Annotated in this window: 46 protein-coding genes (2 of these 46 cut by a window edge); 26 read left to right on the plus strand and 20 right to left on the minus strand. The window is 66.8% G+C overall.

Going from position 1 to position 57,671, the window contains the following annotated elements; all coding sequences use genetic code 11:
- From WD430_RS09700 to WD430_RS09715, 4 genes are all read right to left on the minus strand, one after another.
- Nucleotides 1-2,474, minus strand: partial view of a methyl-accepting chemotaxis protein gene (locus tag WD430_RS09700; RefSeq protein ID WP_339102244.1) — the 5' portion only. Its footprint begins 226 nt before the window's first position; only the first 2,474 of its 2,700 coding nucleotides appear in the window; it begins with the start codon at nucleotides 2,472-2,474; its stop codon lies off the left edge, out of view.
- On the minus strand, nucleotides 2,474-3,742 hold the full coding sequence (locus WD430_RS09705) for an ABC transporter substrate-binding protein (RefSeq protein WP_339102245.1): 1,269 nt from the start codon (nucleotides 3,740-3,742) through the stop codon (nucleotides 2,474-2,476). Before WD430_RS09705 ends, WD430_RS09700 begins: the two co-directional genes overlap by 1 nt.
- A 743-nt stretch (nucleotides 3,743-4,485) precedes the next feature.
- On the minus strand, nucleotides 4,486-5,439 hold the full coding sequence (locus tag WD430_RS09710; RefSeq protein ID WP_339102246.1) for an electron transfer flavoprotein subunit alpha/FixB family protein: 954 nt from the start codon (nucleotides 5,437-5,439) through the stop codon (nucleotides 4,486-4,488).
- Entirely contained in the window at nucleotides 5,436-6,224 is a 789-nt protein-coding gene (locus WD430_RS09715; RefSeq protein WP_339102247.1) for an electron transfer flavoprotein subunit beta/FixA family protein, read from the minus strand. The genes WD430_RS09710 and WD430_RS09715 overlap by 4 nt, the downstream gene beginning before the upstream one ends.
- Nucleotides 6,225-6,430: 206 nt before the next feature.
- Here WD430_RS09715 and WD430_RS09720 point away from each other — a divergent pair, with 206 nt between their 5' ends.
- From WD430_RS09720 to WD430_RS09745, 6 genes are all read left to right on the plus strand, one after another.
- Nucleotides 6,431-6,949 (plus strand): TRAM domain-containing protein, encoded by a 519-nt coding sequence (locus WD430_RS09720; protein ID WP_339102248.1) that lies wholly within the window; start codon nucleotides 6,431-6,433, stop codon nucleotides 6,947-6,949.
- 359 nt (nucleotides 6,950-7,308) lie between these two features.
- Entirely contained in the window at nucleotides 7,309-8,301 is a 993-nt protein-coding gene (locus WD430_RS09725; RefSeq protein ID WP_339102249.1) for an MBL fold metallo-hydrolase, read from the plus strand.
- 411 nt (nucleotides 8,302-8,712) lie between these two features.
- The gene (locus WD430_RS09730; protein WP_339102250.1) at nucleotides 8,713-9,180 is read left to right on the plus strand and encodes a Tfx family DNA-binding protein; all 468 of its coding nucleotides are present in this window, start codon (nucleotides 8,713-8,715) and stop codon (nucleotides 9,178-9,180) included.
- Nucleotides 9,181-9,271: 91 nt separating this feature from the next.
- The gene (locus WD430_RS09735; RefSeq protein WP_339102251.1) at nucleotides 9,272-9,964 is read left to right on the plus strand and encodes a hypothetical protein; all 693 of its coding nucleotides are present in this window, start codon (nucleotides 9,272-9,274) and stop codon (nucleotides 9,962-9,964) included.
- A gap of 130 nt (nucleotides 9,965-10,094) precedes the next feature.
- Nucleotides 10,095-11,099, plus strand: a complete 1,005-nt coding sequence (locus WD430_RS09740) for a sulfatase-like hydrolase/transferase (RefSeq protein ID WP_339102252.1) — start codon at nucleotides 10,095-10,097, stop codon at nucleotides 11,097-11,099.
- A 222-nt stretch (nucleotides 11,100-11,321) separates the two neighbouring features.
- Nucleotides 11,322-12,239 carry a DUF6293 family protein gene (locus WD430_RS09745; protein ID WP_339102253.1) on the plus strand — a complete coding sequence of 306 codons (918 nt, stop codon included), beginning with the start codon at nucleotides 11,322-11,324 and terminating at the stop codon, nucleotides 12,237-12,239.
- A 25-nt stretch (nucleotides 12,240-12,264) separates the two neighbouring features.
- Here WD430_RS09745 and WD430_RS09750 read toward each other — a convergent pair whose 3' ends face one another.
- Nucleotides 12,265-14,880, minus strand: coding sequence for an MMPL family transporter (locus WD430_RS09750; RefSeq protein ID WP_339102254.1), 2,616 nt, complete (start codon nucleotides 14,878-14,880; stop codon nucleotides 12,265-12,267).
- Between the two features lie 93 nt (nucleotides 14,881-14,973).
- Here WD430_RS09750 and WD430_RS09755 point away from each other — a divergent pair, with 93 nt between their 5' ends.
- From WD430_RS09755 to WD430_RS09765, 3 genes are all read left to right on the plus strand, one after another.
- Nucleotides 14,974-15,612: a hypothetical protein gene (locus WD430_RS09755; RefSeq protein ID WP_339102255.1), complete on the plus strand. Its 639-nt coding sequence runs from the start codon at nucleotides 14,974-14,976 to the stop codon at nucleotides 15,610-15,612.
- A 372-nt stretch (nucleotides 15,613-15,984) separates the two neighbouring features.
- Entirely contained in the window at nucleotides 15,985-18,669 is a 2,685-nt protein-coding gene (locus tag WD430_RS09760; RefSeq protein ID WP_339102256.1) for a valine--tRNA ligase, read from the plus strand.
- Between the two features lie 341 nt (nucleotides 18,670-19,010).
- Nucleotides 19,011-19,388 carry a hypothetical protein gene (locus WD430_RS09765; protein WP_339102257.1) on the plus strand — a complete coding sequence of 126 codons (378 nt, stop codon included), beginning with the start codon at nucleotides 19,011-19,013 and terminating at the stop codon, nucleotides 19,386-19,388.
- Here WD430_RS09765 and WD430_RS09770 read toward each other — a convergent pair.
- Nucleotides 19,385-20,077 carry a DUF1405 domain-containing protein gene (locus WD430_RS09770; RefSeq protein WP_339102258.1) on the minus strand — a complete coding sequence of 231 codons (693 nt, stop codon included), beginning with the start codon at nucleotides 20,075-20,077 and terminating at the stop codon, nucleotides 19,385-19,387. The two genes, WD430_RS09765 and WD430_RS09770, sit on opposite strands and share 4 nt — an antisense overlap.
- A 107-nt stretch (nucleotides 20,078-20,184) precedes the next feature.
- Between WD430_RS09770 and WD430_RS09775 the strand changes: the two genes are divergently transcribed.
- From WD430_RS09775 to WD430_RS09785, 3 genes are all read left to right on the plus strand, one after another.
- Nucleotides 20,185-20,970: an acetoacetate decarboxylase family protein gene (locus WD430_RS09775; protein ID WP_339102259.1), complete on the plus strand. Its 786-nt coding sequence runs from the start codon at nucleotides 20,185-20,187 to the stop codon at nucleotides 20,968-20,970.
- Between the two features lie 116 nt (nucleotides 20,971-21,086).
- Nucleotides 21,087-22,001, plus strand: a complete 915-nt coding sequence (pdxS, locus tag WD430_RS09780) for a pyridoxal 5'-phosphate synthase lyase subunit PdxS (protein ID WP_339102260.1) — start codon at nucleotides 21,087-21,089, stop codon at nucleotides 21,999-22,001.
- A gap of 95 nt (nucleotides 22,002-22,096) precedes the next feature.
- Nucleotides 22,097-22,876: a hypothetical protein gene (locus WD430_RS09785; RefSeq protein ID WP_339102261.1), complete on the plus strand. Its 780-nt coding sequence runs from the start codon at nucleotides 22,097-22,099 to the stop codon at nucleotides 22,874-22,876.
- Nucleotides 22,877-22,883: 7 nt separating this feature from the next.
- On the opposite strand, the gene WD430_RS09790 is transcribed toward WD430_RS09785, so the two are convergent.
- Together WD430_RS09790 and WD430_RS09795 are read right to left on the minus strand one after the other, a co-directional pair.
- Nucleotides 22,884-23,234, minus strand: a complete 351-nt coding sequence (locus WD430_RS09790) for a hypothetical protein (RefSeq protein ID WP_339102262.1) — start codon at nucleotides 23,232-23,234, stop codon at nucleotides 22,884-22,886.
- 27 nt (nucleotides 23,235-23,261) lie between these two features.
- Entirely contained in the window at nucleotides 23,262-24,143 is an 882-nt protein-coding gene (locus WD430_RS09795; RefSeq protein WP_339102263.1) for a homoserine kinase, read from the minus strand.
- Nucleotides 24,144-24,245: 102 nt separating this feature from the next.
- Between WD430_RS09795 and WD430_RS09800 the strand changes: the two genes are divergently transcribed.
- Complete coding sequence (locus WD430_RS09800; protein WP_339102264.1) at nucleotides 24,246-25,649, plus strand: FAD-dependent oxidoreductase; 1,404 nt, start codon at nucleotides 24,246-24,248, stop codon at nucleotides 25,647-25,649.
- Between the two features lie 115 nt (nucleotides 25,650-25,764).
- Here WD430_RS09800 and WD430_RS09805 read toward each other — a convergent pair whose 3' ends face one another.
- Entirely contained in the window at nucleotides 25,765-28,830 is a 3,066-nt protein-coding gene (locus tag WD430_RS09805) for a methyl-accepting chemotaxis protein (RefSeq protein WP_339102265.1), read from the minus strand.
- A 314-nt stretch (nucleotides 28,831-29,144) separates the two neighbouring features.
- On the opposite strand from WD430_RS09805, the gene WD430_RS09810 reads away from it, so the two are divergent.
- Nucleotides 29,145-30,476: an ABC transporter substrate-binding protein gene (locus WD430_RS09810; protein WP_407067117.1), complete on the plus strand. Its 1,332-nt coding sequence runs from the start codon at nucleotides 29,145-29,147 to the stop codon at nucleotides 30,474-30,476.
- 105 nt (nucleotides 30,477-30,581) lie between these two features.
- Here the strand turns inward: WD430_RS09810 and WD430_RS09815 are convergent, their stop codons facing one another.
- From WD430_RS09815 to WD430_RS09825, 3 genes are all read right to left on the minus strand, one after another.
- A complete protein-coding gene (locus WD430_RS09815; RefSeq protein WP_339102267.1) occupies nucleotides 30,582-31,853 on the minus strand; it encodes an MFS transporter in 1,272 nt (423 codons plus the stop codon).
- A 95-nt stretch (nucleotides 31,854-31,948) separates the two neighbouring features.
- Nucleotides 31,949-33,205 (minus strand): polysaccharide deacetylase family protein, encoded by a 1,257-nt coding sequence (locus tag WD430_RS09820; protein WP_339102268.1) that lies wholly within the window; start codon nucleotides 33,203-33,205, stop codon nucleotides 31,949-31,951.
- Between the two features lie 147 nt (nucleotides 33,206-33,352).
- Nucleotides 33,353-33,943, minus strand: coding sequence for a DUF6149 family protein (locus WD430_RS09825; protein ID WP_339102269.1), 591 nt, complete (start codon nucleotides 33,941-33,943; stop codon nucleotides 33,353-33,355).
- Between the two features lie 268 nt (nucleotides 33,944-34,211).
- Here WD430_RS09825 and WD430_RS09830 point away from each other — a divergent pair, with 268 nt between their 5' ends.
- The 6 genes from WD430_RS09830 to WD430_RS09855 all read left to right on the plus strand — a co-directional run bounded on the left by WD430_RS09830 (nucleotide 34,212) and on the right by WD430_RS09855 (nucleotide 38,905).
- Nucleotides 34,212-35,450, plus strand: a complete 1,239-nt coding sequence (locus tag WD430_RS09830) for an FAD-dependent oxidoreductase (protein WP_339102270.1) — start codon at nucleotides 34,212-34,214, stop codon at nucleotides 35,448-35,450.
- A 240-nt stretch (nucleotides 35,451-35,690) separates the two neighbouring features.
- Nucleotides 35,691-35,912 carry a hypothetical protein gene (locus WD430_RS09835; protein ID WP_339102271.1) on the plus strand — a complete coding sequence of 74 codons (222 nt, stop codon included), beginning with the start codon at nucleotides 35,691-35,693 and terminating at the stop codon, nucleotides 35,910-35,912.
- Nucleotides 35,913-35,993: 81 nt separating this feature from the next.
- A complete protein-coding gene (locus WD430_RS09840; RefSeq protein ID WP_339102272.1) occupies nucleotides 35,994-36,404 on the plus strand; it encodes a hypothetical protein in 411 nt (136 codons plus the stop codon).
- Between the two features lie 118 nt (nucleotides 36,405-36,522).
- Nucleotides 36,523-37,407 (plus strand): aldo/keto reductase, encoded by an 885-nt coding sequence (locus WD430_RS09845; protein WP_339102273.1) that lies wholly within the window; start codon nucleotides 36,523-36,525, stop codon nucleotides 37,405-37,407.
- 41 nt (nucleotides 37,408-37,448) lie between these two features.
- Nucleotides 37,449-38,234 (plus strand): class I SAM-dependent methyltransferase, encoded by a 786-nt coding sequence (locus tag WD430_RS09850; RefSeq protein ID WP_339102274.1) that lies wholly within the window; start codon nucleotides 37,449-37,451, stop codon nucleotides 38,232-38,234.
- 134 nt (nucleotides 38,235-38,368) lie between these two features.
- Nucleotides 38,369-38,905, plus strand: coding sequence for a DUF5815 family protein (locus tag WD430_RS09855; protein ID WP_339102275.1), 537 nt, complete (start codon nucleotides 38,369-38,371; stop codon nucleotides 38,903-38,905).
- A 94-nt stretch (nucleotides 38,906-38,999) separates the two neighbouring features.
- Here the strand turns inward: WD430_RS09855 and WD430_RS09860 are convergent, their stop codons facing one another.
- Entirely contained in the window at nucleotides 39,000-41,111 is a 2,112-nt protein-coding gene (locus WD430_RS09860; RefSeq protein ID WP_339102276.1) for a PAS domain S-box protein, read from the minus strand.
- A 308-nt stretch (nucleotides 41,112-41,419) separates the two neighbouring features.
- On the opposite strand from WD430_RS09860, the gene carB reads away from it, so the two are divergent.
- Complete coding sequence (carB, locus tag WD430_RS09865) at nucleotides 41,420-44,644, plus strand: carbamoyl-phosphate synthase large subunit (protein WP_339102277.1); 3,225 nt, start codon at nucleotides 41,420-41,422, stop codon at nucleotides 44,642-44,644.
- A 164-nt stretch (nucleotides 44,645-44,808) separates the two neighbouring features.
- Here the strand turns inward: carB and WD430_RS22605 are convergent, their stop codons facing one another.
- The 6 genes from WD430_RS22605 to WD430_RS09890 all read right to left on the minus strand — a co-directional run bounded on the left by WD430_RS22605 (nucleotide 44,809) and on the right by WD430_RS09890 (nucleotide 51,109).
- A complete protein-coding gene (locus WD430_RS22605; protein ID WP_407067118.1) occupies nucleotides 44,809-45,327 on the minus strand; it encodes a stage II sporulation protein M in 519 nt (172 codons plus the stop codon).
- Nucleotides 45,328-46,327: 1,000 nt separating this feature from the next.
- Nucleotides 46,328-46,984 carry a metal-dependent hydrolase gene (locus WD430_RS09870; protein WP_339102278.1) on the minus strand — a complete coding sequence of 219 codons (657 nt, stop codon included), beginning with the start codon at nucleotides 46,982-46,984 and terminating at the stop codon, nucleotides 46,328-46,330.
- Nucleotides 46,985-47,156: 172 nt separating this feature from the next.
- Nucleotides 47,157-47,891 carry a PHP domain-containing protein gene (locus WD430_RS09875; RefSeq protein ID WP_339102279.1) on the minus strand — a complete coding sequence of 245 codons (735 nt, stop codon included), beginning with the start codon at nucleotides 47,889-47,891 and terminating at the stop codon, nucleotides 47,157-47,159.
- Nucleotides 47,888-48,586, minus strand: coding sequence for a CDP-alcohol phosphatidyltransferase family protein (locus WD430_RS09880; protein WP_339102280.1), 699 nt, complete (start codon nucleotides 48,584-48,586; stop codon nucleotides 47,888-47,890). The genes WD430_RS09875 and WD430_RS09880 overlap by 4 nt, the downstream gene beginning before the upstream one ends.
- Nucleotides 48,587-48,735: 149 nt before the next feature.
- A complete protein-coding gene (locus WD430_RS09885; RefSeq protein WP_339102281.1) occupies nucleotides 48,736-49,332 on the minus strand; it encodes a GNAT family N-acetyltransferase in 597 nt (198 codons plus the stop codon).
- Between the two features lie 118 nt (nucleotides 49,333-49,450).
- Entirely contained in the window at nucleotides 49,451-51,109 is a 1,659-nt protein-coding gene (locus WD430_RS09890; RefSeq protein WP_339102282.1) for a hypothetical protein, read from the minus strand.
- A 196-nt stretch (nucleotides 51,110-51,305) separates the two neighbouring features.
- Between WD430_RS09890 and WD430_RS09895 the strand changes: the two genes are divergently transcribed.
- The 3 genes from WD430_RS09895 (at nucleotide 51,306) to WD430_RS09905 (ending at nucleotide 54,385) form a co-directional block, all read left to right on the plus strand.
- Nucleotides 51,306-52,460 (plus strand): hypothetical protein, encoded by a 1,155-nt coding sequence (locus WD430_RS09895; protein ID WP_339102283.1) that lies wholly within the window; start codon nucleotides 51,306-51,308, stop codon nucleotides 52,458-52,460.
- 166 nt (nucleotides 52,461-52,626) lie between these two features.
- Nucleotides 52,627-53,412: an ABC transporter ATP-binding protein gene (locus WD430_RS09900; RefSeq protein ID WP_339102284.1), complete on the plus strand. Its 786-nt coding sequence runs from the start codon at nucleotides 52,627-52,629 to the stop codon at nucleotides 53,410-53,412.
- Nucleotides 53,413-53,485: 73 nt separating this feature from the next.
- A complete protein-coding gene (locus WD430_RS09905) occupies nucleotides 53,486-54,385 on the plus strand; it encodes a DUF5518 domain-containing protein (protein ID WP_339102285.1) in 900 nt (299 codons plus the stop codon).
- A 174-nt stretch (nucleotides 54,386-54,559) separates the two neighbouring features.
- Here the strand turns inward: WD430_RS09905 and WD430_RS09910 are convergent, their stop codons facing one another.
- Complete coding sequence (locus tag WD430_RS09910) at nucleotides 54,560-54,931, minus strand: cupin domain-containing protein (protein ID WP_339102286.1); 372 nt, start codon at nucleotides 54,929-54,931, stop codon at nucleotides 54,560-54,562.
- Between the two features lie 272 nt (nucleotides 54,932-55,203).
- Between WD430_RS09910 and WD430_RS09915 the strand changes: the two genes are divergently transcribed.
- Nucleotides 55,204-56,295, plus strand: coding sequence for an endonuclease/exonuclease/phosphatase family protein (locus WD430_RS09915; protein WP_339102287.1), 1,092 nt, complete (start codon nucleotides 55,204-55,206; stop codon nucleotides 56,293-56,295).
- A gap of 80 nt (nucleotides 56,296-56,375) precedes the next feature.
- Nucleotides 56,376-57,671 carry the 5' portion of a dihydropteroate synthase gene (folP, locus tag WD430_RS09920; RefSeq protein WP_339102288.1) on the plus strand. Its footprint extends 1,287 nt past the window's final position, so 1,296 of the gene's 2,583 nt are visible here — the first part of the coding sequence; the start codon lies at nucleotides 56,376-56,378; the stop codon falls past the right edge of the window.

Raw genomic sequence — 57,671 nt, forward strand, 5'->3', positions numbered from 1 at the left:
GGTCCGTTCGGAGCGTCACCGTCGGACGTCGAGTCGGCGTCTCGGTCGACGCCGCTCGTGTCCATGATCCCGCCGTTCGTCTCGGACGGGGCCACACCGGCACCGTCGTCGACGTCCTCGCTCGCGGCGGTATCGACGTCGCCCGCAGCGTCGTCGGTGTCGTCGGTGTCGTCGGTGTCGTCGACGTCGATCTCGTCGAACGTGAGGGTCTCGGTATCGGTGTCGTACTCGTCGACGGAGGCGTCCGCCACCTCGTCGGTCTCGAAGTGATCGAGGGTCTCGCTCAGGTGGGCCGCCTGATCAGTGAGCGAACTCGCGCTCTCGGAGACTTCCGAAAGGGCGGAGGTCTGTTCCTCCGCGGCCGCAGCGACGCGCTGGGCCTCGGCCGCCGTGGAATCGGAAATCTCGGTCGCCGACGAGACCATGGCGACGACCTCCTGCGTGGACGCCGCCTGCTCTTCGGTCGCGGCGGAGATCTCCTGTACGCCGTCGTTGGTCTGTTCGGCGTAGTCGGCGATCTCGTCGAGGGCCTCGGCGGCGTTTTCGACGGAGTCGACGTGTTCCGCGATTCGATCGGCGGTCTGCTGGACCTCCGCCGCGGTCTCCGAGGTCTGTTCGTCGATGCGCCCCAGCCGCTGCTCGATGTCCTCGGCGGTCGATTTCGTGTCCGCGGCCAGTTCCTTGACCTGTTCCGCGACGGCACCGAACCCGGAGCTCTCGCCGTCGCCGCCCCGCGAGGCCTCGATGTTCGCGTTCAGCGCGAGCATGTTCGTCTCGCGGGCGACCTCGCTGATGAACTCGACCAGTTCGTCGATCTGTGCCATCTCCGCCTCGAGTTCCTCGATAGCGTCGACGGCTTCGGTCGACTCCGATTCGATCTCGTGCATCCCGTCGATGGCCTCCTGGGCCGCCTCGCGACCGAGTCGACCGGTCTCGGCCGTTCGCTCGGCGATGTCGGCGACGGTGTTCGAGGAGGCGGCGATCTCTTCGGTCGTCGTCGAGAGCCCGCTCATCTCCTGGTTGACCGACCGCAGGTTCTCGTTCTGTCGGTCGGCGCCGTCGGAAATCTCCTGGACCGACTCGGAGACCTGCTGGGAGGCCGAACGGACCTCCTCGCTGGAGGCGGTCACCTGTTCGCTGGCCGCCGCCACCTCGTTCGCGAAGGCCTTGACGTCGGCGGTCGTCCGTTCGAGGTCCGCGATCATCTCGTTGAACGCCTCGGCGATGTCGGTCATCGCCTCGCTCTCGCTCTCGGGATCGAGCCGTCGAGTCAGATCGCCGTCGGCGCAGTCGTCCATCACGGTGCTGAACTCCGCGGCTTTCGCCTCGAGGTGCCGGTTTATCGACTCGGTCTCGGCGCGGGCCGCTTCGGCCTCCTCGCGGGCGGCTTCGGCGGCTTCGATCTGGTCGCGCAGCGAGTTCCGCATGCTGTCGAACCCGTCGTACAGTCGCCCGATCTCGTCGACGCGATTCGTCTCGAGATCGACGTCGAGGTTGCCGGCTTCCATCTCGGTCGTCCGGTCGCGCAGCCGGGCCAGCGGACCGACCGTCTGCCGGCCGAGAACGACGCCGACGGCGCCGAGCGCGATCAGGCTCGTCAACACCATCGCGATGACGTTCGTCCCGACGTCGGAGGCGACGCCGTAGGCCTGATCGGTCGGAACGGTCGTGATAGCGACCCACTGCGTGTTCCCGACGGGGACGTACGCCCGCACGACGTCGTCGTCCTGAATGCGGGTCAGTCGCCCGCCGAGGGCGGCAGCCATCGCCTCGTCGTCGATCGAGCCGTCGTCGATCGACGCGGATTCGGCCTGGAAGACGGCCGATCCGTCGCTATCGATAATGGCCGTCGAAGCGGACGTGTTCTCCTGGTGGAGCTGCTCGACCTGGTACTCGAGCGTGCCGATGATGACGACGGCCCGATCCTCGCGTTCGGTGACCGGGCTGGCGAAGGCCATCACCTGGTCGTCGAGGGTCGGCGATCGGTACGCTTGCTGGGAGTGCCAGACGGACTCCTCGAGCCCGAGGTTGTCATCGAAGTCGTCGGTCGCCCACGGCTCCTCGAGGTCTTCGAACGACGCGCCGCGGTAGGCGGCGTTCGTGCTCGTGACGATTTCGCCGTTCTCGGTGTCGACGTAGTGGATGGCCCGCACGTCGACGTCCATCCGGGCCTGCTCTTCGACGAGCTGGGCCTGAACCGCCTGTTGATCGCCCTCCTGAAGAATCCGCGAATCGGACGCGGTCCGCGTCTGAACCCGCATCGTCTCGACCCAGTTGCTGATCGCGTCGGCCTGCATCTCGGCGGTCGATTCGAGCTGTTCGTTCGAGTCCGCCCGAACCGTATTGTCGATATCGGCGTAGCTGACCGCTCCGACGGCGCCGATAACGAGCACGACTGCCAGAATCGACACCACGAACTTCACGAGGTATCGCCGCCTGATGAACGACGGGACCAGGGATGCGAGCGACGCCATCAGGAACTCACCCGTTCCAGTTCGGCGATGCCGCCGGCGGCGCTCTCGTCGAACTCCCAGTACTCGAAGACCGCGTCGGTCACGTCACCGTTCTCGTCGAAGCTGACCGAACTCGAGGCCCCCTGATACGTGACGGCGTTACCTTCGGCCGCGAATTCGATCCCCTCGGCGAGCGTCTCGGGGGTGACCGCCTCGCCGTCGCCGGTGGTGACCGCTTGCATGGCGTTTCTGATAGCGGTTCCGTCGTTCTGTCCGGCGTAGGCGTTCGCGAGCAACAGGACGGCGCTCGCGTCGTAGGAGTGTGGCGTGAAGACGCCGGGTTCGGCGTCGTAGGCGTCCTGGAACAGCTCCGTGAACGTCTCGGTGCCCGGCCCGTCGACCAGCGGCGCGGTACCGCGGATGCCGTCGAGCGAGTAGTCGACCTCGTCGTGGAGATCGCCGTCCTGTAGGCCGTCGGTGACGAGGATGTCCTCCTCGGCGTCGGCACCCAGGTCGGCGAATACCTGCCCGCCGGTCTCCGGATAGCCGATCACGACGAGCAACTCGGGATCGTCGGTTCTGGCCCGCTCGATGGCCGCTTCGTAGGAGTCCTGGCCTTCCGTTAGCGGAACCTGCGTCGAAACCGTCCCGCCGTGATCGCTCTGGAACGAGCGCGCGAACGCCTGGCTCAACTGCCAGCCGTAATCGTTGTTCACGTAGAGGGTCGCGGCGCTGTCGTGACCGAGATCGTTCGCCGCCCGGTCGGCCAGCACGACCGCCTGCAACGAGTCGGAGACCGCAGTCCGGAAGACCAGCCCGGCGTCGTTGAGCGACGTGATCGTCGGCGTCGTCGCGCCGGGCGAGCAGCAGACGGTTCGATACGGGATGAGGACCTGCTGAGTCGCCTGCAGCGTCACGTCGGACGACGCCGGCCCGTTGACCATGGGATACCCGTTGTCGACCAGCGCGGCCGCACCCTGAACGCCCGCGGAGGGCGAGGTCTCGGTATCGACGACTTCGTACTCGATGTCGAGCGAAATCTCGTCTTCGACCTGTCGGATGGGAAGCTCTGCGGCGTTTCGCATCGGTTTCCCGACCGTCTCGAGGCTGCCGCTCAGTGGTTGCATGATACCGAGTCTGAGCGTTCGATCGGTGCCACCGACGTCGCTCCCGTCCTCGATATCGCTCGAGTCGAGTCCGGGAACCGAGCCGAGACAGCCGGCGAGACCACCGAGCCCGGCGGTGCAGAGTCCGGACAGTAGTTTTCGACGATTCAGTTGAACGGACATACCAGGATATTTCACTCATACCATATAATCTCACTGTCTCGTTTTCGAGACAACTCATAAATAAATCACAACTCGATTTCGTATAATTCGTAATAATTGATCTACTAACATATTATACTACGTTAAAAGGCACTAACAAGCGATAATCCGTGCAAATAGAGACGAAGATCGAACGGTGAGTTGTTCAATAAACCATAACGTAATGGAACAGCGAACAATAACACACAAAACATATACTTTTATTTGAATCGGTGTTCCGATCGCGCCGATCGCCGGCTGAACGAAACACGGAGTTGCTCGTGCGGTCAACGGCGGCCAGCGAACGCTGTCGCTGTCACGGGACGCGACAAACGGGGCACCGAACCCACAGCGGAAGCGGACCGAGTGCCTCGAGGTCGTTCGAAACCCGAGAATGTTCGTGACCGATCGAATCGAAGCTACGCGGGAGCTTCGCTCCCGCGAGGCCAGCGAGACGTCCGTCTCGCCAGACTTCTCGAGGTCGTCGGCGTGGGCCGAAAATCGAAGAGTTTCGGCGTCACGAACGATTTTCGTCGTTCGAACGACTCCGCGCCGGCGACGAGACGCAAAGCGTCTCGAATCGCTCGATCTCGAGGCGGTTCACGAGGGGCCGCGATCGGTCGTCGTACGCGTGGGCGCGCAAAAGCAAACTCCAGACGGTTCGGCCGGACAGACATCGTCGGCCGAAACCGGCCGCTCATCGCCGCCGATCGCTCGCGATCCGGTTACTGGAACTCCTCGGTGAGCGCCGGGACGACGTCGAAGAGGTCGTCGACGATGGCGTAATCGGCGATGTCCATGATCGGCGCGTTGGGATCCGTGTTGATCGCGACGATCGTATCGGAGCCCTTCATGCCGGCGACGTGCTGAACCGCGCCGGAGATACCGATCGCGATGTAGACGTCGGGCGTGACGACCTTTCCGGACTGGCCGACCTGCCGGTTCTTGGGCAGCCAGCCGTTGTCGACGATGGGCCGCGAGGACGACACCGTCGCGCCGAGCGCGTCCGCGAGCTCCTCGATGAGCGGGAGGTTGTCCTCCTCCTCGATCCCGCGACCGACGCTCACGAGGACGTCCGCTTCGCTGATGTCGACGTCGCCGCCGCCGACCTCCTCGAAGCCGTTGACGGTCGAGCCGATCGCGTCCTCGTCGATCGTCGCGTCGAAGGTCTCGATCGAAGCGTCGCCGGTGCCCTCGGCCTGTGGCCACTCGGCGCTGCGGATCGTCGCGACGGCGGGACCCTCGAGTTCGTTGGTGGTCTCGACCTTGCCGCCGTACATCTCGCGGGTGGCGATCAGCGTGTCGCCGTCGGTCTCGAGGCCGATCGTGTCGGTGACGATCGGCAGGTCGAGTTCGGTGGCGACGGCCGGCGCGTAGTCGAGGCCGTTGACGCTGTTCGGGGCGAGGACGTACTGCGGGGCGAGGTCGTCGTAGAGCTGCGTGATCGCCTGGGTGTAGACGTCGTGGTTGAACTCCTCGCCGTAGTCGACGGTGTGGATGGCGTCGACGCCCTCGCGGTTTACCTTCTCGGCGAAGTCGTCGACGGTGCCGCTGACGACCGCCAGATGCAGGTCGCCGCCGGTCTCGTCGGCCAGCTGGCGGCCCGCCGTGATGATCTCGTAGCTGACGTCGCGCAGCTCGCCGCGGCGGTGGTCCGTGACCGCGAGGACGTCCGTCATGGTGCCACCCCCTTGTCGCGAAGGAGTTCAGCGAGCTCCCCGGCGGTCTCCTCGGCGCTGCCCTCCCAGGTCGTCACGTCGCTCTCGCTTTCTGGCTCGTACATGTCGCTCAGCTCGAGTTCGGACTCGATGGCGCTCTCGTCGACGTCGAGGTCGGCGAGCGCTTTCACGTCGAGTTCCTTGCGCTGGGCCTGGCGAATGCCGCGCAGGCTGGCGTAGCGGGGCTCGTTGATCCCCGTCTGGATCGTCAGCACGGCCGGGAGCTCGATCTCGGTCAGCTCCTCGACCCCGCCCTCGAGTTCGCGCCGCACCGAAGCGGCGTCCTCGAGGTCGTGCTCGAGGTGGTTGACGACGGCACCCCACTGGTAGCCGAGGTTCTCGGCGACGGAGACGCCCGTCGCGCCCCAGCTATCGTCGCCGGACTGGACGCCCGTCAGGACGAGATCGGGGTCCTCCTCCTCGACGACGGCACTGAGAATCTCCGTCTTCGCGCCGACGTCCAGCAGATCGACGTCCTCGAGCGAGTCGTCCCAGACGCGGACGGCGCGGTCGGCGCCCTTCGCCAGCGCCTGTCGGATGGTCTGCTCGCACTCCTCCGGACCGATCGTGACCGTCACGACTTCGTCGGCGACACCCTCCTCCTGGAGCTGGACGGCCTCCTCGATGGCGTAGTCGTCCCACTCGTTGAGGTCGGCACCGAGGTACTGCTCGGCGATCGCAGTGCCCTCGATTTCGAACTCGTCTTCGACGGTCGCGACTTCTTTGACCGTAACGAGGATTTTCATCATTTATCACTGCCACGCCCGTACCGTAAACCTTTTCGAAACGCGCTTTCATATGGGTCCAGTTCATTTAACAATACCTATCGATATCTCCGGTAGGGGTTACGATCTCTCCCAATACGGCGGAAACTGCTACCAGCGTTTCCCGCCGTGCCGCCCTCGATCCGCAAGACGGAAACGGTTTAACGACGCCACTGGTAGTACGTACTATGGCAGACTGTCCACTTGCCGACGACTGCCCGAGCTTTTCCGAACGGATCTCGGGAATGGGGTGTCAGCACTACGGCGACCGCGGGGGCAAGGAATGGTGTAACCACTACAGCCAGCCCATCGAGGACCTGAAGACCCAGCCCGTCAAGGCGGGCGAGGAGATCGTCATCGACGTCGTCGACATGCACGAGAGCGGTGCCGGCGTCGGTCGGACCGAGGACGGCTTCATCGTGATGGTCGACGGGATCCTGCCCGAGGCCCGCGCTCGCGTCCAAGTGACGCAGGTTCACAGTAACCACGCTCGCGCGGAGGAACTCGAACTTCTCCCGATGGATCCCGACGAGGAGGAGTCGGGCGATGACGAGACAGTCTCGGACGACGCGGATGCCGACGCCGAGGGCGACGATTCGGCGGCCGAGACGGACGACGAGAGCGACGAGGGCGACGAGAACGGCGGAAGCGCCAGTAAACCGGCCCGCGAGCGGCTGGGCAGTCGGGAGAACTTCTGGGGCTCGTAGTCGGACCTCCGCCGAGTGGACAGTCGTCGATCGATCCCGTTTTCGCGTATTTCAGCGGTTTCACTGCTGTATGACGTACGTTTCTGTTGCGAAACCTGTTCGGCTACCGATGGCGGCCGGTTCGCGGAACGGACGACGGACACTGACGAGCGGTGCCGTTCCGCGTGCCGTCCCTGGGCTCGTCATCGGGCTCGTGCTCGCTCGGTGTTCTCCTCGATGGCCTTCGCTGCGGATCTCGAGGGGCCGCTCGTGCCCGTGCCGGTCGTGGAGCGCCCCACGGGACGTGGCGGTGTGAACCGTCGGGCGCGTTCCATGCCGCGACGCAAGGGTTTACCCCGCCGCTTGTGCCATACGCTGCCATGGATCGGATTTCGCTGTCGAACTCGGCGTTCGAAGGCGACAACAACGCGTATCTCTTCGCGGACGGGACGGAGACGGTGCTGATCGACACCGGCGACGGGACGGCGACGACCCGGGAGCAACTCGAGGACGCCCTCGCCGAACGGGGCCTCGCCTTCGCCGACGTCGACCGCATCTTCCTCACTCACTGGCACGGCGATCACACCGGGCTGGCGGGCGCGATCCAGGCCGAGAGCGGCGCCGAGGTCTACGTCCACGAGGCCGACGCGCCGCTCGTCGAGGGCGACGAGGACGCGTGGGCGGCGATGTACGACCGCCAGGAGGAGTACTTCGAACGGTGGGGGATGCCCGAGGAGAAGCGCGCCGTCCTCCGCGAGCGGATGGCCGACGCCGAGACGGGCGCCGCGTCGCCGACCGTCGAGACGTTCGCGGGCGGCGAGACGTTCCCCGTTCCCGGCGGTGAACTCGAGGTCGTCCACGCGTCGGGCCACGCCGCGGGGTTGTGCATGTTCGAAACGACCCTCGAGGGCCGGCGGGAGGTCGTCTCCGGCGACGCGCTGTTGCCGGTCTACACGCCCAACGTCGGCGGCGCGGACGTCCGCGTCGATCGCCCGCTCGAGCGGTACCTCCGGGCGCTGCAGGGGATCGTCGACGCCGACTACGATCGCGCGTGGCCGGGCCACCGCGATCCGATCGACGACCCCGCCGGCCGCGCTCAGTACATCATCGATCACCACGCGGAACGCGCCTGGCGGGTCCTCGACGCGCTGGACCGGAAGGGACCCTGCGACACGTGGACCGTGAGCGCGGACCTCTTCGGCGACCTCGAGGGGATCCACGTCCTCCACGGGCCCGGAGAATCGTACGCGCACTTAGAGCACTTAGAGCGGGCCGGGACCGTCGTGCGGGAGGACGCCGAGTATCGGCTGGCCGACGGCGTCGCCGAAGTGCTCGCCGCGAAGGACGAACAGCGCTGGCACCTCGAGTACTGACAGCGGTGTGACCCGCGTCCCGTTCGGTCGCTCTTCTCGCGGGAGACCAGTCGCTCTCGCTCGAGACGGTGTAGTCGAGAACGCGGTAAAAGGCACCCCCCTGGGGTGACTCGCTCCCCTCGCGGGAGCCGCGTGAGACGCGGCGAGGGACGGTGTCAGAGGCACGTATCTCGCCGTGGCGCAGTAACTGCGCAGTGAACAGTGGAACGTACCGACTGATATTTCTACTGGCTAGTCCCCGCCGATGGACGGCTCGATGTCACTCGCTTCTCCGAGGGCGCTTCACCGTTCGGAAGGGGCTCTCCCGCTGGTCCGACCGTTGCCGTCGGACCGGGGAAGCTTTGACCCTGCCACCGACTTAGACGTGGATATGATCGGACTCGAGCGCGTGCGGGAGTGGAGGCGATCGCCGTGATCGACGAGATCGAGGGGCTGCTCGAGGAAATCGGGTTCGACGCCGGGACGAGCGTGTTGACCCACCGACAGGCGCAGGTGCTCGCGCTCCGCGAACGCGGCGTCTCGCAGGCCGATATCGCCGACGCGCTGGGTACCTCGCGGGCGAACGTCTCCTCGATCGAGTCGAGCGCGCGCGAGAACCTCGAGAAGGCCCGCGAGACGGTCGCCTTCGCGGAGGCGCTGCGGGCGCCGGTCCGCGTCCGGGTCCCGGCGGGGACCGATCTCTACGACGTCCCGCAACTGGTCTACGACGCCTGCGACGAGAAGGGCGTCAAGGTCGATCACACCGCGCCGGACCTGATGAAGGTCGTCAGCGACGCCGCGGGATCGGCGGTGTCGGGACGCGAGGTCTCGACGCCGCTGATCGTCGGCGTCACCTCCGAGGGGATGGTGCGGGTCCGCCATCAGGACCGTCAGGAGTGATCGCCGTTCGGCGCCGCGACGCTCGGCTCTCGATTGCGGGCGGAGCCAGCAGCCCGAAGACCGAAAGGCGACGACCGTGTACGCGAAGGCGATGACGTTTGATCTGCCGGACTCGGTAGCCGACTCGTGGCGACCGCTGGGGACGCGAACCGGCGAGACGAGCGCCATGCTCGCCTCGATCACCGCCGAGACGACGGTCTACGAGCGTATCGATCCCGCCGCCGGAGTCGACGCCCTCGAGGCGAGCGACATTCCGGCCCGCTCGCTGTTCGCCGTCGACGTGACCGTCTCCCCCTCGCCGTCCGATCTCGGGATGTCGCCGAAATCCGTCTTCTCGAAGGCCGCACCGAAGGCGAGAGACCAGTTCGTCGACACCCTCGAGGACGAGGGGCTGGTCGTCGAGGGCACCCGAAACAGCCTCGAGTTCGAAGCGTCCAACGGTAACGAGGGCTCGTGGTACGTCCTCGACGTGGGGTATCCCGTCGACGCGGAGACGGAGGACGGGACGGGTCGGATCGACGCCGAGGCCCACATCGCCGTCTGGCCGCTCGAGTCGACGTTCGGGATGGCCGGCGGGGTGCTCCCGCTCGAGGACGGTGTTCGCACTGCGGCCGCCGAGTCGGAGACGACGACGGACGACGAACTGGAGCTCGATCCGGAGCGCGACCGCGAGACGATCGCGGAACTGATTCGGACGATCGATTTCGAGGGAGCCGACTCGTCGGACGCCGAAGACGATGACGCGTCGGACACTGCGGACGGAGATTCGTCGGACGCGTCGTGAACGCTCGGCGCCTCGTCGCGTTCGTCCCGGGCGAACGTTCGAACGGTTTCGAGACGTTCCGCATTTCGTGACTGTACGCCCGAATTACGGATCCTAAAATTGATTGATCGTCCAGTTGGACCTCGAGACGATGGATCTCGCCCCGGAATCTTACACCCTCTCCAATTTTATCGAGGCGTGCAAGAACCCCGAGAAGTTCAAACACGAACTCAAAAAGCGGTACGGGGACGTCAACAAACGCCTCTTCTACCGCAAGTACGGGCGCCCGACGAACGTCATGGACGCGGACTGGGACAATCTCCTGCTCCTGGACGCCTGCCGATTCGACTACCTCTCGAAGTACAATTCGATCGGCGGAGAACTCGACGCCGCCGTCTCCGTCGCGTCGACGAGCAACGAGTTCATGGAGAAGACGTTCGCCGGGGAGACGTTCCACGACACCGTATACGTCTCCGCGAACGGGTTCTCACACCAGCTGGAGGGGGGCACCTTCCACGAATTCGTGTCGACGTATCCCGAGTCCCAGCGGGACGTTCTCGATAGCGAACTCTATCGGAACTACCGGCCGGGGATCGTCCGCGAGAAGGCCGTCGAGGCCTACGAACGCCATCCGGACAAGCGGTTGCTCGTCCACTTCATGCAGCCCCACGGTCCCTACTTCGGTCCGAAAGCCGAGACGTTGCGGGAGCGCCTCCGGACGGACTACGGACTCGAGTTCTCCGCCTGGAAATCGGACGCCGACGTCACCAGTCGCTCGGAGGGCATGGTGTACCTGATGGACGCTGCGGAGGCGGGATACGTCTCCACGGACGAACTGCAGGAGGTGTACGTCGAAAACCTGAAACTGGTCCTCGAGCACGTCGAGCGACTGCTGGAGCGACTCGACGGCAAGACCGTCATCACGTCCGACCACGGCGAACTGCTCGGCGAGACGACGAACCTGTATTCCAGGCTCACCGGCGACCGGTACGAACATCCGGGATACGTCTGGACGCCGGAACTCCGGCTCGTCCCCTGGCTCGTCGTCCCGTCTGAGCACAGGCGCGACATCGTCGCGGAAGCCCCGGTCGACCGCGATGACGTCGACGAGGACGTCGTCGAAGACCATCTCCGGGCGCTGGGCTATCAGTCCTGAACCGGCCGAGACGGTCCGGTAGTGCGCGGCAATAGGCCGCGGAGAGCGACGGCGAACCCGGCGGTCGTTCCCGATCGCGACCGAGAAACGATCCGTGGGGCCGATTCGGACGATCGAACTCGAGGCCGGCCCGACGTCCCGTCGTCGCTGATCGTCGGGACCGTTGCCCACACCGACGACGACGTACCGGGATTGATTACGTCGCCGTGCCACCTACCGCGTATGCAAACCCATATCGTTCCGGTCGGCTTCGACTACGACCGGCTGATCGCGCCGCTGGTACGCGATCAGATCGACGTCGACAGCGTCATTCTGCTCGAGGGCGCCGTCGGGAGCGAGGCCAACGTGGAGTACTCCCGCCACCTCTCGGACAAACTCGAGACGGACTTCAAGAACCTGCTGGGGGCGAGCACCGAGCGGTTCGTTCTGGCGGACGTCTACGACTACGACGCGGCCTTCGAGCAGGCCTACGACCTCATCACCGCGGAGCTCGACGACGGCAACGAGGTCTGGGTCAACGTCGCCGCGATGCCCCGGACGGTCAGTTTCGCCTTCGCCAACGCCGCCCACTCCCTGATGGTCGAACGGCAGGAGGACCGCGAGGGGATTCACACCTACTACACCGCCCCCGAGAAGTACCTCGAGACGGAGCTGGCCGAGGAACTCCGCGAGCAGATCGAACTGCTCGAGGAACTGGACGCCGGGACGGGAGTAGACGGCGATGAGACGCTCGACGGCGATCGGATCGACGAACGCCTCGAGAGCGCCCGCGACCTCCTCTCGGAGTTCGACGAGCGCGGGACGACGATCGGCGCCAAGGAGATCGACGGCCGCCACATCGTCGAACTGCCCGTCGCCTCCTTCTCGAACGTCAAACCCTTCGAGGAGCTCATCCTGTTCAAGCTCGGCGAGGACGGCGAGTTCGATTCGGTCTCCGAACTCGCGGAGTCGCTGGCCCGCGAACTGAACGAGGAGTACACCGACAGCTTCCGGTCGAAGGTCATCTACAACGTCGACCGGCTCGGGCCCGGCGGCAAGGGGTACATCGAACGCGAGGAGCACGGTAAATCTTATCGAACCAGGCTCTCGCGGATCGGTGAGTTGTGGGTTCGGGCTCACTCGGACGACGAGTCGCGGTAGCGGTCAGGTCGGTTTTCGTCCGCGATCACGACGCTCGATCGAGCGACCGCTCCCGGAGCACGAGCAGACACGGGAGCACGGTGAGGCAGGCGACGAACGCGAAGACGATGCTCAGCCCCGTCACCAGTCCGAATCGCTGTAGTGGGGGCGCCAGCGCCAGCGCGAGGACGCCAAAGCCCGCCGCCGTCGTCGCCGCGCTCCCCAGCAGCGCTCCGCCGGTACCGGTGATCGTCGCCTCGAGGGCGTCCTCGAGCGATTCCCGTTCGCGTCGCTCCGCGACGAACCGCTCGCCGACGTGAATGCTGTAGTCGACGCCGAGCCCGATCGCGAGGCTCGTGATGACCGCCGTCTCGCTGTTGAACGGCAGGTCGAGCAGCGCCATCGTTCCGAGCAGCCACGCGAGCGCGGCGACGACGGGTGCGAGGGTCACCGCGCCCAGCGAGAGCGATCGGTGGCGGACCCAGTAGAGCGCCGTCAGGAAGCCCAGGACGACCACCAGCGTGACGACGAAGGCCTCGACGAGCGTCTCGAGCAGCGCGTCCTGAACGACCGCCGTGATCACCGGGCCGCCGGTCGCGACCGCGGAAACGGACTCGGCGTCGTCGACCGCGGCAGCGATATCGCGGCTGTCGTCGGCGACCGACTGCGCCGGAGCGTCGCCCTGCACGCTCACGAGGAGGCGCGCGGACTCGTACTCGCCGCTATCGGTCCGATAGAGGACGTCCGATGCCCGGTCCGCATCGGCGTCGAACAGGACGTCATAGAAGCCGGCGACGTCCTCGTCGGGGAGCCCGTCGCCGTCCGTATCGCGCTCCTCGAGCGCGGCCGCGACGGTATCGTTGTCGCCGGCGATCTCGCGGATCACCGTCGGCGGCCCCTCGATGGCGGCCTCGCCGTCCGGCCGGAGAACGATCGTGTCGCCCTCGGAGACGCCGCTGCCGGCCTCGTCCATCGCCGCGAGCGCGTCGGGATCGGTGACGGGTCCCCGTATCAGGACCTGCGTCTGACTCCCCTCGCCGCGCTCGGCGAAGTTCTCGCCGAGGTACGCGGCATCGTCGCTGATCGTGTACGTACCGGGCGCCAGCGGCTCCGGCAGGGACGTGGCCCACTCGGGCGCGTCCTCGGGGAGGAAATCCGCTTGGTTGAATTCGGTGTCGATCCCCGTCGCGCCGTAGGCGCCGCCGACGGCCAGCAGGAGGGCGACGAGGACGACAGCCAGCGGCGCCCGCCGCGGAACGGCGACCACCCGCGAGAGGACCTGATTGGAGAGGCCCGTCTCCGACCCGAACGGCCGCTTCGCCCGATTTCGTCCGAACCGCGACTCGAGCCGTTCGTCGACCTCGACCTTCAGCGCCGGCACGAAGACGGCGAAGGCGACGAACGTCGCGAGGATGCCGCCCGCGCTGAGTACCGCGAAGTCCCGGACCGCTCCCAGCGGGCTGACGACGTTCGAGAGGAAGCCGACGCCCGTCGAGACCGTGGCGGCCCCGAGCGCGAGGGCGACGCCGGCGAGCCCGAGCGTCATGCCGGCTCGCGGGCCGACCGAGCCGCCGTTGGCGGTCGCACTCGCCGCTCGCTCCGGCGTCGCGACCGCCTCGAGTTCGCCGGCTCTGGCCTCCCGATACCGCATGACCACGTGCAGCGCGTAGTCGATGCTCAGTCCGATCAGCAGGAACGGGACGGCGATCAGTAGCTGGCTGGAGGGGATCTCGAGCCAACCCCGAACGCCGGCGAGCCACGCCATGACGACGCCGATCCCGACGAGAGCGAGCAGGACGTCGACGACGTCCCGATAGGTGAACGCGAGGACGCCCAGTACGAGCACGAGCGCGACGGGCGTGATGATCGCGAAGCTGTCGCCGACGGCGTTCGACGACGCCTCGTCGACGACGCCCTGCCCGAAGAGGAACGCGTCGTCGAAGCGCTCGTCGACCTGGTCGGCGAGCTCGACCTGCGCGTCGTAGGCCGCCCGCGGGTCCTCGTCCGGACCGCCGTCGTCGACCTGGAAGACGAACGCGATCCGCGCGTCGGCCGTCGTCTCGCCCGGTTCGTAGTCGGACGGGAGGAAGTCGTAGGGGTCCGCCGCTTCCGATCCCGCCGACTGACCCTGCCGACCCTCGTCGCTCTCGGGATCGAGCACGTCCGCGAGCAGCGCCTCGACCTCCTCGTCCGAGCGCGACTCGAGGGCCGCGATCTGCTCCTCGAGCGTCGGCTCGCTTGTATCGGGCGAGCCGTTCGCCTCGGCGGCCCGATCCTCGACGACCGCGGCCGTTCCGACGACGTTCTCGAGACCGACGAACCCCCGCTCGTCGAGCGTCGCGTTCAGTTCCTCGTCCTCGCGGACGTCTCGCTGGAGTCGCAGTCCCTCGAGCAGCGAGTCGCGGGTGAGCACGTCACCGCCCTCGTCGCGGACGACGAGTTGGGCGACGACGGCGTCGTCGGTGCCGTAGGTCGCCTCGATCTCTTCGAGCGCCTCGGTCTCCTCGGAGTCGGTCTCGAACTGGCCGATATCGCCGTCTCCGGGGTCGCCGATCGCCGCGCCGGCGGCGACGACGGCGGTCAGGAGGAGCCCGAGCACGACGACGAGTCGGCTGTGCGAGACGATCCACTCCGCGTATCTGGTGGCGGGAGAGCCGCTCATTCGTCACTCACGCTCGATCACTGTCTCCGGCTCCGACCGGATCGCTCATAACCGTTCGGATGGAAACCGATGTCGTATAACCGATCTCCGATTATGAACACGGATACCGACCGCGAACGCGGCGTCTTGAGCCCCGCGGATCGCGCCTACTTGCTCGGCGACCGCGAGATGAGCCACGACCAGTCGAAACGGAACGCGGAGGCGCGGATCCGCCGACGGATCCGCGCCGCGGTGCTCGACTTCGACCTGTTCCTGCACACGCTGGCCGAGAAGGATCGCCGGCAGGTGTTCGAGGGCGCGGCGACCGACGAGGAGTTCCTCGCCGGGCTCCGGGCGATGATCGCGTTCACCTATCTGGGACTCGAGGAGGCGGGCACCGACTTCGAGGGCGTCCTCGAGCCGGCGGTCAGGAGCTGCGAGGAGTACCTCGCGGCCGACGGCGACGAGCGCGTCTCCGTCGACGTGACCTTCGACGTCGAGACGACCGTCGAGTCCTCGCTCTCGGACGTCGTCTCGCGGTTGAACGCCGGCGACCCGGTCACCCCGCGCGAACTGTTCGCCGTCGTCATGCGGGGCGACCACGATCCGGCGGCCCACGACCGGATCGCGCTCGCCAACGCGGACGCAGACGAACTCAGGGACGGGTTCCTCGAGCGGCTGGCGTCGTATCTCGAGGGCGACCTTCGATACGTGACCGATTCGCGGGCGATCATCGACCTCGAGGGCGAGTAATCCACACCGCTTCGACCGATCGGTCTCACCGTGACGAAAAACCTAACACCGTTCCCGGCGGTACGTCCACGTACCCGTATGTCTCGTTCAGTCGCGGCCCCGGTCGACGCCGACGGTCCGCGAGAGACGGTTTTCGTATCTGGGCGGGCGTAACGATTTACAGGGTTTCGACCGAACACGAGGTCGAAACCCTTCAATTGACTTACGCCCGCCCAGATAGGGGCCTCTTAGCCCCGAACCTCCCACCCCGTTTCGACGGATGTATTGTCGGCGACCAGCATTCACCGAGCAACGACCGGTATCAGCAATGAGTACGCACACCTTCGACGCCACGACGACGCACGGCCGACGCCCCCCGCGGGCGGTGAGAGCATGAGTATGGACGCGCCCGAATCCGAGACGGAGAGCGATCCCGCGGATAGCGAGCCGACCCTCGAGGGCGGCTACGATCCCGAAGCGGTCGAGAACCGCTGGCAGCGGCGCTGGATCGACGAGGACGTCTACGCCTACGAGAGCGACGCCGAGCGAGATCCCAACACGGTCTACGCGATCGACACGCCGCCGCCGACGGTCTCCGGAAGCCTGCACATGGGCCACCTCTACGGCTCGACCCTGCAGGACTTCGCCGCGCGGTTCCAGCGGATGCACGACGGCGACGTGCTCTTCCCCTTCGGCTACGACGACAACGGGATCGCCAGCGAGCGGCTGACCGAGAAGGAACTCGACATCCGCCATCAGGACTACGAGCGCCGCGAGTTCCAGGAGCTCTGCCGCGAGGTCTGTACGGAGTACGAGGCCGAATTCACGGAGAAGATGCAGAACCTCGGCACCTCGATCGACTGGAACAACACCTACAAGACGATCGAGCCGCGCGTCCAGCGCGTCTCCCAGCTCTCGTTCCTCGACCTCTACGAGAAGGGCCGCGAGTACCGCAAGAAGGCGCCCGCGATCTGGTGTCCCGACTGCGAGACGGCCATCTCGCAGGTCGAGATGGAGGACGACGAGCGGGGCTCGCACTTCAACGACATCGCGTTCGAACTAGTGGGCGACGACGCGCCGCGCGACGAGTTCGTCATCTCCACGACGCGACCGGAACTCATTCCGGCCTGCGTCTCCGTCTTCGTCCACCCCGACGACGAGGAGAATCGGGATCTGGTCGGCGAGACCGCTCGCATCCCGCTCTTCGGTCACGAGGTGCCGATCATCGAGGACGAGCGCGTCGACATGGAGAAGGGCAGCGGCGTCGTGATGTGCTGTACCTTCGGCGACCAGAACGACATCGAGTGGTACCAGGCCCACGACCTGCCGCTCCGCGTCGCGATCGACGAGTCCGCGACGATGACCGACCTCGCCGGCGACTACGAGGGCATGTCCACCGAGGAGGCCCGCGAGGCCATCGTCGAGGATCTCGACGACGAGGGCTACCTGCGCGACCGCTGGGAGATCACCCACGCGGTTCAGGTCCACGAGCGTTGCGACACGCCCGTCGAATACCGTGTCTCCAAGCAGTGGTACGTCGAAATTCTCGACCACAAGGAGGAGTACCTCGAGGCCGGCCGGGAGATGGACTGGTACCCCGAGAAGATGTTCAGCCGCTACAAGCACTGGATCGAGGGCCTCGAGTGGGACTGGCTGATCTCCCGTCAGCGCGACTCGGGGATCCCGTTCCCGGTCTGGTACTGCGCGGACTGCGACCACGAGATCATGGCCGAGCGGGAGGAGCTCCCGGTCGACCCGCTCTCGGACGAGCCACCGGTCGACGAGTGTCCCCAGTGCGGGGCCGACGACTTCGTTCCGGAAGAGGACGTCTTCGACACGTGGGCCACCTCCTCGCTGACCCCGCTCATCAACGCGGGCTGGGACTGGGACGCGGACGCGGAGACGTTCACGATGGACAGTCCCGAACTGTACCCCTTCGACCTGCGGCCGCAGGGTCACGACATCATCTCGTTCTGGCTGTTCCACACCATCGTCAAGTGCTACGAGCACACCGGCGAGGTGCCCTTCGACGCGACGATGATCAACGGCCACGTGTTAGACGAGAACCGCGAGAAGATGTCCAAGTCCCGCGGTAACGTGGTCGAGCCCGACGAAGTGCTCGCGGACTTCCCCGTCGACGCCGTCCGCTTCTGGGCCGCGAGCGCGGCGGTCGGCGACGACTTCCCGTATCAGGAGAAAGACCTCACCGCGGGCGAGAAGCTCCTGCGCAAGCTCTGGAACGCCTCGAAGCTCGTCGACACGCTCGCGCCGCGAGACCCCGACGAGCCCGAAGACCTCGAGGCGATCGATCGCTGGCTGCTGGCGGAGCTCGACGACGCCGTCGACGACCTGACCGCCCACCTCGAGGAGTACGAGTTCGCGAAGGCCCGCGACCGACTGCGGACCTTCTTCTGGAACACGTTCTGCGACGACTACCTCGAGATCGCCAAGACGCGCGAGGACGAGCCCTCGACGCAGTACGCGCTGCGGACCGCCCACCGCACGTTCCTCGAGCTGTGGGCGCCATTCCTCCCCCACGCGACCGAGGAGGTCTGGCAGGCCGTCTACGCGGACGACGGTAGCGACCTCGAGGACAGCAGCATCCACGTCCGCGACTGGCCCAGCCCGCAGGGCCACGCGGCCGACCTCGAGGCTGGCGAGGCCGCGATGGAGGTCATCTCGGCGCTGCGTCGCTACAAGAGCGAGAACCAGCTGCCGCTGAACGCCGACCTCGAGTCGGTGTCGGTCTACGGTCCCATCGAGGGCTTCGAGGACGCCATCCGGAACGTGATGCACGTGCAGTCGCTGACCGTCCTCGAGGAGGAACCCGAGGTGACGACCGAGATCGCGTCGATCGACCTCGACTACTCGACGCTCGGGCCGAAGTTCGGGTCGAAGGTCGGCGAAATCGACGCCGGTATCGAGAGCGGAGAGTACGAGATCGACGAGAATGCGGGTGTGCTGCGAGTCGCCGGCGAGGAACTCGAGGCCGACCTCTTCGAGGTCGAACGCGAGCGCTCCTACTCGGGCGACGGCGAGATGATCGAGACCGAGTCGGCGGTCGTCATCCTCGAGTAGTCACCTGACGCGGTCCGACGCCCGGGTTCGGTTTCGCGACTCGCGGTTCTCCGTTCGAAGCACTCGTCGCACGGTTCGGTTCCTCTTTTCGCGACTCGAGCGGTGCGTTTACTGGCGGCCACGGATCGACCGAGCGACCAGCGGGTCGGAAGACGGGACAGAATTTGGGATATTCCGTAAAACTGCCGTGATCACGTTCCATTACCCGAACCCTCTGGAAATCAGTACGGTGGTAAGGGAACGTTTATCGCTCAGGTCGTCTATTCGTCATATGTGCTCTGCTGAAGTCGTTCGTCGCTGCCGAGTCGCCAGGAGCCGTGTAAGCCGAGTACAGAGCACTCATGACGACAGAGACCTCGAACGTAGACCGTTCGGACCGCATCGCTTCCCTCTCAGTGGACACCGTCTTCGACCTCCTCCACTCGCGACAGCGTCGCGACGCCCTGACGTATCTCTCCCGGCACGTCGGCGCCGTCCCCCTCGACGAGCTCGTCGCGGGGATCGCGTCTCGGGAGGAGCTGACACCCGAAGCTCTCGAGTCGATCGCGTCCGGGTTCCACCACGTACACCTGCCGAAACTGATCGAGACGGCCGTCGTCCGCTACGAGCCGACCACGCGGACGATCGAGCGCCGTCCCGCAGCGCGGTGTCTCGATCCCTTCCTCGACCTCGCGACCCTCGCCGAGGGCGACTCCGTCCCGCGATCGACGGAGACCTAGGGCCGGCCGATCCGACCCGCCTCGCACTTTTTGACGCGGATCGCCATCGCCAGGAAGAGCGCCAGCAGCGCGAACGTCACCTCGCCCGCGGCGACGACGCCCAGCGCGTCCGCGCCGAGGTACATGGGCGTGTCGCGGGCGACCGGAATAATCGTGTGATGGGGTTCGCCGACGATCGGCACGAAGTAGTCGACGATCAGATTGCTCCCGTACCACAGCAGGGCGACACCGACGCTCCACACCGGGAAGTCCGAGATCCGGTGGAGCACGAGCGCCTGCACGACCATCGCGAGGTGGCTCCAGAAGAGGAACTGGTACATCAGCGGGTTGAGATAGCTGTAGGCGTCGGCGAACGCGAGCAGCGTGTACGGCGTCCACAGCCCCAGAATGACGTTGCCGAAGAAGGCCAGCGACGTCAGCCACGGCTGTTCGTACCCCACCTTCCAGCAGGCGATCGCCAGCGCGATCAGCAGCGTCGCCATCGGGCTGTCGGGCACCCACGGCCACATCACCGCCGCCGTTTCGCCGAGCTGGGGGCCGTAGTACCAGAATCCGAATACCGTCCCCGCGAGGTTGATCGCGACGACGAGCCACGCGAACCGCAGTCCGAGGTCCTCGAGGGTCTTCGGAACGGGCGTGAGATAGGCCGGCAGCGGCTCCCGGTCGGGCAGCGTGGACGACGCGAACATCGTTTCGTCCGGCCCGACGAACGGGGCTCGCAAAACAGTAGCGGTTGCCGCCCGCCGCGTCTCGTTCGACCCCTGCTACTATTCGTGTCCGACCCGATGGGGCCCGTATGCAACCCTCGTCCGAGGAACGGACCCGCGTCACCCTCTCGACCGGTCACGAGATCACCCTCCCACTGGAACTCGAGTTCGCGATGGGCGGCGTGACGGTCCTCGCGCGGCGAGACCGGCTCGAGGCGCTCCTGCCGGACGCGCTGTCCGCGCTCGGCGTCGCACCCGGGATCGGTTGCGTCACGTTCGTCGGGGTTCGGTATCACCGCGTCGGCGGTGAGAGGGGCGACGACACCGCCCTCGAGCCCTACGACGAGTTCGCGGTCATCGTTCCCGCGGTCCGCGAGGGCCGGGGCGATTCGTCGATCGGCAAACTCGTCGGCGGCGAAATCGGCGGCTACGTCCACTGGCTTCCCGTCACGACCGACGCGTCGGTCGCGCTCGGTCGCGAAATTTGGGGCTATCCCAAGGAGCGGGCCGGGATCGGGATCGACGACAGCGCGCTCGCGTTCCAGTGCGTTCTCGACGACGGCGACGTCGATTCCGATTCCGATACCGGGGTGCGCGAACGCGTCCGCCTCGAGGTCCCCCATCCTCGAACGCGGATCGGGAGCCGCGAGCGCGACTGGACGCTGTGGAGCTACACGACGAAAGACGGTGCCCTGCTGCGCTCGGAAGCCGAGATTCGCGGGGAGATCGCGCTCGGGACGCCCCTCGGCGCGAGGATCGAACTCGCGTCCGATCTGCGAGCGGACCTAGGCTGTTGGCCCCGGCCGCTCGCGCGCCTGTACGGGACCCGAGTTCGCGCGCGGTTGCATTCGGGCGAACCGGTCGGCGACGCGTGAGACGGCGCGTCCCCGGCGTCGCTGTTCTCTCCCGGCCGACGCGTCTCGATCCTGTCACGCGTGTGATTCGGACTCGAACGGACACGCGTAAGTGCGGTCGCTCACAACCGCGTACTATGACTGACGAAACCGACACCGATCTCGAGGAACTCAGACGCGGGACCGACCTCGTCAAGCGCGGCTTCGCCCGGATGCAGAAGGGCGGCGTCATCATGGACGTCGTCAATAAGGAGCAGGCCCGGATCGCCGAAGACGCCGGCGCGGTCGCCGTGATGGCCCTCGAGGCCGTCCCCGCGGACATCCGCAAGCGGGGCGGCGTCGCCCGGATGGCCGACCCCGCGGACGTCGAGGCAATCGTCGAGGAGGTTTCGATCCCGGTGATGGGGAAGGCCCGCATCGGCCACACGAAGGAGGCCCAGATCCTCGAGGCCGTCGGCGTCGACATGATCGACGAGTCCGAGGTCCTCACCCCCGCCGACGACGCCTACCACATCGACAAGCGCGACTTCACCGCGCCGTTCGTCTGCGGCGCGCGCGACCTCGGCGAGGCGCTGCGCCGGATCAACGAGGGCGCGGCGATGATCCGCACCAAGGGCGAGGCCGGCACCGGTGACGTCAACCAGGCCGTCCACCACCAGCGGACGATCAAGGGGGCCATCCGCGAACTGGCGGGCATGACCCACGAGGAACGCGAGGCCTACGCCCGCGAGATCGAGGCGCCCGCGGAACTGGTCCACGAGACCGCCGAGATGGGCCGGCTCCCGGTCGTCAACTTCGCCGCCGGCGGCATCGCGACGCCCGCTGACGCCGCGCTGATGATGCACCACGAGTGCGACGGCATCTTCGTCGGCAGCGGGATCTTCGGCGCCGAGAACCCGCCCGCGATGGCCGAGGCGATCGTCGAGGCGACGAACAACTGGGACGACCCCGAGCGACTCGCCGAGATCTCGAAGAACCTCGGCAAGGGGATGAAAGGCGACGCGAACGCCGACCTGCCCGAGGAGGAGAAGCTGCAGGGACGGGGCGTCTAACCGACTGACGGCGATACCCCGTCCGATTCGGACGGCTCGAAGCGCGACCGTTCGGCAAGCGACTCCGTTTTCTCCGTCCAGCGCCTCTGTTCCGTATGAGTCAGACCACGTCCCCGTCCGCCGCCGAGCAACTGTCGGACCGGATCAAAGCGGGAACCGCGCGGTTAGTTCGGGAAACCGCCGACGACGAGTCGTCCGATTCGCTGTCGGCGACGGCGGCCGAACTGTGGGACGTCCTCGAGGAAGTCGACGACCTCCTCGGAACGATCGATCTCGAGAACCTACCCGACGTTATCGAGGCGTCGGCGCTGTCGGACCTCCTCGATAGAGACGAACTCCCGGCCGCGATTCGCGAGGGAGATCCGGATCGCGCCCTCGACCTCAGCACGATCCGCCGGGCCGTCAACTTGCGAGAGCTCTGGAACACCGTCGATCTCGTCGATTTCCGGCGGGAGCTGCGACAGCTCGAGGCCGAACTCGAGGACGTCGTCGGTCCCGATCTGCTCGACTCCTCCGGCGACTCCGAGGCTGCGGCCGAGGTCAGATCGTTCGTCGACGAGGTGAAACCCGACGCGACCGACGCGGCGCTCCAGCAGCAAGCGAAAGCGGCCGCGAAGGCGGCTCGGAGAGGAGTCCTCGAGGGCCACTCGAAATTCGAGACCCTGTACGAGTCGACGGGGCGCGACACCGGGTACGCCGGCCGGCGCCCCGTCTCGAACAATCCGACCGCGGTCTCGTCGGTCCCCTACGGACCGCTCCCGGCCGGCGTGTCCGCGCGAGTATCGACCGTGCCGAGGAACGTTCGCGGCGCGAAGGTCGATGCGCTGCCGCGAATCTACGGCCGCCGCTGGAAAACTGCACGCAGACCGAGGTAGGTGGGGACTACCACCACGTCTCCGGCGTCGGAACGAGCCCCGCTTCGACGAGCGCGAGAAACGCGAGATACGTCACCGCTCCGCCACAGAACAGCGACAGCACTACGTCCGGCGCGGCGGCGGCGCCGACGGCGACGACGAGCAGCGCCGCGGTGAGGGACAGTCCCCGTACGAGCGGTCGCTCCCAGTAGCGACGAACGGTCTCGTACGCTCGAGCGGCGACCAGTTCGAAGCCGATCGTTCCGAGACCACCGACCGCGGCGGCCGGCCACGAAACCGACGCTCCGACGGCGACGAACGCGATTCCGACGGCGGCGAGAACGAGTATCGCGAGCGCGGCGTCGGTTCTGTTTCCCATCGGGTCGACTCGAGAACGGAGCGACGATCAGTCCCGGTACAGCGTCGCACCCTCGCCGATGCAGGTCTGATAGGCGCGACTCTCGATACCGATGGCGTCGAAGGCGTCGATCATCGCACCGGCGATCTCCCGCTGATCGCGGCGGCGACAGGCCGCGAGAATGCCCGGCCCGGCGCCGCTAACGGTGACGCCCGTCGCGCCCGCCTCGAGTGCGGCGTCGCGAACGCGGTCGTAGCCGTCGATCAGGGCGGTCCGTTCGGGGGTGACGATGGCGTCTTCCATCCCGCGGCCGACGAGGTCGGGGTCGTCGCGGGTCATCCCGACGGTCAGCGTCGCGGCGTTGCCGACGGTGTCGACGACGTCCTCGAGGGCGGCCGAGTCGGGGACGACCTCGCGCGCGTCGCGCGTGGAGACGGACATCTCCGGGAGGCAGGCGACGACGGGAATCGAGGCGTCGATCTGCGTGACGCCGTCGTCGGTGACGACGGTGAAGCCGCCCAGCAGCGAGGGGGCGACGTTGTCGGCGTGGGCCTCGCCGGAGACGAGCGCCTCGCCCTCGGCGGCGACGGGGACGAGCTCCTCTCGAGAGAGCCCGCGGTCGTAGAGCGCGTTGAGGGCGACGGCCGCGGCGGCCGCGCTGGCCGCCGAGGAGCCAAGGCCCGAGGAGGGTCGCACGCCCTTGTCGATCTTGATGTGTGCCGGTGCGTCGAGGGCGTCGGCGACCGCCCCGACGGTGTTCTGTTTCGGATCCTCCGGGATGTACTGGCTGCCGGCGCCGGTCACGGTAATCCTCGTTTCCGGTGCGCGTTCGACCCGGACCACGTCTGCGGGCGTCCCGAGGGCGACACCGAAGACGTCGAAGCCACTCCCGAGGTTCGCACTCGTCGCAGGTGCCCGCACGGTGAGCATGCCGATTCCTTCCGAGACGGCAGGCAAAAAGGTAGCGGACCGCGACGGCCCGCCGGACGACCGACCGCAATTGCAAAGGGTCGCTGCTCCCGTTGACCCGATATGATCGGCGTCGTCGGCGGAACGCTGTCGGGACTCGCGGCCGCCTACCGGCTCGTCCGGCGCGGTCACGACGTTCGCCTCTTCGAACCGGGCGACGAACTGGGTGGTCTCGCGGCGACGACCCCGTCCTCGTCTCTGTCCTCGTCCCCGTCTCGGTCTCAGTCCCCATCTTCGCCGTCTGGCCCCGATGACACACCGATCGAGCGCGTCCCCGTCTCCTTCGCCCGTCCCAGGGACGAGGCCGCCCTCGAGTTGCTCGCGGAGCTCGGCCTGTCGGATCGCCTCGAGTGGCGGCCGATCCAGACGGCGATGTACGTCGACGGGACCGTCCATCCCGTCGACGCGCCCTGGGAGTTTCTGGCCTATCCGCCCCTCTCGCTGTCGGACACGGCGCGGCTCGCGACGCTCCGGAGCGGGATCGACGTCCGCGGCCTCCCCCGTCGACGGCCGCGGTTCGACGCCTACGAGCCGTCGGACTACGCCGACGTCCCCGCCGAGGCGTTCGTCCGCGCGCACGCGAGCGACGCCGTCTACGAGCGGTTCTACGGACCCCTGCTCGAGGCCCGTTTCGGGTCGGCGGCGTCGGCGGTCAGCGCCGCGTGGGTGCTCGAGCACTGTCGCGGCCGAGGGGATCGGACGCGATTCGGCCGGGAACGTCGCGGCTACTTCGCCGGCAGTTCGGCCGTCCTCGTCGAAACGCTCGCCGAGGCCATCGGCCGCGAGCAAATCAGTACGAACGCGCGCGTAACGGAACTCGGCGTGACGGACGACGCCGTCGACTCGATCACCGTCGAGCGCGATGGCGCGAGCGAGCGCCACGCCGTCGACGCGGTCGTACTGGCGACGGTTCCGGAGGCCCTCGAGTCGTCGCTCGGCGCCTCGTCGGTCCCGGTCCAAACGCGGACCTGTCTGCGGGTCTCGACGACCGCCGAGACGCCCCTGACCGACGCCGATCGCGTGACGATGGTCGACGACGCGCCCTTCGGCGAACTCGTCGCGCCGACGGTACCGCGCTCGTCCGACGCGTCCGGCGGTCACCGGTACTACCTGCTGGACGGCGGCGAAGCGGTCGCCGCCGGTCGCTCGACCGCCGTCATCGAACGCCGCTGGCTCGAGGCGCTGGCGACCCACTTCCCGGCGTTCGATCGGAACGATCTCGTCGGCGTCGATTCGACGCGGATCCGGCAGCCGGTTCCCGACGGCGTTCACTCGCGCGTCGACGGGACGTCCCCGCAGGCGCGCTCACTCGATGCCCCCGACGGGGTCTTCGATGCGACGGTCGTCCGGCAGCCGCAGTTCCCCCAGCGACGCGCCGGCGGCGCGCTCGAGACCGGACTGCGCTGTGCGGCGTCGATCGCCGAACCGAGTCGGCGACTCCCGGCTCGACGACCGGCAGACCACTGACACCGAGTGCGAGCGGAGCGAAGTACGAGTGCCGAAAAAACGGAGTAGTAACCGGCAGCGATCGCCACCGTCAGTGATCGATCACCGCGAACCGACTCGAGTCGCGTGCGGGTCGCTACTCGTCGGTGTTGCCGAACGTGAACACGTCGTCGGTATCGCCGTCGTCGTCCGCGTCGTCTGACTCCGCGTCGGCGTCGGTATCGATGTCCGACTCGGCCGCGGCGTCGGTATCGGCGTTCGATTCGTCGTCGTTCGACTCGACTGCGGCGTCAGCGTCGGTGTCTGCGTCGCTGGCATCCGCCGACTCGTCGTCTTCGACCGACTCGAGCGGCGTCGCCGCGCCCGCGTCGTCCGCGAGCGGATCCGCTGTCTCCACCGTGGCGTCGTCGGATTCGCTGGACGCCGCTCCATCGACCGCCGATTCGTCGAGCCCATCATCGGTGCTGACGTCGCTCTCGTCGATACCGAGGATCTCCTCGGCATCGAGTTCGTCGTCGGCAGCCGTCTCGTCGGCGGCCGTCGACTCCTGCGCCGACTGCTCGGTATCGGCGTCCGGAGCGGGTGCCGGCGTCGGCTCGGCGTCGCCCGCCGGCTCCGCCGCCGAATCGGTCTGGAACGTCTCGGTCGGCTGCGCCGCGTCGGGTTCGGTCGCCCGTTCGTCGGTCGTCTCGGGCGACTCGGTCATCTCGCTCTCGTCGGTCGACAGGGTGATTCCCTGCTCCTGCTGGTCGCGGTCCGACTCCTCGGCCCGCTCGTCCTGCCGTGACTCGTCGGTTCCCGCGTCGACCGCGGCGTCGAACTCGGGCGTACTCACTGCCGCGGACGGGTCGTCATCGTCGTCCGAATCGCGCTCGTCCTCGAGGGCCTCGCGGTCGATGCCGGTCTCGAATCGATCGAGCGCTTCGGAGAGCTCCGCGGCCTGGCCGGAGAGGTCCGAGGCGGACTGGGTCACTTCGGTCAGGGCCGTGGTCTGCTCTTCGGCGGCGGCGGCGACGTTCTCGGCCTCGGTGGTCGTCTCCTCGGAGATCGTCGCGGCGTCGTCGACCATCGCGACGACTTCCTGCGTCGACGCGGCCTGCTCTTCGGTCGCGGCGGAGATCTCCTGGACGCCCACGTTGGTCTCCTGGGCGAGTTCGGCGATCTCCTCGAGCGCCTCGACGGCCTCGGTGACCTGCTCACCGGCGGCCTCGATCTGAGCGCTGGTGCCCTCGACCTCGTCCGCGGACCGCTCGGTGCGTTCGCGGATGGCCTCGAGGCGGTCCTCGGCCTCGTCGGCCGCCTCGGCGACGTCCTCCGAGAGCGCCTTGACCTCCTTGGCGACGACGGAGAACCCTTCGTCGTCCTGTCCGCCGGCCGAGCGAGAGGCCTCGATGTTGGCGTTCAGGGCCAGCATGTTCGTCTGACGGGCGATCTCGGAGATGGTGTTGATCAGTTCGTCGATCTGCTGGACCTCCTGCTCGAGGCGGCGGATCTCGCTGACGGCGTCCTCCGCTTCGGTCTCGATCTGGTCCATCGCGGTGATCGCTTCCTGGGCGGCCTCCTGCCCGTCCTGGCCGGTGTCGACCGTCCGTTCGGCGATGTCCGCGACCTCGTTCGAGGAGGCGGCGATCTCCTCGGTGGTCGTCGAGAGCCCGCTCATCTCCTGGTTGACCGACTGCAGCGACTGGTTCTGTTGCTCTGCGCCGTCGGAAATCTCCTGAATCGACTCCGTGACCTGCTGCGAGGCGGATCGAACCTCCTCGCTGGAGGCGGTCACCTGCTCGGAGGCGGTCGCGACGTCGGTCGCGAACCGGTTGAGGTCGGCGACGGTCGCCTCGATCTCCTCGAGCATGTCGTTGAAGTCCGCGGCGATCTCCGCCATCGCTTCGTTGTCCGTCTCGGCGTCCATCCGAGCGGTCAGATCGCCGTCGGCGGCCGCCTCCATCACGTCGCTGTACTCGTCGGCCGTCTGCTCGAGTTGCTCGTTGATCTCCGCGATGCGCTTGCGTTCGCGTTCGGCCTCCTCGCGGGCGGATTCGGCCTCTTCGATCTGTTCGCCTAAGGCGACGCGCATCGAGTCGAAGCCCTCGTAGAGCCGGCCGATGTTGTCGATGCGTTTGGTCTCGAGGTCGACGTCGAGGTTGCCCTCTTCCATCTTGCTGGCCTTGTCTGTGAGCCGGTCGATCGAAACGGCGGTGTTCCGACCGAGAACGACGCCGATCACGCCGATCATGAGCACGCCGGCGATCGTCGCGATTCCGCCCCACTGGCCGACCGTGTTGACGAACCCGTAGGCCTGACTCTCCGGTTCGTGAGTGACGACGACCCAGTCGGTGCCGAAGACGCGCGCGGAGCTGACGACGTAGTCCTCGTCCTCGAAGCCGTAGGCGTCGGTGCCGAGGTCTAGCGAGGAACCGGCGAGCTGATGGGTGCCGGCGCTTTCGGTGCGGGCCGACTGGACGATTTCGTTGCGTTCGTCGCCCTCCGTGGCATATGTGGTGCCGAGCGTCTCGTGGTCCTCGCCGTAGCCGGCGTTGTCGAGCATTACCTCGTTGTCACCGTCGAGAACCATCGTCGTGACACCCGATTCGTCGCCCAGACGGTCCGCGTACGCCTCGAGGTCCGCCGTGTAGACGATCGCTTCGTCGTCCGTTCCCGGAACGGACTGCACGTAGGTCATGACGACGACGGAGTCGTTACCCAGATCGCGGTCGACGAGGTGCGCGTCGGAGACCCACGGGACGTTGTCGTTTCGGTGAACCTGCTCGTACGTCCCGGATTCGATGCCGTCGATCTCGCTGGCTGCCGTTTCGCCGCCGTCGTAATCCGTACTGGCGAGGACCGTGTCGTTGGCGGTATCCACGTAACTGATCGAGTGGATATCCGCGTCGAGGTGCTCTTCCCAGTCGAGGAACCGGCTCTCGACCGCGGCCGGCTCGCCGTTTGCGACGACGTCGGAGCGGGCGATCACTCCGATGGTGTGTTCGTTCTGCTCGTTCCACATCTGGAGGTTCTGGGCCTCTTGGCTCGCGAGCGACGTCTGGTCGTTCTGGACGCGGTCTTCGACCTGTCCAGTGATCCCAGCGGTCGCGGCCATCCCGACCACTCCCACACCCAGAGCGAGTATTAATAACATGATTCCGAACTTGACCGCGTATCTGCGGCGAATAGCTGTTGGTACCAATCGTCGAAGGCCGTCCATAGATACAGTACGGATCTGAGTGTCGATATATAAATGATGATCCACTATTATCGAAGCTGATAACGTGTGGCGGGCGAATTCCGGTATTTTCGACCAAAATGCGATAGTGATTCACTCGCAAATACAACTAATCTGATTAGATCCTCTCGCATACCGAACTTTCGGCGCAAGTAGCACAGCCGCTTCGATCGGACTGACCGTCTATATGAGCTCGTTCGCCCGTCTATCGACCGAAATACCGATATTTAGAACCTGAATGATGTGTAGGCAGCGTCAACAATCATTAAGACGTATCAGTAACAACAGCTGTCAAGATGACCGATTCGAATCGATCACGACTGCGGTTAGGAACGACGGGGAGCGGAGGCAGACTCTCGAATAGACGGCGATTTCTCAAAGCGACTGCCGGCGTGGGGGCCGGCGTCTCTCTGACCGGCTGTCTCGGCCAGTATCAGGTGCTCGGTGGTACCGACGGCGAGGAGCCGGTCAAGATCGGACTGCTGGCGCCGAGTCCGAACAGCAACCGAATGGGACGGTCGATGAAACAGGCCGCGGACCTCGCGGTCACGCACCTCAACGAGGAGGGCGGAATCCTCGGTCGAGAGGTCGAACTGGTCGTCGGGAACACGAAGGAGAGTTCGCTCGAGGCAAGACGGGAGTACCAGCGGCTGATCCTCGAGGAGAACGTCGACGCGACGACCGGCGTCTTCTCGAGCGAGGCGCTGTTGAGCATCATCGACGACATCGCCGAACAGCAGACGCTGCATCTCACGAGCGGGGCGGCGACGAGCGAAGTGAGTCGGATGGTCCGCGACGACTACGAGCGGTACAAGTACCACTTCCGGATCGGCCCGAACAACGACATCGACCTCGGGCGGATCCAGATGGACTTCCTGACCGAGATGTACGAAGAGCTCGGCTGGAATTCGATCGCGCTGCTGGCCGAGGACTACGACTGGACCGAAAAACCGTGGGAGGTCTATCAGGACCGGCTCGCAGACACGGACATCGACGTCGTCCTCGAGGAGCGGTATCCGGCGGCGACCAACGACTTCTCGAGCCTCTACGATCGGGTCGAAGCGGCCGACGCTGACGCGACGTTCATCACGACCGCCCACACCGGCAACGCCGCGCTCCTGGACTGGCAGTTGCCGTCGAAACGGTCGTTCGGGTTCGGCGGCGTCCACGTCCCCATGCAGCTGCCGGCGTACTACGACATGGTCGGCGGGCTGTGCCGGTACGCCGTCTCGCAGACCAGTTCGACGGCGAAGACCTCGATCACCGAAAAGACGCAGGACTTCGTCACCGCTTATCAGGACGAGTTCGGCGGGAAGAACCCCATCTACACGGGCTACCACACGTACGACGGGGTCAGAGCCATCGCGCACGCCGCCGAGGAGTCGAACTCGCTCGACTCCGACGACATGGTCGGAGCGCTCGAGAACGCCTCCCACCCCGGTTACGCCGCGACGGTCGAGTTCTACGGCAGGGACTCCGAGACGCCCCACGACCTCGTCTACAACTACGGCGAGACGGTCTACTTCCAGTGGCAGGAAAACGAGAACGGCGAAGGCGTTCAGGAAGCCATCTGGCCGCCGGATAAGAAGACCGCGGACTACGTGACGCCGCCGTGGCTCGAGGCGTAACTCGCGGACCTCGCACCGCGTACTGATCGAGAACCGATTGCGGCCGGCTCCGTTCGGAGTTCGATTCGGTCCGTTCGTTTCGAGTTCGTCGCCGAGGGCGCGCCGTCAGTCGTCGGCCTGCGTGTCGACCGCTCGATCGAGATCGACGAACCGGTCGAGACCGGCGAGCAGGGCCGCCGAGAGGAGGAATCCGACGAGGGCGAAGCCAGCGGTCAGCGCGAAGAAGGCCGCGAGCGAGAGTTCGCCGAGGACGAAGCCGCCGATGGCGATGCTCGCCGCGCCGAGTCCGAACTCGCCGAGGTAGGTGTAGCCGTAGGAGAGCCCGCGACTGTCCGCGGGCGTGTAGACCGCGACGGCGTTCTGGTAGAACGGCTGGATCGCGAACAGGAAGAAGCCGAAGACGCCACAGAGCGTCGCGATGGCGACCAGCCCCATGCCGGTGACGGGAACGAACGCGACGGCCAGGACTGCGAGGACGGCGAAGATGGTGACCATCCCGCGGGCCGGCGCGACGCGGTCGGTCAGTTTCCCGCCGGCGTACTGGCCCGCCATCCCGACGATCAGCAGCCCCACGTAGATGTAATCGGCCGGCTCGATCCCCTCGAGGCTCGCGGGGACGACCAGCCCCGTTATCGCCTCGAGGCCGTGGAGGATCTCGGGCAGGTAGGTCAACATCCCGCGGTAGTACAGCCCCTCGAACATCACGATGGCGAAGACGACGGCGAAGGCGCTCGCGAACAGCGTTCGGGTGTCCGCGAGCAGGTCCGAGGCCGACAACGCCTCGTCCGGGCCGGCGTCGACGTCGTCGTCGACGGCTGCGGTCGGATCGAACGATGCGCTGAGGCCGTACAGTACCGCGAGAACGCCGGGGGCGGCGAGGATCGCCGCGACGAGTTGCCACTCGAAGACGATGAGCAGCGTCGCAGTGACGAACGGTCCCAGGGCGATACCGGCGTTGCCGGCGATCCCGTGCCACGCGAAGACGGTGCCGCGCTCCTCGACGCCGGTGCTGATGAGCGCCAGCCCGGCGGGGTGGTAGATGCTGGCGGCGACGCCCCACAGGACGAGACCGACGGCGATGGCGTAGATCGACGTCGCGAGCGAGAGGACGAGAAACGCCCCGCTCATTCCCGCGAGACAGTACAGGATGAGTCGCTTCGTCTCGAACCGATCCGAGAGGATACCGCTCGGGAGCGCGCCGATCCCGAAGAGCGCGTAGCCGAGCGCGACGACCTGTCCGAACAGGGCGACGCCGGCGTCGAACGAATCGAGCCAGACCACCAGAAAGATCGGGATCGACGTCTCGAACCAGTGCACGAGCGCGTGGCCGGCCATGGTGAAGCCGGCGATCGACCGATCATTGTTGTCAAGTGCCATCGGATCGTCTCGTTGTTGGAAACGGATCCCTCCGGGTACTTAGCGACTTGGATCCCGACAAGGCCCGGACGCCCCTCGAGGCCGAGCGATCGTCCCTAGAACAGGAACCGCTCCTCGAGGTCCCGCGGGAGGATCACCTCGAGGTCGCCCCGCGACTCGTACTCGCGGACCGTCTCGACGACCGTTTCGAACGTCTCGCGGCTCTCGTCCTCGAGGCGGTGATAGAGGAACGTCGTGATTCCGCGTCGCTCGGCGGTCAGTTCGACGGCCCGGCGGGCCTCGTCGACGTCGGGCTCGCCGATCCGCGGGAGCAGTCCGGGAGTCGTGGCGTAGCCGTGGGCCGGCCGGCCGCCGCCGAAGCCCAGCGAGTGGTGCTCGTCGACGAGGTCCACCGTCGTCGCGTCGTACCGTCCGAACGGGTAGGCGAAGTACTCGGCGCCCGTCTCGAACCCGCGGTCGACGAGCCACCGTTTCCCGTCGCGGATCGCCGCTTCCTGTCCGGCGGCGTCGCGGTCCGGGAGGGAGGCGTGGTCGGCGGTGTGGTTGCCGACGTGCCAACCGACGTCGCGGAGCTCCCGAAGCTGGTCGAGCGTGAGTCGGCCGCCGGCGCCGACGGTGTCGGTGTTGACGAACGTCGTCGCGGGGTAGCCGTACTCCTCGAGGATCGGGAGCGCCTCCGTGTAGTCGGTGACGTTCCCGTCGTCGAACTGGAACAGCACCTTCCCGGTTTCCGGCCGCGGCGTGAAGTGGAGATCGTCGAACCAGACCGTCAGCCGCTCTCCGTCGGTCGCCCGGACCTGCAGGCGGACCTCGCGAACGGCCGACGCGTCGAACCCCGAGTCGATCGAAGCGACGCCGAAGTCGTGGCGTAACAGGCCCAGATCGGGGGCGATCCCGCGGCGATACACGATCGAATCGCCGTCGGCGTCGACCAGCCGGAGCCGCGGAACGACGAGGGCGTCCGCGGCGACGCCGACGGCGGGGGCGACGTCGGTGAGGTCTCGCGGCGTCGAGAACGTCTTCGTGAGGCCGGCGCTGCTCCGACCGGCGGGCACCTCGAGGCGAGCGCTCTGGCTCCCGAGGAGGGATCGATTCCGATCCGCAGCGAGTCGACCGCCGACGACCGACCACGACTCGAGGTCTTCGAAGTCGTCGGCGGTTCCGGCCGCGTCCGGGCGGTCGGTCCCGTCGGCCGGGGGTCGCTCCGTCTCGGCCGTCGGATCGGCGGTTCCGTTCTCGGTTTCGTTTCCGTTTCCGGTCCCGTTCTCCTCGCTCGAATCGTCGGGAAGCGAACTGAGACAGCCCGCCAGGCAGACCGATGCCCCCGCCGCGATGTACGCTCGTCGGTTCATCGCCGACGACTTTGTCGAGAAGTGATATTGTTATCTGTCCGTTACTACTCGAGCTCCGCGGTAGGTATCTGTTATATCCCTAACGGGAGTCGAAGGGAAGGGATACCGTCCGGCGAAGATCGCGGCGCGCGACCGAACGGCGTTCGATCAGTCGTCGTCGGAATCGCCGACGCCGACCGCCTTCGAGACGTCGACGTCGTCGGGCTCGTCCTGACCGCCCACGACGAGGTCACCGTCTTCGCTCTCGACGTAGACGTCGTCGGCGAACCCGCCCTCCGCGTGGGGGTGTTCGGGTTCATCGAGTTTCTCGGGCGTCGACGGCGCCTCGGGTAGCCCCGCCGGGGGTTCGAACTGGCCGAGCGGATCGTCGATCGTGACGTCCCACCGCTCGAAGAAGTCGCCGTAGCGCTCGTAGTGGGCCTCGAGTTCGTCGACCGGAATCTCCATCATCTCGGTCCAGCCGTGGTTGTAGAAGTCGAAGTTGGCCTGGATGTGGGTGATCTCGCGGGCCTCGGCCTCGGAGAACCCTTCCTGGAGCGCTCGCAGGTAGGAGTCCATCGTCGCGTCGAAGAGGCCGTCGAGGCGGTCCTTCCGTTTCTCGGCGTGGGCCGGATCCGCTTTGCCGAGGAAGATCTTGGTGTGCAGGCGGACGAGTCCCGACTTGGCGACCGAGCGGATTCCCGGGGTCTCGAGGGCCTTCCGATAGGCGAAGTGTTTCGCGTTCTGGCGGAGTTTCATGGCGTCGTCTACGGCGCAGCGCCTAAAGAACGGTTCGGACAACTATGCAGGTCTCGGTCGCGAGACCGACGCTTCGCTCGAGCGGCCGATTGTCAGAGATAACAGCAAACCTTGCGAAACCGACTATCGGAAGCTAAATACGGCTATGTAATTACCGGGATGAAGGTATATCCCCGATTTCGGTATACAACTGTTGAAGTGAAACTCCCACGTGGTAAAATAGACGAGATAGCAACCCACTTTAACCCGCATTACGAACGGTCCGAATATGACCCATTACGTGATCATCGGTGACGGGATCTCGGGCAGTTCGGCTGCCGAGACCCTCCGGGAGGAGGATCCGGAGGCGACGATTACCGTCATCACCGATGAGGGGGAGCCACTGTATAACCGAATTCTCATCAAGGAACACGCGAAGGGCAAACTCCCCGAGGCCCCCATCTCGATTCACGACGAGGAGTGGTACGACGAGCGCGATATCGACCTCTCGCTGAACACCCACGTCACGAGCGTCGACACGGACGAACGGATCGTCCACACCCACGACAGCGGCGAGATCGAGTACGACAAGCTCCTGGTCGCGACCGGCGGGACGCCGACGCAGCTCCCGGTTGAGAACAGCGACGCCGACGGCGTCCACCACTTCTGGACGTTCCAGGACGCCCGCGGGATCCGCGAGCACGCCGAGGCGTCCGACCGGGGCGTCATCGTCGGCGCCGGCCTGTTGGGCATCGACTTCGCGGCCGTCTGCGGCGCGCAGGGCATCGAGGCCGACTACCTGATGCGCGGCGACCGCTGGTGGCGCTACGCCCTCTCGAACGAGGGCGCCGAGATCATGCACGAGGGCATGCGCGAGGTCGGCGTCGAACCGGTCTTCGACAGCGGCGTCGACCGCTTCGAGGTCGACGACGACGGCCACGTCACCGCCGCGGTCGATCCCAACGGCGACCGGTACGACTGCGACTTCGCCGGCGTCGCCATCGGTCTGACCTTCAACACGGAGTTCCTCCGCGGGGCCGGCCTCGAGCAGGACAACGGCATCGTCGTCGACGAGTACATGCAGACCAACGTCGACGACGTCTACGCGGCCGGCGACATCACGCGCTTCTACGACGTCCTGCTGGGCGATCAGGCCCAGAACGGCTCGTGGGGCTCGGCCAAGGAACAGGGTCGGGTCGCCGCGGTCAACATGGCCGCCGACGACGAGGACGAGGAGTTCGAGTGGGTCTCCTCGTACTCGATCACGCACTTCGACTTCCCGTTCCTCTCCTTTGGCCACCCGACGCTGGGCGACGAACACGCCGAGCGCAAGTACAGCGACACCGAGTGGCGCCGCATCGCCTTCAAGGACGGCAAGATCGTCGGCGGCGTCCTCATCGGCGACCTCTCGCCCCAGAGCAAGCTCAAGCAGCTGATGCGCGAACAGCGCGAGGTCGCCGATCAGGCCGAGGTCCTCCTCGAGCAACGGGTCGATCTCGACGAACTCGCGCCGGCACAGGAACAGTAGCGGCCGTCGGCGTGGCCGGCCGCGGTCCGGTCGCCGCTCGCGGCTCTCATCGTCCGTTCGCGGACTGGTTTTACTCCCCCACGATCGGGTATCAACGCCCGTCATACCGAGGGTCACGTTCGCCGTTCGGTACCGTGAGTCGGCCGTTTCGAATCGACTTTCGAATCGACGCGAGACACCGATTTGCGTCGATCTCGGCGGAACCGTTAAGTAGTATAGAGTCATTTGGTAACAATGAACATGGGTTCCACTGAACTCCTCCAACGACGGGTACACCTCGAGCGCGCCGACTCCGTGTCCTCGGGTACGACCGTCCGCCACGTCGATCAGCTCGGTACGGACACGCTGGAGGCGTTCTACGAGTGTCTCGAGGAGAATCACCCGGTTCCGGAGTCGGAAGTAGATCTCGAGGCCGGCGAGGTTATCGTCTTCACGGAGTACTATCGCGTCGTCCGCGTCTAGGTTCCTCGGCGTCGCCGCTCTCGCTCTCGGCCCGTCGGAAGTATCGAAGTCGTTTTCCCGCGTGCGCGCCTCCGGTGACCTATGAACGGCGATAGCGACATGACCCTGGCGTTCGAACTCGAGGCGCTGAAAGAGCTCGCCTCGCCCGAGAGCGTCTTCGAAGACGCCAGAGGCTGGACCGAGTACATCGGCGTCGTCTCCGAGAAGCCCACGTACGTCGTGACGAACTTCACCCGGAAGAACCGCATCCGACAGGACTTCTTCTCCGGCCCCCGCGGCAAGGCCGAGAGCCTCGAGGGCGTCAAAGACCAGTTCGACACCGACCGGTACGTCTTCATCGGCTCGAACGAGGAGGACGAACAGCTGGCCGACGAGGTCGACTGGGAGTACTTAGACGTCGAAGACGCCGCCGAGGCGGCCGACTGGATCGTCGCCGCGGACACCGGGACCGGCGACGACGACGCCGAACCGGTCCGCGACGACTGGCCCTGAGACCGTTCCGGTCGCGGCATCCGTTTCCTCTCACTGTTGTACTCCGCGGATCGGATCGATCGAACGACCGCCCGCGTAATGGCCCGCGACTTATGTGTGGGCTCCCCGATGAACCGCTATGGAAACGCGTGATCTGGGTCCGACCGGCCACGAAAGCACCGTTGCGACCTTCGGCGCGATCGCACTCAACTGGCTCGAGCAGACGGGCGCGAACCAGATGGTCGAACTCGTCCTCGACCGCGGGGTCAACCACTTCGACGTCGCGCCGACCTACGGCGACGCGGAGCTCAAGCTCGGTCCCAAACTCCGCCAGCACCGCGAGGAGATCTACCTCGGCTGCAAGACCCAGGAGCGGGACTACGACGGCGCGCGCCGCAAACTCGAGCGCTCGCTCGACCGCCTCGGCGTCGATCACATCGACCTCTATCAGGTACACGGCCTCGAGTACGAGGACGAACTCGAGGAGATCACGGGCGACGACGGCGCGCTCGCGGCGTTTCGGGACGCCAAGGCGGAGGGGCTGATCGGCGACATCGGCCTCACGAGCCACGGAAACCCGCAGCTCATCCTCGACGCGATGGATCGGATCGACGACCTCGCGACGGTGATGTTCCCCATGAACCCGGTCGTCGCCGCGAAGGGCGACGACGACCACGATTACGAGGCCGTCCTCGAGCGCGCGGACGAGGACGGGATCGGTACGCTCGGGATCAAGGCCTTCGCGAAGGGATCGTGGCCCTCGACGGACGAGTTACCCGAAGCGGATCGGCCGTACTCCAACTGGTACGAGCCGGTAGACACGCCCGACGGGATCCGCGAGCGGTTCGACTTCGCCGCCTCGCAGGGGCTGTCGACCGTCATCACGCCCGGCGATCCGAAGCTCGTCGCGATGGTACTCGATGCGGCCAGACGCTACGACGGGATGGCCGAGAGCGAACAGCGCTCGCTCATCGAGGAAGCGCGACACGACGACAGTCCGGTCCCCGAACAGCTCCACCACTGAACTGCCAGCACAGCGAGACGAGACGCGAGGACACGAGACCCATGGACGTTCCACGCACCGTGACGGCCGCCCTCGAGGACCGCCCCGTCGACGGGGCGGTCTGTCTGGAGGCCGGGGCCGGCGCCGGCAACGCGACGGCCGGCCTGCTCGCGAACGGGGCGACCGAGGTCTACGCCGTGACCGACGACCGAACGCACGCGGAAACCGCGCTCGAGCGCGTCCCGGTGGAGCGCGACGCCGCCGATTCGGATCGAGGCGAGACGCGGACCGGGGTCGGGACCGGATCGACGAGCGAGCAGCGACTCGCCGTCCTCGAAGCCGACCTTCGGGCGATCCCCCTTCCCGACGACGCCGTCGAGGTCATCACCGCACACGGGCTGTTCAACGTGGTTCCGCCCGCGGATCTCGACGCCATCGTCGCCGAGCTGACCCGCGTCGCGGCGCCGGGCTGTCACCTCGTCGTCGACGACTACGAGCCGTTGCCCGACGACGCCGCGGTTCGGGACCTCTTCGCCCTCGAGAACGCGGCCGCGGAACTCGTCGACGGCGAGCCGATGCTGTCGTTCTATTCGTCGGAAACGCTTCGACGCCTGTTCGTCGGCTACGGATGGGAACGCGATCGACGGCGGACGCTGTTGGATCCAGTCCCGTGGACCGCGAGCCACCTCGAGGCCCACGCCGCCGCGGTCCGCTCGCGCGTCGACGCGCTCCCCGCGGACTCGGAGGTGGGCCCGGCGTTGCTCGAGCGGGCCGACGCCCTCGTGGACACGATCGGCGCGGAGTCGGTCGGCGAGATGTACAGCATCGCGCTGCGCCGACCGGAGTGACGGAGTCGACGACGCACCCAGGACGACGACTGTAGCCGGCGACCACGCGCCTCGACTGACGACTAAAGCCAGCAGCCACACGCCTCGAGTCTCGAGTCGTCGCCCTTTTGGCTCGGCCCGCCCAATGACGGGCAATGGCAGAGCCCCGCGTCCCGGGATCCGGCGGCGACCGGCACCTCGAGCTTCCCTGCGGTAACTCGATCGACCCCCACGAGATCGATCTGGGGATGCGCGAGTACTCCTGTCCCTGCGGCGGGACCCACGCCGTCGTCACCGACGTCCATCCGCCCTCGCGGTTCTTCCCCGAATCGCTCGTCGCCGTCCTCCGGGAGACGATCGAACCCGCCGACGAGTTCGAGGAGTTCGGCACGCCCCACCTGCTGGGCGTCGTCATGGAGGAGTTCCCCGAGAAGGTCCGCACCTACGACGCCAGCGACGACGGCGCCGTCGGCTACGCGATGCTGTGGGTGACCGACTTCGACGCCCGACGACTCCACGAGATCGTCGTCGAACTCGTGGTCGAACTGATGGAACACGCGGTCAGCCACGCCGACGACGACACCGCTATCTCCGAGTTCGAGACCCAGATGCTCGAGTTCGACGTCGAGGAGTTCGTCGACCAGTACCGGCGCCAGCGCGAGTTCGAGAGCGAACACGACCGCGCGCTCTGAAACACCGGATCGACCGCCCGACAATAGTCACCGAACCGAATTACGCACTGATCGAAACGCCGTCATGCGATCAGGTGTGCACTGACATCGACTTTCAGTGGCTCCTATCGCCGTCGATCGAGACGGCCAATCGCAACCCGCCCGCGTCGCTCTCCTCGAGCGCGATCGACCAGCCGTGGGCCTCGACGACCTCGGCGACGATCGCCAGTCCGAAGCCGGTCCCCTCGGCGGCCGTACTGTACCCCCACTCGAGGACGCGATCGCGTTCGTCGGGGGCGATACCGGGGCCGTCGTCGTCGATCGCGAACCCCTCGGGGGTCGGCTCGACCGTGACCGTGACGGTCGCTCCGGTGCGCTCGAGATCGTCCTGTTGAACCTGCGAGTCAGGGCTCGTCGAACCGTGTTCGACAGCGTTGCGAAACACGTTCTCGAAGAGGACGCACAGCCGCGCCTCGTCGCCGTCGACCGTCGGCAGCGACTCGTCGGACACCACCTCGAGGTCGCCGTCGACCGTTCGATCGGCGCGCTCGACGACGGCGGCGAGGTCGACCGGTTCGGTCTCGGTCAACCGCTGTCCGTTCCGGGCGAGGGTCAGGACGTTCTCGATGAGTTCGTCCATCCGCTCGACGGCCCACTCGATCTCCGCGCGGTGGTCGTCGGCCGTTCCGTCGACCAGGTCCCCGAGGAGCTCGAGGTGGCCCATCGCGAGCGTCAGCGGGTTCCGGAGGTCGTGTGAGACCGTGCTGGCGAAGGCCTCGAGCCGTTCGTTCTGGCGCTCGAGTTCGCGGCTGCGGTCGGCGAGTTCGCCCTCGCGCTCGGCGCGATCGAGGGCGGCTTCGGCGTTGGCCGCGAGGATCCGCGCCAGCGCCAGCGTCTCCGGGTCGAAGTCGTTGGTCTCGAGCGAACTCACGATGAAGATACCGTGATCGCCGAGCGGAACGTGGGCCTCGCTGCGGATCGGCGTGTCGGGGTTGCGAACGTTCGGTGCCCGCCGGACGTCGCCGTGAACCATCGCTTCGCCGGCCTCGTAGGCGTCCCAGGCGATCCCGCCGCCGGGTTCGATGTACGGTGAGGAGCCGTCGAACAGGTCGACCGCGCGGTCGCTCATCGCGGCGGGAACGAGTCCGCCCCGGTCCGCGTCGTCCGCAGCCGCTGCGCCCGTCGGCTCCTCCGCCCCGTCTACGGCCGGGCCGTCGGCCGATCCGTCGCCGGGGGAGCGGACCGCCGATCGCGTCAGTACGTTCGGTTCGTACAGGTGGACGGCGTTGAGATCGAGATCGAGCGCGTCGGCGGCGACCTCCGTCACGACGCGGGCTACCTCGTCGGTCTCGGTCGCCGCCATCAGCCGCCGCGTCCCGTCGTGGAGCCGTCGGATCCGTCGTTCGCGCTCCGCGCGTTCCGAGACGTCGCGGACCACGCCGACGCTTCCCGTCACCGCGCCGTCGGCGTCGACCAGTGGCGCGACGTTGGCTTCGGCGTCGCAGGTCGTCCCGTCGCCGAACTCGACGGTTACGTCGGTCGTCTCCCACGCCCGATCGTCGACCGTTCGGAGGCCCTCGAGCGTCGCCCGGACGCGGTCGGCGTCTTCGTCGACGACGAAGTCGCTCATCGGTCGGCCGACGAGGTCGTCGCGCGTCGTCTCGAGGGCGTCGGCCATGGCCTCGTTGGCCATCTCGATGCGGCCGTCCGCGTCGAGGACGTACATCGAGTCCCCGACCGTTTCCACGAGCGTTCGATACCGCTCGAGGTCCCGCTCGTGCTCGCAGCCTCGATTCGCTCCCCCCACGGTTCGAAGCTGGGCGCGCAGCCGCTCGAGCGAATCCGCACGCCCCTTCGGAACGTACCCCGAGAATCCGGCGGTGATCGCCTCGCTGGCGAGCGCCTCGCTCCCGTCGTCCGTGTAGAGAACGAACGGCACGGTCGCGAGTCCGTCGGCCCGCAGGGAGTCGTACAGCGCGAGCGCGTCCGCGTCCGTGTCCGCGAGGCGATATTCGGTGACGACGCAGGCGTACGCGCTCGACTCGTCGGCGAGCGCCTCGCGGAGGGCGGCCGCGGTCGTCACCGTCTCGATTTCGATCGCGGCGTCGTCCGCATCGTCCGCGCCGGTCGCGAGTGCGAGCGATACGCGGCGTCGAGCCGTCTCGTCGGGATCGACGTACAGCACGGCTCCCGACGGCAGCGAACCTGTGCGTCCGGCGTCGACCATCTCGTTGCGTTCGAACAGTCAGGGAGTCACGATAAGCGATTCGGCCGCGGCGCGTGATCCCGCTCGTCCGCGCGTCGATCCGTGAACTCGAGGCGGGGAACGCGGCGGATCGTCGATCCGTGGGACGGAGCGGCCGATCACGCCGGAGATCGGATAAAATCCCGGGACTTTCCGTCGAAACGGAGGAACCCATCGCCCCGAACGGGAAGCGCATCGAGCCGCGGGTTCGAATTTCGAAAAGCCATTTCGAGATTCGTACTGTATCGTGGGGCTTATTACGATGTACGAACTCCGGACGAACAAGAGAAATGAGTACGGACCACCAGAGCGAGGGCGACACCGGCGACGGACGCACGATTTTACTGATCGGGAGCGGCCCGATCCAGATCGGGCAGGCGGCCGAGTTCGACTACTCCGGCGCACAGGCCTGCCGGGCGCTACAGGAGGAGGGCGCCCGCGTCGTCCTCGTCAACTCCAACCCCGCGACGATCATGACGGACCCGGAGATGGCCGACCGCGTCTACATCGAGCCGATCACGACCGAGGCCATCGCGGAGATCATCCGCGAGGAGCAGCCGGACGGCGTCATCGCCGGCCTCGGCGGCCAGACCGGACTGAACGTCACCGCCGAACTCGCCGAGGAGGGCGTCTTAGAGGAGTACGGCGTCGAGATCATGGGGACACCGCTGGACACGATCTACGCCACGGAGGACCGCGACCTCTTCCGCCAGCGCATGGAGAAGATCGGCCAGCCGGTCCCCGCGTCGACGACCATCTCGCTCGAGGAGGGCGAGGAGGTCTCGGAGATGACCGAGGACGACCTGAAAGAGCGCGTCCAGGCCGCCGTCGACGAGGTCGGCGGGCTCCCGGTCATCGCCCGAACGACCTACACGCTGGGCGGCTCCGGTTCGGGCGTCGTCCACGAGATGGACGAACTGCTGCGCCGCGTCCGCAAGGGGCTGCGCCTCTCGCGTAACAGCGAGGTGCTCATCACCGAGTCCATCGCGGGCTGGGTCGAGTACGAGTACGAGGTCATGCGCGACGCCGACGACTCCTGTATCATCATCTGCAACATGGAGAACATCGACCCCATGGGCATCCACACCGGGGAGTCGACGGTCGTCACGCCCTCCCAGATCGTCCCCGACGAGGGCCACCAGGAGATGCGCACCGCCGCGCTCGAGGTCATCCGCGAACTCGGCATTCAGGGCGGCTGTAACATCCAGTTCGCCTGGCGCGACGACGGTACTCCCGGCGGCGAGTACCGCGTCGTCGAGGTCAACCCGCGCGTCTCCCGCTCCTCCGCGCTGGCCTCGAAGGCGACCGGCTACCCGATCGCCCGCGTGACCGCGAAGGTCGCGCTCGGCAAGCGCCTCCACGAGATCGAGAACGAGATCACGGGCGAGACCACGGCCGCCTTCGAGCCCGCGATCGACTACGTCGTCACGAAGGTGCCCCGGTGGCCCAAGGACAAGTTCGACGACGTCGACTTCGAGCTGACGACGGCCATGAAGTCGACCGGCGAGGCGATGGCCATCGGCCGCACCTTCGAGGAGTCGCTCCTGAAGGCGCTTCGCTCGAGCGAGTACGAACCCGACGTCGACTGGGCCGAGGTCAGCGACGAGGAACTCGAGGAACAGTACTTAGAGCGTCCCTCCCCCGACCGCCCGTACGCGATGTTCGAGGCCTACGAGCGCGGCTACACGGTCGACGAGGTCGTCGAACTGACGGGCATCTTCGAGTGGTACGCCGAGCGCTTCAAGCGCATCGCCGACTCGACGCTCGCCGCACAGGAGGGCGACTTCACCGAGGCCGCGATCGCCGGCCACACCAACGCGTCGATCGCCGCGACGGCCGGCGCCGACGTCGACACCGTCGAGAGCGAGGTCCCGGGTCGCACCTACAAGCAGGTCGACACCTGCGCCGGCGAGTTCGAGGCCGAGACGCCGTACTACTACTCCTCGCGCAAGAACGAGTTCGAGAAGGGGCCGCTGCTGGGCGACGCCGCCTCGGGCGAGCTCGAGGTCGATCGCGACGTCGAGAGCGTGATCGTCGTCGGCGGCGGTCCGATCCGCATCGGACAGGGCGTCGAGTTCGACTACTGTTCGGTCCACGCGGTCCAGGCGCTCCGTGACATGGGCATCGACGCCCACGTCGTCAACAACAATCCCGAGACCGTCTCGACCGACTACGACACGTCCGACGGCCTGTTCTTCGAGCCGATCACGGCCGAGGAGGTCGCCGACGTCGCCGAGGCGACCGGCGCCGACGGCGTGATGGTCCAGTTCGGCGGCCAGACCTCCGTCAACATCGGCGAACCGCTCGAGGACGAACTCGAGCGCCGCGGGCTCGACTGCGAGGTCATGGGCACGTCCGTCGAGGCGATGGACTTAGCCGAGGACCGCGACCGCTTCAACGCCCTGATGGACGACATGGGCATCGCCCAGCCGGAGGGCGGCGCCGCCCACAGCAAGGAAGAGGCGATGCAGCTCGCCCACGAGATCGGCTACCCGGTCCTCGTGCGCCCCTCCTACGTGCTGGGCGGCCGCGCGATGGACGTCGTCTACGACGACGCGGAGCTCGAGACCTACATCGAGGAGGCCGTCCGCGTCAGCCCGGACAAGCCGATCCTGGTGGACGACTTCCTCGAGGACGCGGTCGAACTGGACGTCGACGCCGTGGCGGACGGCGAGGACGTCCTCATCGGCGGCGTGATGGAACACGTCGAGGCCGCGGGGGTCCACTCCGGCGACTCGGCCTGTATGATCCCGCCGCGCTCGCTCGACGACGACACGCTCGAGCGCGTCCGCGAGGTCACCGAGGACATCGCCGAGGCGCTCGACACCGTCGGGCTGCTCAACGTCCAGCTCGCGGTCCGCGACGGCGAGGTCTACGTCCTCGAGGCGAACCCGCGCTCCTCGCGTACCGTCCCCTTCATCTCGAAGGCCACGGGCGTCCCGATCGCCAAGCTCGCCGCGAAGGTCATGGCCGGCGACTCGCTCGCGGACCTCGACGTCGAGGAGCAGATCCCCGAGCAGACCTCGATCAAGGAGGTCGTCCTGCCGTTCGACCGCCTGCCGGGCTCGGACCCGCGTCTCGGCCCGGAGATGAAGTCCACGGGCGAGGTCATGGGCAGCGCCGACACGTTCGGCAAGGCCTACGACAAGGCCCAGGACGCGACGGGCAAACCGATCCCCGAGTCGGGCACCGCCATCATCGACCTCTCGGCCGACAAGTTCCCGGACCCGGAGACCGAGGAGGGCGAGGCGCTGGTCGACGGCTTCACCAAGTACTTCGACCTCTGTGAGGAAGTCGACCTCGCACAGGCCGTCCGCGAGGGCAAGGTCGACCTCATCGTCTCGCGCGACCGCGACCTGCTCGAGGTCGCCGTCGAGGAGGAGATCACCTACTTCTCGACGCCCGCCAGCGCGTCGGCCGCCCTCGAGGCGCTCGAGGCGAAGGACGAGCCGATCGACGTCGAGTCGATCACCGACCGTCCGAAGCGCGCCGCCGAGTGGGGCCGCTCGGAATAAGGCCGGCTCGAGGGAAGCGAAATCGATCCGTCACACGGTTCAGATCACCCGGCTGCCCATTTTCAGCGGGAAATTTATCTGGTCCGCAATGCCAAGCGATAAAGCGAGTGATTCGATCGCTCAATATATGCGGTACCGAGCGGAATGGGGTATAATGTAACTCGCTAAAACGCGATGGCAACCATCGGTGTTACTATCGCTTCTATCCACGCTGCAACACCGAGCAACAGAATCGCGAAAGCGAACTGACGGCCACTCCGCTTCACGGACGACTTTCTGAGTAATGTCTCTTGTTTTCCTGAAAAATATCGGATCAATTCGAACGGTACGCGTAGACCTGCTGCACCCGCAAGCCAAAACGCTGGTAATTCAACGATAGCATGTGGTACTAAGAGAACAATGGAATATAGAACGTTCTCACTCCCACTAAGCGCGTATCCTACAACAAAGCCATTGTAAAATAGCGTAATTGAAGTGCTAACTCCAAAAGTGAACGTACCGACATAAAGAAGAGTTGCTACCATAGCATTTCTCGAGAAGAAAAACCAGATCGACTGCTCACCTCCTGTGGGAGAATTGACGGGGATAATCGGACTCTGCGTTAATAGACCTACAGACACTCCGACAAAAAAGAGGACGATCGATGCGGTAAGCGGAGGATCGGATCGTATTGTCCGTATCACTGCTACTCCGATTGCCAATAGAGTATCGAAGCCGCTGCAACGAGTCCGGCCACAACTACTGGAACTGAAGCGACGAGTATTGTCTGTTCGATCGTCACGTAGTCAGACAGTATATATATTATTGCTGTCGCTAATGACCCGGCCAATATGACAATGTTTGCAGTGTGGCGTTCGACACTGTTGTTGCTTCTATTCATACACTGATTTCTCCTTCGAGTACTTATACACCAGCACCGACTACGAGCCCTGCTCCACCGGTGACTGCTCCGGCGAGTGCGACACCACTTAGGGACGAGGCGCTGATTCCTGCCCCGACAACTGCGTCCGTACCACCAGCCGCACCGCCTGCTGCTGCTGCCCCACTACTGGTGGCATAATACGTTACTTCTAAGAGAGCGCTGGTAGCGCCTCCGAATGCTATGCTGGCAGCTACGCCGATAATTGCCATTGCCGTCATCGCTGCAACCGTTTTATCCTCGGAGAGGCCGAATTTATTATTGGAATAGCGCATTCTCTATTAATATCTATAGAACAATAACTTCCAATATGTTATAAATTCATTGTTGTTATATTCACCATAGTTTATTTATTATAGTCCATTACCCGCTGGTGCACACCGCGGACACGGAGACGCTACCGACCGATCGGTAGCGCGAACTCCTCGAGATCGCGATACGGGAGGGACTTCGAAGTGCCACGAGACTGCACGCTCGCGACGGTCGCCGAAGCGGCGGGTATCGATAAAGCGACGGCCAGTACGATCTTCCGTCGAGGCGAAGGACGAACCGATCGATTGTCACGGCCTGTACGACAGTAAAATAGTGCGGAAATATCAGGCTATCAGTTCTGTTCTTGGCCCCGGCAAGAACAATACTGTGAATTACTCGCCAAAAGCGAACCCTAGACGAAGCACTTGATGACACTATCTCTACCGCCGCGAAGCTGTTTGTGACTGGGGCTAACGATCACATCTCTGACCGTTGTTTGCTGTGTCTTTTCCTCAACGCCTGAACCGAACGTCAACCGTTGTCCCGTCCGTCTCCGACTCCTTGACGTGGATTACCGGGACGATCGCGCGCAATCGCGTCGGGACGAGCCCGCCGGCGACCGCGCCGATCGTCGCGAGTCGCTTCCGACACAGCGCGTAGACGCCGGCGAACGCGACGAGCGCGACCAGCGTGCGGTCGGCGGCCGGCGCGGTCAGCCCGGAGCCGATCGCGACGGCCGCGAAGGCGAGACAGACCAGGAAGTCCTCCGGCGCGCCCGAGTAGCGGACGTACCGGCGCGGTCGGTGCCAGCGGCCGAGGACGTGGTTGTAGACCCCGTTCTCGGTCGTCGGGTTCCACGGCTCGCGCTCGGCGCTGCCGCCGAACAGGTCCGATACCGAGTGGAGGGCGGCGGCGCCGACGGCGACCGTCAGAACGAGCAGCGCAGGCGATCCCGTTAGGAGGGAGAGCCCCGAGAGCGCGAGCGTCGCGACCGAGAGCCAGACCGGGAAGTGCAGCGTCTTCCGGTGGCTCGCCACCAGGTCGGCGTCGGGCGCGAGCCCGCCGAGGAACGCGGCCGCGAGCAGCGCCGGCCCGGCGGACTCGCCGAGGGCCGGCAGGAGGAGGACGGCGGCCGCGAGGGCCATGAACCCGTGGGTGAGCGCCATCATAGCGGTACTGTTCGGTACGTAGTTCTCAATGCTGATAAAGAAGTAGCTTTTCACGGTCGGGTCGGTCGGAACGGACTCGAGCGACGTCCCCGAGTCACGGTGGCAGCGAGAGAACTGGGACCGCCGCGGCCGTATCGCCGACGGCGACCGCGTTCCGAACAGCGAGCCCGTCTCAGAACAGCGAGAGCGAGGTGGTTTTCCGACAGGCGTTGCCGACGACCTTGGTCAGGTACTGCCAGGTCGGCGTCCGGTGGCCGACGGCCTCGGTTCGACCGGCGCGCATCGCCTCGAGGACCGTCTCGACCGCGGGCGCGGCGTTCGCGGACGGGTCGGCGTCAGCGGGGAGCCGAACGTCGGTGGCGGCGCGACCGACGTTCGCGGGTCGGTGGGCGTCGCTGGCGCCGAACCGGGGGTAGTCGCGGCGGGTCGCGAACCGGTCGGCCTGCCGGTTGCGAAGGTTCGTGACGGCGTGGGCGTTGTAGACCTCGATGCCGTCGACGTCGTCGATCGCGGTCCCACGGGCCCCGTGGCGCGAGCGCTGGAACGGATGGGGAACGATCGCGATCCCGCCGGCGTCCCGCACCGCGCGCGCCGTCTGCGGGAGCGGACGGCCGGGTTCGGGCGCGTCGTCGACGCCGAGCGCGAGCAGGTGGCCGTCGGCGGTCGAGACCTCGCAGCCGACGATCACGAGGAGGTCGTCGGGCGCCAGTCGCGCGACCTCGCGGGCGCCGTCGACCGTGTCGTGATCGGTGACGGCGATCCCGTCGAGACCGGCGCGGCGAGCCGCGTCGACCAGTTCCGCGGGCGTCGTCGTCCCGTCGAAGGACGCCGCGGTGTGCACGTGGGGATCGATTCGGAGCGTGCGCGGCCCCCGATCGACCGCGGCGTACTCGCCCCGACACGTCATAGGTGTCCGAACTCGAGGCCGAGCGCCAGTCCGACGGCCGCGACCGCGGCGAGGCCGGCCAGAACGTGGGTACCGTCGGTCTTGTAGGCCTTGTAGTCCGAGACCATCAGCGGGCAAGCGACGGCGACGAGCAGCCCCGCGATCCACCCGTTCCACGGGCCGACGAGGGCGGCGACGAAGTAGTTCGCCACCACGAGGAGGTTCGTGTGGACGACGGTGGTTCCGTGGTAGTAACTCGCGCCGTCGTCGGAGCCGAACCCTTCCTCGTTGTGCCGGACCAGTCGCAGGCCGCCGAAGGCCAGCACGAGGAAGCCGACGACGAGGCTGGCGACCACGTGCGGCGCGAGGACGAAGTGATAGAGGAGCACCGCCGGCACCAGGTAGGCGAAGATGTCGATGAAGGAGTCCACCTGCCGGCCGAACGGCGACGACGTCCCCGTCCGGCGGGCGTACCAGCCGTCGGCCTTGTCCAGCAGGAAGGCGCCGAACATGGCCAGCAGCGCCCAGTTGGGTTCGCCGCCGACGAACAGCAGGGCGCTGGCCCAGCCCACGAACAGCGCCCCGAGACTGATGTAGTCGGCGCCCGTCAACTGTTCGAGCACGTTCGTTCGATCCGCCGTCGTCCCGACCCGTCGATCGGCGAGGTCCAGTCGGTTCCTGACGCCCCGTATCGCCTCTCGCAGTTCGTTGGTCATCCGCTCGAGTGACACCTCCACCCGGACGGGAATAAAGCTGCTCCGAGAACTATTTACTTAGTACAGATCTATATAGTTTATGTCGGGTACAGTGGACTACTGCGTTCTCGGTACTCAACTGAAACTGCCGAATACACCAGCAGAAGCGGTCAGGGCGACCGGACTGACCGATGGGAGAGCGGCCCGACCCTGACGTAGCGCCGGCGTCGCTGCGGGGCGAAGCCGTGGCGCTCGAACAGGGCCCGCGAGGGGCCGTTATCGAGGGCGACCAGCGCCGTCGCGCGCTCGGCGCCCCGCTCTCGGGCCAGTCGGCAGGTCTCGCCGACCATCGCCGTCGCGATGCCGCGGTCGCGGTGGTCCGGATCGACGAAGACGCGCCTGATGTAGGCGCCCTCGAAGCGCAGTTCCCGCTCGAGCGGATGGATCTCGTGGGTCGCATCGACGGAGCAAAACAGGTAGCCGCGGGGACGGCCGTCCTCGAGCGCGGCGACGACCAGTTCGTCCGACTGGAGTTCCTCGACCGGAGCGTCCAGCGGTTCGACGGTCGACGGATCGCAGACCTCGACCGTGTACCCGGTCCGACCGTCGGCGTCGGTCCCGACTCCGGGCCCGCCGTCGGCGGCCGGCGCGTCCTCGAGCGCGATGACGTACTCGACCATCTCCGTCGCCGTGATTCCGACCCGCCCGAGCGCGTCGTAGACGGCGCGGCCGTACCGGTTCCGTGTCAGCCGCCACAGCTGTGGCATCGGGAGAGGGGTTTCTCGGCTCCCGGAATAAAGTATTGGGTCGCCGACATCGGTCGGTCGGCGGGATCGCCGACACCGAATCCAGGTCCGTTCGGATTCGGATCGTCTCGAAGACGGGTCAGTCGAGCGTGTACCAGTCGAACCGCTCGACGGCGTACAGATACGAGATCACGGGCGCGATCAGGCCGGCCACGAGGACGCTCCACGCGGCGATGGTGATCCCGCTCGCGGAGACCGATAGCGCGGGACCGGGCAGCCACGACGAGACGGCGACGATAGTGTCGGCGATCAGTTCCGGGGCGTCGGTGTAGAGCACGATCGCGGCGATCGCCGGGAAGACGATCGCTATCGAGTAGACGACGAACGCGGTCTTGCTCGGCATCACCGCCTCGCGGTTGTTCGTGACCTTGACGCTGCCGAAGCGGGGCGCGACCGTTCCGATCCCCGTCGCGAGCGCGGGCGTCACGACGGTGCCGACGGTGGTGCCCGCGACCAGCGCGGCCGTCCGCTCGAGCGAGAGGGGGCTGGCGAGCCCGAGCGCGAGCGCGCCGACGAAGCCGATCGGGCCGGCGACGAGCGCGCCGGCGACGACCAGCCCGGTGATCGCCTGTCGGCCCGAAAGCGGGGACGCCACGACGGCGGGCAGCCCGCGGCCCAGATCGCCCAGCGGGTTGAGCGTGAACAGCGCGCCGGCGGCCCAGACGAGATACAGCGAGAGGATCACGGCGATGTGGGCGGGAACGCGTCCGGTCTGGACGATCTCCTGAAAGAACACGATCGAGCCGAACAGCGGGTAGGCGACGTACGCCAGCCGGATCGGCGCTCGCTTCGTCCGCCGAATCGCCGTGACGGTCACCGATCGGACCGGCCGCGAGAGTCCGCGGGAGAGCAGGTCGGTGAGGCGGTTCGACGACTCCGTCGCGGTCGCCTCCTCGTCCTCGAACCGCGCCGGATCGGCGAACCAGTGGACGCCCGCGATAGCGATCGCAGCGGTGAACGCGGCGGCGCTGACGGCGACGGCGCCGACGATTCCGCCCGCGATCGCCGTACTCGAGGCGGCGACGTTCGGGACGGCCGCGAGCAGGAGGTGGCCGGGCCAGCCCAGTGGCGTGTCCTGCAGGAGGGAGAACAACCGACTCGTGAGCAGATCGAAGCGGCCCGTTACGAACACCCAGAGGTACGCGATCCAGAACGCGGCGAACACCGCGATGCGGAAGCGAGCGATCGGTTCGTAGACGGTGACGAGGTGTCGCACGCCGACGCCGATCACGAAGCCGACGGGAACGGCAGTGGCGAGGGCCAGACAGACGAGCAGCGGACCGAACAGGACGGGCCAGATCGTGCCCGCGCCGTAGGCGAACGCGCTCGAGAGCACGAGCGTCGCCGGCAGGAGCCAGCTGGCGAACAGCAGGATTTCGGCGCCGACGACGCCGACGACGGCGTTCCGAAGCGACGTCGAGGTCAGCAGGAACTCCGGTTCGTCCGGGTCCGCTGCCGTCGAAAACGCGCGCAGCGCCGTAAAGAAGAGCAGAAAGAACCAGCCGACGCCGACGCCGCCGGTGACGAGGTCCGTCGCGAACGCCGCGGTGTTCGACGACACTCCCGCGGCGAACTCGGCGCCCAGCTCCGGGAGCACGTATCTGCCGGCGATGAGAACCAAACCTCCCATGAACAGCGCCAGAATCCCCGTTACGAGGAGTTTCGTCGTGTCGGACGCGATCGTTCGGATCGATCGCCGAAACTCGGTTCTGGCGATGAGGCGGGGGGCCCGCGACATCAGCGGTCACCTCCGACTCGCGACCGATATGGCATTTGGGGGACCATATCTGAGAGCGCGTCCTACGTCCGGAAAATAATTTGTGTTTTGTCATGCGCCGGACTCGATCGACCGGACCGAATCGCTTCCGCGCTCGTTGTACCGAATTAGAATGTCTCGGGGGCTTATAGCCGCTCGAGCGCTACCCCGGATCGCGATGCCCCGACAGACCAGACGCGATGTGCTTCGGCTCGCGACCGTATCGACGACCGCCGGCGTCCTCGGGCTCGGTTCGGCAGTCGCCCAGTCGGACGACAGCGAGTGGGAACGGGCCGACTCGCCGACCGGAAAGGCGCTGAACGACGCCGTCGATACCGCGGCGGGACCGTTCGCGGCCGGCGCCGACGGAAACGTCATCGCTCGTCGCGAGAACGGCTGGCAGACGGTCGTGGCGTACGGCCCGCAGGCCCGGAGCCGTCGCCTGACCGGGATCGATGCCACCGACGACGGCCGAGCGGTCTGGTTCGTCGGCGGGAGCGGCGTCATCGGCGAGTACAACGTCGAGACGCGGACGCTGACCAACTACTCCGCACCGAAAGGGAAGACCAGCACCTGGGAGGACTGCGCCGTGCGAGGGACCGCCGGCGAGAACGAGCGGGTGTACTTCGTCAACGGCTCCGGCGAACTGCTCGTCGGCGTCCGGCAGGACAGCGGTGCGATGCAGTACGAGGAGGTACTCAAACCCGGTGGCGGTTCGACGATCCCGGGAATCGACTTCCACGCCCGAGAGGCGGGCCACGTCTGTACCACGAGCCAGTTCGTCGGGGAGACTGCCGACGGCGGCGAGACGTGGGAGCGGATCGGCATCGACTTCGCGGGCGGCGCGTTCTTCGATCTGGCGAGCCAGGGCCAGCGCGACGTGAACGTCGCCGCCGGCTCCGGGATCGTGTATCGCTACGACGGCTTCCGCTGGACGCCCCACGTCGTCGACGATAAGCGACGAGCGATCCGAGCCGTCGACCGCGACGGGACCGACGGACTCGCTGCCGGCGACGGCGGGACGATCTACGAGCGCCGATCAGCCGGCCAGTGGCGCCGGCACGAAACGGACGTCGAATCGAAACTCGACGGCGTCGCGATGGGGTCCTCGTACGACGTCGCGGTCGGCGACGGCGGCACGATCCTCGAGCGGCGGGCCGTCGAATCGTCGCCCGGCGGAGACGACGGTACCGACGCTAACGAGACCGAGACGAACGCGACGGCAAACGAGACCGACGCGGCGCTCGACGCTGCGACCGTCTCGCTCGACGCCGTCGAACCGCTCTCGGTCGAGAACTACGTCGAGGGGGTGTGGACGACACCGGACCGGTAGGGTCGTCGCTCCGCTCGGCGTCACGCGACTCGACCTCGAGTCCGGCGCTCGGCTCGCGAGCGTCGATCGGCGATTCCCGCGACGGGCGGGCCGGAGTGGAGACGGCGGTGAGCGGGGACCGTGCGAAATGACACACCTTTAATTATAGTCGGACGAAGCAACCCGTATGTGTCCTGCTGCCGGCCCCGCTATCGAAACCGACGGGTTGACCAAACGATACGGGGAGACGACCGCCGTCTCCGACCTGACGATGGACGTCGACCGCGGGACGGTCTACGGCTTCCTCGGCCCGAACGGGGCCGGGAAGACGACGACGATGCGGATGCTGACGACGCTGGTGAAACCCACCGCCGGGACGGCCCGCGTCGCCGGGAACCCCATCACCGACCGCGATTCCGTCACGCCCCACATCGGCTACCTCCCCGAGGAGCCGCCGATCTACGACGAGCTCACCGGCCGCGAGCAACTCGAGTACGCCGCCGGGCTCCGCGACCTCCCCGAGGCGGAGTCGAGCGAGCGAATCGAGTCGATGCTCGAGCGGTTCGATCTGCTCGAGGACGCCGACCGACGGATCGAGGGCTACTCGAAGGGGATGCGCCAGAAGATCGGCGTCATCCAGGCCGTGTTGCACGAACCCGCCGTCGCCTTCCTCGACGAGCCGACGAGCGGACTGGATCCGCGCGCGGCCCGGACGATGCGAGAGACGATCGCCGATCTGGCCGACCAGGAGATGACGATCTTCCTCTCGACGCACATCCTCCCCGTCGTCGACGAACTGGCCGACGAGATCGGCGTCCTGCACGACGGAAAACTGGTCGCCCAGGGCGACCCCGAGACGCTGAAATCCCGCGCCGAGACCGGTGAAGCGCGGAGCTTAGAGGAGGCGTTCCTCGAGGTGACCCAGGAGACGCCCACGGCCGAGGAGCGGTCGGCGGAGCCGTCGATCGAGTAGCCCCGTGCGGACGTTCCGGCTCCACTCGTCAATACATTAATGGGTTTGCGAATAGTATTATTCTGTTGACGCCATGCGCCCAATCCGCGCCCTCCATACCCTCCGCGACGGCGTGACCGACGACGCGCTGCGGGTCGCGATCCTCGTCGGCCTCGCGACGATCCCGGTTACCCTCGCTCTCTCCTGGAACCCGGTTACGGACGACGTCGTCGCCGGTGGCTCCGTTTCGGGTGCGCCACTCTTGCTGGCCGGACTGCTCGTCGGCTACTACTACAGCGATCGGGAAACGGAGAGCCGCCGAGCCGGCATCTGGACCGGTCTCGCCGCCTCGGTCGCGACGGTACTGGTTTTCGTCGCTAACGCGATCGTGACGATCGGCTCCGAACCGTCGCGGTGGACCGCCGTCACCGTGATCGGGACACCGTTCATCCTCGCTCTCGGTGCCGGATTCGTCGTTCTGTTCGCGACGGTCGCCGCGCAGTTCGCCGACTGGGTGACGACGAGACTCCGGCGAGCGCGCCGAGCCCCGGACGCGTCGGACGACGGCGATTCGACCGTCCCCGATCCGAAGTGGTGGAAGATCCTCGCCGCGTACGTTCTCGTCGCACCGCCCGTGGTGGGTTCCGTGCTCCTCGAGGTTCCCGCCGGCGGTCTCGGATTCGCCCTCTCGCTGCTCGGGCTTCTGGTTCTGGTTCCCCTATCGGTAGTCGCCCTCGGTGCGCTTTTCGTCGATGCGACCGCTCCCCGAAGTTCGAAAACGGAACGGGTACCGAACGCGCTGGCGTACGTCGGCGCACCGATCGGGACGTACGCGCTCGTCTACGCGGTGGCGACGCTCCGCGGGTCGGGCCATCCGGACGGCTACGCCATCTACGCGTTCATCGGCGTCCTCTGGATCGCGGCCGTCGTCTACCTCCGCAATCGACATCGGTACTTCGACGGCGGTGGCTCGGCGGTCCGCCAACTGGGATGAGCCGAGAGCGGCCGACGCGACCGCAGGGACCGCCCTCGCGCTGGACGTGACATGGCGTACACGCCGCTGATCAGTGCCGTCTCCCTCGCGACCGACGTGAGTTTCGGTGGCTCGAGCGGCGACTACTGCGTCGACTGAGGCGGTGACGCTACGGTGACGACGTAACCGTCGGAGTTAGGGATCGAAGACGCCCCGTTTCAATCCCTCCCGGACGGGTACGTGTTCGGCGTCGGTCGGGGGCGGACTGGTCACGAGCAGTGCCTCGAGACGTTCCTCCTCGCCGGCGCGGACGCCGCGGTCGACGTCGGCCGGAACGACGACCACGTCTCCCGGTTCGACGTCGTGTTCGGCGTCGCCCTCGCGGACGAGTCCGCGGCCGGACCGGACGCAGATCGCCACGTCGCTCCCCGGCGCGTGGACCGGGATGAACTGTCCGGGCTCGAAGTATCCGAGGACGACCTTCTGTCGATCGCTCTCGAAGACGGTGCGCGGGGTGAATCGATCGTCGTCGTACGTCCGTTCGGTATCGAAGTCAGTGGCTGGCATCGGTGATCGGTCCTCGCAGTTTAGGCGTACCTAAACCGCGTGTGAGGGCGTGGGTGGGCCAGACGGATCGCTCTTCTCCCGAACGTGTTAGCGCCGATACGGGCGTACTCACGACAGCGAGGAGGTGGAACGCGCTCGGGAATCGGAAACCTCGAGTCCGGAATATTTCCCTATCTGACGAATAGTACCATTCTCTAAATATACGTAATCAAATATCTATTGAGTTATTATAAATGATGACGACGGTTCGACCAGCAGTCGGACGTGGACGTATGACTGACAGTACACGTCTTCCGACGTTTCGACGGCGAACGGCGCTGAAAGCTGGTGCGGCGGGTCTCGGCAGCGCGCTGCTCGGCGCAGCGGGAGTCTCGAACTCCGTCCGGGCGGAGCCGGAGTCGTATCGGTTCCTCTGGGCGAATTCGTGGCTCACCGACGGCATGGAGGGGGTCGCGGGCCTCCCGTTCAACGTCGCGGCGAAACCGCAGTATCAGGAGCGAGCGACCGAACTCGGGCGCCGACTCGGCGAGGAGGGATACGACGTCGTCGGACTCTGCGAAGTGTTCAACGACGAGCAGGAAACCGTCGGGACCGAGTACGTCGACGCTGCCGGGACCGGGACGGCGATCGCTGGCCCCGAACCGGACGGCGGTGAGAAGGGAGCGGGACTGCTGGATCTGGTAGCGGGCGTCCCCGTGACCGACCGCGCGACCCTCGAGTACGACGCGGAACCGGGCGACGACCTGACCTACGTCGACGCGCACGTCGGGAAAGGAGTCAACTACGTCGAACTCGACCTCGGTCCCGGGAAAGTCGACCTGTTTACGACGCATCTAGTGACCGGCTCCCTCCTCCCGTGGGCCGACGGCGGCGACGAGGACATCCCGGCGCTCCGACGGCGGCAACTCGAGGAACTGGGCGCGTTCGTCGCCGAGCGGACCAGCCCGGAGAACGTGACCGTCGTCGCGGGCGATTTCAACATCGCGCCGGACGGCGCGGCGGCCGACGCCCTCGAGGCGTTCGCGTCGACCGCCGGGCTGTACGACGCGTGGCTCGAGCACGGGAGCGGGCCGGGCGGAACGAACGACCACGCGATCATCGACGGCTGCGCCTTCGATCCGAGCGGTGCGCCGCCGGCGTACTGCCCCAGCGACGACGCGGGCGAGCGGATCGACTACGTCTTCCTCGAGGAGCCGACGGCTGACCACGAGCTCGAACTGCACGTCGACGCCCTCGAGCGCCGCGTGTTCTGGCGGGAACTCGCCCCGCCGGAGCGGTTTTACGCGGACGACGCCGGCGAGGTCCCGAACTACCTGATCGACCACGTCGGGCTGGACCTGTCGCTGACGGCGACGAGCGCGTGAGACGCGGCTCGGCCGCCATCGGCACCGCCTCAGAGACTCGAGTCCGACATCCCTAAGCGCGCGGACTCTGTGGTTTGCGTATGGAGTATCACGAGGCGGCGGACTTTTTATTCGATCTGCGGCGGTTCCGCCCCAAACCCGGGACGGAGTCGACGGCGCGGCTGCTCGCCCACCTCGGCGACCCCCACGACGGGGTCGATTTCGTGCAGATCGCCGGCTCCAACGGCAAGGGGAGCACGGCGCGAATGGTCGAGCGAAGCCTCCGGGAGGCCGGGCTCTCGGTCGGGCTCTACACCTCGCCCCACCTCGAGGACCTGCGCGAGCGGATCCGCGTCGACGGCCGCAAGATCCCCCGCTCGGCGGTCACCGAGTTCGTCGAGGCGGCCCGCGAGTACGTCACGGATCGGGGCGCCGACGGCGAGTCACCGACGTTCTTCGAGACGATGACCGCCATGGCGATCTGGCAGTTCGGCCGCGAGGACGTCGACGTCGCCGTCCTCGAGGTCGGCATCGGCGGGAAGTACGACGCCACGAGCGTCGTCGATCCCGTCGCGAGCGCGGTCACGAGCGTCACGCTGGAGCACACGGGCATCCTCGGCGACACCGTCGGCGAGATCGCCCGCGACAAGGCCCACGTCGCGCCCGCCGACGCGCCGCTGGTGACCGGTGCCACCGGCGACGCCCTCGAGGGGGTCCGCGAGGTCGCGGGCGACGTGATCACCGTCGGTTCGGCGGCGGACAGCGGCGACGCCGACGGGGAGCCCGACGTCCGCGTCGCGTACGGCGGCCGCGTGAACCACACCGAAGCCGCCGTCACCGTCGACGGCGGCGACTGGGACCTCGAGGCGCGGCTCTCGCTGCTGGGGTCCCACCAGGCCGAGAACGCGGGCATCGCCGCCGTGCTGGCCCGCCAGGTCGCCGACATCTCGGACGACGACCTCGCGCGCGGGCTGCGAAGCGCCCACTGGCCCGGTCGGTTCGAGGTCCTCGAGACGGCGCCGCTTGTCGTCCTCGACGGCGCGCACAACCCCGGCGCCTGCGAGCCGCTCGCGGCGACGCTGGGTACCTACGAGTACGACGACCTCCACCTCGTCTTCGGGGCGATGCACGACAAGGACCACCGCGAGATGGCCGCGACGCTGCCGACGCCCGAGACGGTCGTCGCGACCGAACCGACGCTCGACCGCGCCGAGGACCGCGACGTCATCGCGAGCGTGTTCGCGGACGCCGGCGTCGCCGACGTTCGGACGTCGGCGACCGTACAGGAGGCCCTCGAGACGGCCCTGCGCGAGGCCGACGACGACGACTGCGTGCTCGTGACGGGGTCGCTGTTCGCCGTCGCCGAGGCCCGCTCGCGCTGGACGAGCGCCGGCGTC

Source organism: Haloterrigena sp. KLK7, assembly GCF_037914945.1.
GTDB classification, from domain to species: domain Archaea; phylum Halobacteriota; class Halobacteria; order Halobacteriales; family Natrialbaceae; genus Haloterrigena; species Haloterrigena salinisoli.

Excerpts from the sequence above, each read along its gene's own strand:
- WD430_RS09705 (WP_339102245.1), bottom strand. The coding sequence starts at position 3,742 with ATGTCCGTTCAACTGAATCGTCGAAAACTACTGTCCGGACTCTGCACC.
- WD430_RS09710 (WP_339102246.1), bottom strand. The coding sequence starts at position 5,439 with ATGACGGACGTCCTCGCGGTCACGGACCACCGCCGCGGCGAGCTGCGC.
- WD430_RS09715 (WP_339102247.1), bottom strand. The coding sequence starts at position 6,224 with ATGAAAATCCTCGTTACGGTCAAAGAAGTCGCGACCGTCGAAGACGAG.
- WD430_RS09720 (WP_339102248.1), top strand. The coding sequence starts at position 6,431 with ATGGCAGACTGTCCACTTGCCGACGACTGCCCGAGCTTTTCCGAACGG.
- WD430_RS09725 (WP_339102249.1), top strand. The coding sequence starts at position 7,309 with ATGGATCGGATTTCGCTGTCGAACTCGGCGTTCGAAGGCGACAACAAC.
- WD430_RS09735 (WP_339102251.1), top strand. The coding sequence starts at position 9,272 with ATGACGTTTGATCTGCCGGACTCGGTAGCCGACTCGTGGCGACCGCTG.
- WD430_RS09740 (WP_339102252.1), top strand. The coding sequence starts at position 10,095 with ATGGATCTCGCCCCGGAATCTTACACCCTCTCCAATTTTATCGAGGCG.
- WD430_RS09745 (WP_339102253.1), top strand. The coding sequence starts at position 11,322 with ATGCAAACCCATATCGTTCCGGTCGGCTTCGACTACGACCGGCTGATC.
- WD430_RS09750 (WP_339102254.1), bottom strand. The coding sequence starts at position 14,880 with ATGAGCGGCTCTCCCGCCACCAGATACGCGGAGTGGATCGTCTCGCAC.
- WD430_RS09755 (WP_339102255.1), top strand. The coding sequence starts at position 14,974 with ATGAACACGGATACCGACCGCGAACGCGGCGTCTTGAGCCCCGCGGAT.
- WD430_RS09760 (WP_339102256.1), top strand. The coding sequence starts at position 15,985 with ATGAGTATGGACGCGCCCGAATCCGAGACGGAGAGCGATCCCGCGGAT.
- WD430_RS09765 (WP_339102257.1), top strand. The coding sequence starts at position 19,011 with ATGACGACAGAGACCTCGAACGTAGACCGTTCGGACCGCATCGCTTCC.
- WD430_RS09770 (WP_339102258.1), bottom strand. The coding sequence starts at position 20,077 with ATGTTCGCGTCGTCCACGCTGCCCGACCGGGAGCCGCTGCCGGCCTAT.
- WD430_RS09775 (WP_339102259.1), top strand. The coding sequence starts at position 20,185 with ATGCAACCCTCGTCCGAGGAACGGACCCGCGTCACCCTCTCGACCGGT.
- pdxS (WP_339102260.1), top strand. The coding sequence starts at position 21,087 with ATGACTGACGAAACCGACACCGATCTCGAGGAACTCAGACGCGGGACC.
- WD430_RS09785 (WP_339102261.1), top strand. The coding sequence starts at position 22,097 with ATGAGTCAGACCACGTCCCCGTCCGCCGCCGAGCAACTGTCGGACCGG.
- WD430_RS09790 (WP_339102262.1), bottom strand. The coding sequence starts at position 23,234 with ATGGGAAACAGAACCGACGCCGCGCTCGCGATACTCGTTCTCGCCGCC.
- WD430_RS09795 (WP_339102263.1), bottom strand. The coding sequence starts at position 24,143 with ATGCTCACCGTGCGGGCACCTGCGACGAGTGCGAACCTCGGGAGTGGC.
- WD430_RS09800 (WP_339102264.1), top strand. The coding sequence starts at position 24,246 with ATGATCGGCGTCGTCGGCGGAACGCTGTCGGGACTCGCGGCCGCCTAC.
- WD430_RS09805 (WP_339102265.1), bottom strand. The coding sequence starts at position 28,830 with ATGGACGGCCTTCGACGATTGGTACCAACAGCTATTCGCCGCAGATAC.
- WD430_RS09810 (WP_407067117.1), top strand. The coding sequence starts at position 29,145 with ATGACCGATTCGAATCGATCACGACTGCGGTTAGGAACGACGGGGAGC.
- WD430_RS09815 (WP_339102267.1), bottom strand. The coding sequence starts at position 31,853 with ATGGCACTTGACAACAATGATCGGTCGATCGCCGGCTTCACCATGGCC.
- WD430_RS09820 (WP_339102268.1), bottom strand. The coding sequence starts at position 33,205 with ATGAACCGACGAGCGTACATCGCGGCGGGGGCATCGGTCTGCCTGGCG.
- WD430_RS09825 (WP_339102269.1), bottom strand. The coding sequence starts at position 33,943 with ATGAAACTCCGCCAGAACGCGAAACACTTCGCCTATCGGAAGGCCCTC.
- WD430_RS09830 (WP_339102270.1), top strand. The coding sequence starts at position 34,212 with ATGACCCATTACGTGATCATCGGTGACGGGATCTCGGGCAGTTCGGCT.
- WD430_RS09835 (WP_339102271.1), top strand. The coding sequence starts at position 35,691 with ATGGGTTCCACTGAACTCCTCCAACGACGGGTACACCTCGAGCGCGCC.
- WD430_RS09840 (WP_339102272.1), top strand. The coding sequence starts at position 35,994 with ATGAACGGCGATAGCGACATGACCCTGGCGTTCGAACTCGAGGCGCTG.
- WD430_RS09845 (WP_339102273.1), top strand. The coding sequence starts at position 36,523 with ATGGAAACGCGTGATCTGGGTCCGACCGGCCACGAAAGCACCGTTGCG.
- WD430_RS09850 (WP_339102274.1), top strand. The coding sequence starts at position 37,449 with ATGGACGTTCCACGCACCGTGACGGCCGCCCTCGAGGACCGCCCCGTC.
- WD430_RS09855 (WP_339102275.1), top strand. The coding sequence starts at position 38,369 with ATGGCAGAGCCCCGCGTCCCGGGATCCGGCGGCGACCGGCACCTCGAG.
- WD430_RS09860 (WP_339102276.1), bottom strand. The coding sequence starts at position 41,111 with ATGGTCGACGCCGGACGCACAGGTTCGCTGCCGTCGGGAGCCGTGCTG.
- carB (WP_339102277.1), top strand. The coding sequence starts at position 41,420 with ATGAGTACGGACCACCAGAGCGAGGGCGACACCGGCGACGGACGCACG.
- WD430_RS09870 (WP_339102278.1), bottom strand. The coding sequence starts at position 46,984 with ATGATGGCGCTCACCCACGGGTTCATGGCCCTCGCGGCCGCCGTCCTC.
- WD430_RS09875 (WP_339102279.1), bottom strand. The coding sequence starts at position 47,891 with ATGACGTGTCGGGGCGAGTACGCCGCGGTCGATCGGGGGCCGCGCACG.
- WD430_RS09880 (WP_339102280.1), bottom strand. The coding sequence starts at position 48,586 with ATGACCAACGAACTGCGAGAGGCGATACGGGGCGTCAGGAACCGACTG.
- WD430_RS09885 (WP_339102281.1), bottom strand. The coding sequence starts at position 49,332 with ATGCCACAGCTGTGGCGGCTGACACGGAACCGGTACGGCCGCGCCGTC.
- WD430_RS09890 (WP_339102282.1), bottom strand. The coding sequence starts at position 51,109 with ATGTCGCGGGCCCCCCGCCTCATCGCCAGAACCGAGTTTCGGCGATCG.
- WD430_RS09895 (WP_339102283.1), top strand. The coding sequence starts at position 51,306 with ATGCCCCGACAGACCAGACGCGATGTGCTTCGGCTCGCGACCGTATCG.
- WD430_RS09900 (WP_339102284.1), top strand. The coding sequence starts at position 52,627 with ATGTGTCCTGCTGCCGGCCCCGCTATCGAAACCGACGGGTTGACCAAA.
- WD430_RS09905 (WP_339102285.1), top strand. The coding sequence starts at position 53,486 with ATGCGCCCAATCCGCGCCCTCCATACCCTCCGCGACGGCGTGACCGAC.
- WD430_RS09910 (WP_339102286.1), bottom strand. The coding sequence starts at position 54,931 with ATGCCAGCCACTGACTTCGATACCGAACGGACGTACGACGACGATCGA.
- WD430_RS09915 (WP_339102287.1), top strand. The coding sequence starts at position 55,204 with ATGACTGACAGTACACGTCTTCCGACGTTTCGACGGCGAACGGCGCTG.